53 protein-coding genes and 3 pseudogenes (2 of these 56 running past the window's edge) are annotated in these 57671 nt (G+C 50.3%); 9 read left to right on the forward strand and 47 right to left on the reverse strand.

Annotated features, from left to right (window positions below):
- The 4 genes from CK797_RS05585 to dnaE form a co-directional block, all read right to left on the reverse strand.
- On the reverse strand, window positions 1-578 hold the 5' portion of the coding sequence (locus tag CK797_RS05585; protein ID WP_104688771.1) for a tyrosine-type recombinase/integrase. It extends 313 nt beyond the left edge of the window; the window shows 578 of its 891 coding nt (coding positions 1-578); the start codon lies at window positions 576-578; the stop codon falls past the left edge of the window.
- Window positions 578-1459, reverse strand: a complete 882-nt coding sequence (locus tag CK797_RS05590) for a S1 RNA-binding domain-containing protein (RefSeq protein WP_104688772.1) — start codon at window positions 1457-1459, stop codon at window positions 578-580. The genes CK797_RS05585 and CK797_RS05590 overlap by 1 nt, the downstream gene beginning before the upstream one ends.
- A gap of 136 nt (window positions 1460-1595) precedes the next feature.
- Window positions 1596-3017, reverse strand: a complete 1422-nt coding sequence (gene pyk / locus CK797_RS05595) for a pyruvate kinase (protein WP_104688773.1) — start codon at window positions 3015-3017, stop codon at window positions 1596-1598.
- A gap of 169 nt (window positions 3018-3186) precedes the next feature.
- Entirely contained in the window at window positions 3187-6525 is a 3339-nt protein-coding gene (gene dnaE / locus CK797_RS05600) for a DNA polymerase III subunit alpha (RefSeq protein ID WP_104688774.1), read from the reverse strand.
- A 143-nt stretch (window positions 6526-6668) separates the two neighbouring features.
- Between dnaE and CK797_RS05605 the strand changes: the two genes are divergently transcribed.
- On the forward strand, window positions 6669-6872 hold the full coding sequence (locus CK797_RS05605; RefSeq protein ID WP_104688838.1) for a YjzD family protein: 204 nt from the start codon (window positions 6669-6671) through the stop codon (window positions 6870-6872).
- Window positions 6873-6933: 61 nt separating this feature from the next.
- Here the strand turns inward: CK797_RS05605 and pepT are convergent, their stop codons facing one another.
- The 18 genes from pepT to rpsU form a co-directional block, all read right to left on the reverse strand.
- Window positions 6934-8181, reverse strand: a complete 1248-nt coding sequence (gene pepT, locus CK797_RS05610) for a peptidase T (RefSeq protein ID WP_104688775.1) — start codon at window positions 8179-8181, stop codon at window positions 6934-6936.
- A gap of 27 nt (window positions 8182-8208) precedes the next feature.
- Entirely contained in the window at window positions 8209-9051 is an 843-nt protein-coding gene (locus tag CK797_RS05615) for a Nif3-like dinuclear metal center hexameric protein (protein ID WP_104688776.1), read from the reverse strand.
- Complete coding sequence (locus CK797_RS05620; RefSeq protein WP_104688777.1) at window positions 9038-9745, reverse strand: tRNA (adenine(22)-N(1))-methyltransferase; 708 nt, start codon at window positions 9743-9745, stop codon at window positions 9038-9040. Before CK797_RS05620 ends, CK797_RS05615 begins: the two co-directional genes overlap by 14 nt.
- Before the next feature lie 86 nt (window positions 9746-9831).
- Entirely contained in the window at window positions 9832-11016 is a 1185-nt protein-coding gene (locus tag CK797_RS05625) for an aminotransferase class I/II-fold pyridoxal phosphate-dependent enzyme (protein ID WP_104688778.1), read from the reverse strand.
- A 184-nt stretch (window positions 11017-11200) separates the two neighbouring features.
- Window positions 11201-12343: an RNA polymerase sigma factor RpoD gene (gene rpoD, locus CK797_RS05630; protein ID WP_104688779.1), complete on the reverse strand. Its 1143-nt coding sequence runs from the start codon at window positions 12341-12343 to the stop codon at window positions 11201-11203.
- Window position 12344: 1 nt separating this feature from the next.
- Complete coding sequence (gene dnaG, locus CK797_RS05635) at window positions 12345-14216, reverse strand: DNA primase (protein WP_104688780.1); 1872 nt, start codon at window positions 14214-14216, stop codon at window positions 12345-12347.
- Window positions 14217-14360: 144 nt separating this feature from the next.
- Window positions 14361-16439, reverse strand: coding sequence for a glycine--tRNA ligase subunit beta (glyS, locus tag CK797_RS05640; protein WP_104688781.1), 2079 nt, complete (start codon window positions 16437-16439; stop codon window positions 14361-14363).
- A gap of 2 nt (window positions 16440-16441) precedes the next feature.
- Window positions 16442-17440, reverse strand: coding sequence for a glycine--tRNA ligase subunit alpha (gene glyQ, locus CK797_RS05645; RefSeq protein ID WP_104688839.1), 999 nt, complete (start codon window positions 17438-17440; stop codon window positions 16442-16444).
- 287 nt (window positions 17441-17727) lie between these two features.
- A complete protein-coding gene (recO, locus tag CK797_RS05650) occupies window positions 17728-18513 on the reverse strand; it encodes a DNA repair protein RecO (protein WP_104688782.1) in 786 nt (261 codons plus the stop codon).
- 18 nt (window positions 18514-18531) lie between these two features.
- The gene (gene era / locus CK797_RS05655; protein WP_104688783.1) at window positions 18532-19437 is read right to left on the reverse strand and encodes a GTPase Era; all 906 of its coding nucleotides are present in this window, start codon (window positions 19435-19437) and stop codon (window positions 18532-18534) included.
- Window positions 19438-19451: 14 nt separating this feature from the next.
- Complete coding sequence (locus tag CK797_RS05660; RefSeq protein WP_181049533.1) at window positions 19452-19850, reverse strand: diacylglycerol kinase family protein; 399 nt, start codon at window positions 19848-19850, stop codon at window positions 19452-19454.
- The gene (gene ybeY / locus CK797_RS05665) at window positions 19834-20313 is read right to left on the reverse strand and encodes an rRNA maturation RNase YbeY (RefSeq protein ID WP_104688785.1); all 480 of its coding nucleotides are present in this window, start codon (window positions 20311-20313) and stop codon (window positions 19834-19836) included. Before ybeY ends, CK797_RS05660 begins: the two co-directional genes overlap by 17 nt.
- Window positions 20282-21313, reverse strand: a complete 1032-nt coding sequence (locus tag CK797_RS05670) for a PhoH family protein (RefSeq protein ID WP_104688786.1) — start codon at window positions 21311-21313, stop codon at window positions 20282-20284. The genes ybeY and CK797_RS05670 overlap by 32 nt, the downstream gene beginning before the upstream one ends.
- A 103-nt stretch (window positions 21314-21416) precedes the next feature.
- Window positions 21417-22808 (reverse strand): argininosuccinate lyase, encoded by a 1392-nt coding sequence (gene argH, locus CK797_RS05675; RefSeq protein ID WP_104688787.1) that lies wholly within the window; start codon window positions 22806-22808, stop codon window positions 21417-21419.
- A complete protein-coding gene (locus CK797_RS05680) occupies window positions 22798-24030 on the reverse strand; it encodes an argininosuccinate synthase (RefSeq protein WP_104688788.1) in 1233 nt (410 codons plus the stop codon). The genes argH and CK797_RS05680 overlap by 11 nt, the downstream gene beginning before the upstream one ends.
- A 178-nt stretch (window positions 24031-24208) precedes the next feature.
- Window positions 24209-25186: a choloylglycine hydrolase gene (gene bsh, locus CK797_RS05685; RefSeq protein ID WP_104688789.1), complete on the reverse strand. Its 978-nt coding sequence runs from the start codon at window positions 25184-25186 to the stop codon at window positions 24209-24211.
- Window positions 25187-25354: 168 nt separating this feature from the next.
- Window positions 25355-25801, reverse strand: a complete 447-nt coding sequence (locus tag CK797_RS05690) for a GatB/YqeY domain-containing protein (protein WP_104688790.1) — start codon at window positions 25799-25801, stop codon at window positions 25355-25357.
- A gap of 58 nt (window positions 25802-25859) precedes the next feature.
- Window positions 25860-26051, reverse strand: a complete 192-nt coding sequence (gene rpsU / locus CK797_RS05695) for a 30S ribosomal protein S21 (protein ID WP_047770440.1) — start codon at window positions 26049-26051, stop codon at window positions 25860-25862.
- Window positions 26052-26419: 368 nt separating this feature from the next.
- On the opposite strand from rpsU, the gene CK797_RS05700 reads away from it, so the two are divergent.
- Both CK797_RS05700 and CK797_RS05705 read left to right on the forward strand, forming a co-directional pair.
- Entirely contained in the window at window positions 26420-27940 is a 1521-nt protein-coding gene (locus CK797_RS05700) for an ABC transporter substrate-binding protein/permease (protein ID WP_104688791.1), read from the forward strand.
- Window positions 27930-28670 carry an amino acid ABC transporter ATP-binding protein gene (locus CK797_RS05705; protein ID WP_104688792.1) on the forward strand — a complete coding sequence of 247 codons (741 nt, stop codon included), beginning with the start codon at window positions 27930-27932 and terminating at the stop codon, window positions 28668-28670. Before CK797_RS05700 ends, CK797_RS05705 begins: the two co-directional genes overlap by 11 nt.
- 115 nt (window positions 28671-28785) lie before the next feature.
- On the opposite strand, the pseudogene CK797_RS09245 reads toward CK797_RS05705, so the two are convergent.
- Both CK797_RS09245 and aspS read right to left on the reverse strand, forming a co-directional pair.
- Window positions 28786-28915 (reverse strand): annotated as a pseudogene (locus CK797_RS09245) (glycerate kinase); the annotation flags it as partial.
- A 96-nt stretch (window positions 28916-29011) separates the two neighbouring features.
- Complete coding sequence (gene aspS, locus CK797_RS05710; RefSeq protein WP_104688793.1) at window positions 29012-30799, reverse strand: aspartate--tRNA ligase; 1788 nt, start codon at window positions 30797-30799, stop codon at window positions 29012-29014.
- A 363-nt stretch (window positions 30800-31162) separates the two neighbouring features.
- Between aspS and CK797_RS05715 the strand changes: the two genes are divergently transcribed.
- Window positions 31163-32011, forward strand: a complete 849-nt coding sequence (locus CK797_RS05715) for a fructosamine kinase family protein (protein ID WP_104688794.1) — start codon at window positions 31163-31165, stop codon at window positions 32009-32011.
- A gap of 45 nt (window positions 32012-32056) precedes the next feature.
- Here CK797_RS05715 and dtd read toward each other — a convergent pair whose 3' ends face one another.
- From dtd to CK797_RS05745, 6 genes are all read right to left on the reverse strand, one after another.
- A complete protein-coding gene (dtd, locus tag CK797_RS05720) occupies window positions 32057-32494 on the reverse strand; it encodes a D-aminoacyl-tRNA deacylase (RefSeq protein ID WP_104688795.1) in 438 nt (145 codons plus the stop codon).
- A 10-nt stretch (window positions 32495-32504) separates the two neighbouring features.
- On the reverse strand, window positions 32505-34742 hold the full coding sequence (locus tag CK797_RS05725; RefSeq protein WP_104688796.1) for a RelA/SpoT family protein: 2238 nt from the start codon (window positions 34740-34742) through the stop codon (window positions 32505-32507).
- Between the two features lie 22 nt (window positions 34743-34764).
- Window positions 34765-35097: a hypothetical protein gene (locus CK797_RS05730; RefSeq protein WP_104688797.1), complete on the reverse strand. Its 333-nt coding sequence runs from the start codon at window positions 35095-35097 to the stop codon at window positions 34765-34767.
- 55 nt (window positions 35098-35152) lie between these two features.
- Window positions 35153-35908 carry a 16S rRNA (uracil(1498)-N(3))-methyltransferase gene (locus tag CK797_RS05735; RefSeq protein ID WP_104688798.1) on the reverse strand — a complete coding sequence of 252 codons (756 nt, stop codon included), beginning with the start codon at window positions 35906-35908 and terminating at the stop codon, window positions 35153-35155.
- The gene (gene prmA, locus CK797_RS05740) at window positions 35908-36870 is read right to left on the reverse strand and encodes a 50S ribosomal protein L11 methyltransferase (protein WP_104688799.1); all 963 of its coding nucleotides are present in this window, start codon (window positions 36868-36870) and stop codon (window positions 35908-35910) included. Before prmA ends, CK797_RS05735 begins: the two co-directional genes overlap by 1 nt.
- 67 nt (window positions 36871-36937) lie before the next feature.
- Window positions 36938-37237, reverse strand: a complete 300-nt coding sequence (locus CK797_RS05745; RefSeq protein ID WP_181049535.1) for a hypothetical protein — start codon at window positions 37235-37237, stop codon at window positions 36938-36940.
- A gap of 185 nt (window positions 37238-37422) precedes the next feature.
- Between CK797_RS05745 and CK797_RS09095 the strand changes: the two genes are divergently transcribed.
- The 3 genes from CK797_RS09095 to CK797_RS05760 all read left to right on the forward strand — a co-directional run bounded on the left by CK797_RS09095 (window position 37423) and on the right by CK797_RS05760 (window position 39588).
- Window positions 37423-37599 carry a hypothetical protein gene (locus CK797_RS09095; RefSeq protein WP_181049531.1) on the forward strand — a complete coding sequence of 59 codons (177 nt, stop codon included), beginning with the start codon at window positions 37423-37425 and terminating at the stop codon, window positions 37597-37599.
- A 143-nt stretch (window positions 37600-37742) separates the two neighbouring features.
- Complete coding sequence (locus tag CK797_RS05750) at window positions 37743-38705, forward strand: L-lactate dehydrogenase (RefSeq protein WP_104688801.1); 963 nt, start codon at window positions 37743-37745, stop codon at window positions 38703-38705.
- Window positions 38706-39213: 508 nt separating this feature from the next.
- The gene (locus CK797_RS05760; RefSeq protein WP_104688802.1) at window positions 39214-39588 is read left to right on the forward strand and encodes a lipopolysaccharide assembly protein LapA domain-containing protein; all 375 of its coding nucleotides are present in this window, start codon (window positions 39214-39216) and stop codon (window positions 39586-39588) included.
- 203 nt (window positions 39589-39791) lie between these two features.
- Here the strand turns inward: CK797_RS05760 and CK797_RS09155 are convergent, their stop codons facing one another.
- The 7 genes from CK797_RS09155 to hrcA all read right to left on the reverse strand — a co-directional run bounded on the left by CK797_RS09155 (window position 39792) and on the right by hrcA (window position 47494).
- Entirely contained in the window at window positions 39792-39959 is a 168-nt protein-coding gene (locus CK797_RS09155; RefSeq protein ID WP_225365028.1) for a hypothetical protein, read from the reverse strand.
- Complete coding sequence (locus CK797_RS09100; RefSeq protein WP_181049532.1) at window positions 39952-40125, reverse strand: hypothetical protein; 174 nt, start codon at window positions 40123-40125, stop codon at window positions 39952-39954. Before CK797_RS09100 ends, CK797_RS09155 begins: the two co-directional genes overlap by 8 nt.
- 603 nt (window positions 40126-40728) lie before the next feature.
- Window positions 40729-42564 carry a translation elongation factor 4 gene (gene lepA / locus CK797_RS05770; protein WP_104688840.1) on the reverse strand — a complete coding sequence of 612 codons (1836 nt, stop codon included), beginning with the start codon at window positions 42562-42564 and terminating at the stop codon, window positions 40729-40731.
- Between the two features lie 116 nt (window positions 42565-42680).
- On the reverse strand, window positions 42681-43835 hold the full coding sequence (gene dnaJ / locus CK797_RS05775) for a molecular chaperone DnaJ (RefSeq protein WP_104688803.1): 1155 nt from the start codon (window positions 43833-43835) through the stop codon (window positions 42681-42683).
- Window positions 43836-43953: 118 nt separating this feature from the next.
- Window positions 43954-45831, reverse strand: coding sequence for a molecular chaperone DnaK (gene dnaK / locus CK797_RS05780; protein WP_104688804.1), 1878 nt, complete (start codon window positions 45829-45831; stop codon window positions 43954-43956).
- Window positions 45832-45859: 28 nt separating this feature from the next.
- On the reverse strand, window positions 45860-46432 hold the full coding sequence (grpE, locus tag CK797_RS05785) for a nucleotide exchange factor GrpE (RefSeq protein ID WP_104688805.1): 573 nt from the start codon (window positions 46430-46432) through the stop codon (window positions 45860-45862).
- A 12-nt stretch (window positions 46433-46444) separates the two neighbouring features.
- Window positions 46445-47494, reverse strand: a complete 1050-nt coding sequence (gene hrcA, locus CK797_RS05790; RefSeq protein WP_104688806.1) for a heat-inducible transcriptional repressor HrcA — start codon at window positions 47492-47494, stop codon at window positions 46445-46447.
- A gap of 132 nt (window positions 47495-47626) precedes the next feature.
- Here hrcA and CK797_RS05795 point away from each other — a divergent pair, with 132 nt between their 5' ends.
- Window positions 47627-47998 (forward strand): hypothetical protein, encoded by a 372-nt coding sequence (locus tag CK797_RS05795; RefSeq protein ID WP_104688807.1) that lies wholly within the window; start codon window positions 47627-47629, stop codon window positions 47996-47998.
- Window positions 47999-48111: 113 nt separating this feature from the next.
- Window positions 48112-48789, forward strand: coding sequence for an MgtC/SapB family protein (locus CK797_RS05800; protein ID WP_225365029.1), 678 nt, complete (start codon window positions 48112-48114; stop codon window positions 48787-48789).
- A gap of 93 nt (window positions 48790-48882) precedes the next feature.
- Here the strand turns inward: CK797_RS05800 and ribF are convergent, their stop codons facing one another.
- The 10 genes and pseudogenes from ribF to CK797_RS05845 form a co-directional block, all read right to left on the reverse strand.
- The gene (gene ribF / locus CK797_RS05805; RefSeq protein ID WP_104688808.1) at window positions 48883-49854 is read right to left on the reverse strand and encodes a riboflavin biosynthesis protein RibF; all 972 of its coding nucleotides are present in this window, start codon (window positions 49852-49854) and stop codon (window positions 48883-48885) included.
- A 13-nt stretch (window positions 49855-49867) separates the two neighbouring features.
- On the reverse strand, window positions 49868-50773 hold the full coding sequence (gene truB / locus CK797_RS05810) for a tRNA pseudouridine(55) synthase TruB (RefSeq protein WP_104688809.1): 906 nt from the start codon (window positions 50771-50773) through the stop codon (window positions 49868-49870).
- A gap of 46 nt (window positions 50774-50819) precedes the next feature.
- Complete coding sequence (rbfA, locus tag CK797_RS05815; protein WP_104688810.1) at window positions 50820-51179, reverse strand: 30S ribosome-binding factor RbfA; 360 nt, start codon at window positions 51177-51179, stop codon at window positions 50820-50822.
- A 17-nt stretch (window positions 51180-51196) separates the two neighbouring features.
- Window positions 51197-53131: pseudogene (gene infB, locus CK797_RS05820) on the reverse strand (translation initiation factor IF-2); the annotation flags it as partial.
- A gap of 194 nt (window positions 53132-53325) precedes the next feature.
- A pseudogene (locus CK797_RS09250) lies at window positions 53326-53488 on the reverse strand (translation initiation factor IF-2 N-terminal domain-containing protein); the annotation flags it as partial.
- Between the two features lie 13 nt (window positions 53489-53501).
- Window positions 53502-53816, reverse strand: a complete 315-nt coding sequence (locus CK797_RS05825) for a L7Ae/L30e/S12e/Gadd45 family ribosomal protein (RefSeq protein WP_104688812.1) — start codon at window positions 53814-53816, stop codon at window positions 53502-53504.
- On the reverse strand, window positions 53803-54108 hold the full coding sequence (rnpM, locus tag CK797_RS05830; protein WP_104688813.1) for an RNase P modulator RnpM: 306 nt from the start codon (window positions 54106-54108) through the stop codon (window positions 53803-53805). Before rnpM ends, CK797_RS05825 begins: the two co-directional genes overlap by 14 nt.
- Window positions 54109-54129: 21 nt before the next feature.
- Window positions 54130-55404: a transcription termination factor NusA gene (nusA, locus tag CK797_RS05835; protein ID WP_225365030.1), complete on the reverse strand. Its 1275-nt coding sequence runs from the start codon at window positions 55402-55404 to the stop codon at window positions 54130-54132.
- A gap of 17 nt (window positions 55405-55421) precedes the next feature.
- Window positions 55422-55895 (reverse strand): ribosome maturation factor RimP, encoded by a 474-nt coding sequence (gene rimP / locus CK797_RS05840; protein WP_146085280.1) that lies wholly within the window; start codon window positions 55893-55895, stop codon window positions 55422-55424.
- A gap of 163 nt (window positions 55896-56058) precedes the next feature.
- Window positions 56059-57671, reverse strand: partial view of a PolC-type DNA polymerase III gene (locus CK797_RS05845; protein WP_104688814.1) — the final stretch only. The gene runs 2716 nt beyond the window's last position; 1613 of the gene's 4329 nt are visible here — the last part of the coding sequence; its start codon lies off the right edge, out of view; its stop codon occupies window positions 56059-56061.

Below are 57671 nucleotides of genomic sequence, written 5' to 3' on the forward strand. Positions count from 1 at the left end.
AGGTAGCGCTGAAGCCAGTGCACCGCCGGACGGCTTAAGGGAACCATCCGCTCGTGCTGACCACTACCCTGAAGCTGGACAAATTGAACATCGAGGTGGAGGGCTGTCAGTGGCAGGGTTGCTAGTTCAGTTACCCGCATCCCAGTAGCGTCGAGCATCTCCAAGATGGCTCGGTCACGGATCCCCAGGGGGGTCGTGGTATCAGGAACTGCCAGGAGGCGCTCAACCTCATCCTCATTCAGGATTACCGGGGGTTGGGTCGTCTCCCCTGCCGGTCGGTGATCAATCGTTTCCATCGGATTGACCGCCAGGTGCTGCTGACGAATCAGGTAGCGGAAGAATTGGCGAAGACTCGAGATCAGGCGATTGATGGTCGCCACCGACTTCCCTGCCCGCTGTTGGGCCGACAGGTAACCAATCACAGCATAGCGGTCAACCGACTGCCAATCTGTAATTCCCTGCCGGTTAAAGAAAGCCGCAGCAGCTTTCAGGTCACGCCGGTAGCCAGCTCGGGTATTTTCTGCTAAGCCCCGCTCGTCCTTAAGCATTGCAATGAAATCCGTTATCTCATCCCCCATTAGCGATCATTCCGCTCCAGGAGGACCAGCTGACCATCTTCTTCTTTGACCAAGCCCTGTTTGAGCAGGTGGCCGACTGCCCGTTTGAATTGACCCTTACTAATACCGAAGACGGCTCTGATCAACTGAGGGTCACTCTTGTCGGTGTAGGGCAGCCGATGGTGAAGGTCCTGCCCCAGCATCGCCAACAGCATCTGGGCATCTTCGCCAATTGCCTGGTAGGCCCGCGGCTTGAGCGAAAGGTTGAGGCTGTTGTGCGACGATATCCCGATTACCCGGGCCTTGACCCGCTGGCCCAGCCGCGGTTCCTGGTCACGCTCACTGGGGTGGATAAAGCCAAGGTGGTAGCCATCCGTCAAAACGTGGGTTCCGTTGATCTTCAGCCGATAGACAGTTGCATAGATATCACGATTCTGAAGCCGTGGTGACGGGGCCGTCGAAATGGTGTTAAAAATGGCGTCATCGGCCAGCTTTCCCCAGATCCGATCTTTATCATCGACCGTTAAAGCAATCATCAGCCGATCTCCCGGCTGGGGCCAAAGGTGCTTAGGCTCCGGCAGGTCGTCTAGGGAGACCACGATGTCCTTGTTGGGGAGGCCAATGTCAACGAATACCCCGAGGTCACGACGAACCCCGACTACGGTCCCAAAATCATAATGGTCAACCTGGACCGTCGGGATGTGCTCACATGTCATCTGCAACTGGTGGTCCGCGTTCTCATAAACAAATCCACGAACCTGTCCCCCAATGTGCAGAACCTGAGGACTTTCCTCCTTGGGCAGGCGGTATGTCTGACCATTTCTGGCTGGCTGAACAAAATAATAGTCGTCATTCTCATCGATCATCACTGCCGAGACGACCCTTCCTAATGCCAAGTTCATATTCTTCCCCCACTTATCTCTTCTGATTTGTATACTAAGGCTATTTTACACGGCGAACCGGTCTTTGACCAGCTTCCGAATAAACAAAAAGAGCACGACCAAAATCGTGCTCTTATTTGTTTAACGTTAATAGCGATTAGTCAATCGTCTTAACCCGCATCAGGTTAGTAGCACCTGGGACACCCAAAGGCACACCAGCAACGATGATGATCTTGTCACCCTTCTTAGCAAAGCCGAGTTCAACTGCCTTTTCAGCAGCCAGGTCAAACATCTTGTCAGTATCCTTCATTTCGGAAACAACGTAAGGTTGAACACCCCAGTTGATCATAAGGCCCCGTTCTACCCGCTCGTTAGGAGTCAAGGCAACAATGTCAGCATTTGGACGGTACTTAGAAATCATCTTAGCAGTGTAGCCTGAAGCAGTGTAAGCCACAATGGTGTGGATGCCTAAGTCCTTAGCAGCATTGGCAACGGCAGAACCAATCGTTTCAGTAACATCGGACTTGTCCCAATCGAAGGTTTCAGTACCGAATTCCCAAAGGTGGTTTTCAGCCTTGATGTCGATGGCGTTCATCATGGCAACGGACTTAACTGGGTAGTCACCGTTGGCACTTTCACCAGAAAGCATCGTTGCGTCAGTACCATCAAAGACGGCGTTAGCAACGTCAGATACTTCGGCACGGGTTGGGCGTGGATTTTCTTGCATGGAATCCAGCATTTGAGTAGCAGTGATTACCGGCTTGCCTAATTCGTTGCACCGCTTGATCATGTGCTTTTGAACAATCGGTACATTTTCAGCAGGAATTTCAACACCCATGTCACCACGTGGAACCATCAGGCCATCGGAAACTTCGATAATTTCTTCGAAGTTGTCGATTCCTTCTTGAGATTCGATCTTAGGGAAGATTTGAACGTCTTCCATGTTCTTTTCCTTGAGGAGTTCACGAATGTCAAGAACGTCTTGAGCCTTCCGGACGAATGAAGCAGAGATGTAGTTGATCTTGTTGTCAAGACCGAAACGAATGTCGCTGCTGTCCTTCTTCGTGATTCCTGGCAGGTTGATGGAAACACCTGGGGCGTTAACACCCTTCCGTGAACCAAGAACACCGTGGTTCAGAACGTGGCAAACCAGTTCCTTGTTTGCTTCGTCCTTTTCGTCAATCAACATATCAATCAGACCATCGTCAAAGAGAACGTGGCCACCAACATGCGTGTCGTCGTACAGGCCTGGGTAGGTAACGGCGATCTTGTCGTGGGTACCTTCTAATGAAGCATCCATGGAAATACGAACCTTGTCACCAATGTTGTATTCGATCTTACCGTCCTTTTGAACAGTAGTCCGAATTTCAGCACCCTTAGTATCAAGCATGATACCAACGTGCTTACCAGTAATTTCTTCGGCCTTCTTAACGTTTTGCATCCGGCCCAAGTGTTCTGGGTGGTCACCGTGTGAGAAGTTGAAGCGGAAAATGTTTGCACCCGCTTGGATCAGCTTAACGATCGTATCAACATCAGTACTTGCAGGACCAAGGGTACTTACAATCTTGGTTTTCTTCATAAATGAATCTCTCCTTTTACATTTATGCATCAACTGCGGTCTGCCAATTGCATCCCTCATTTGCACACTTGTATAATAGCACTTTTTAAAATCTGTGTCTTTAATTTTTGTGCAGAAAGTATCAAGAAACCGCTGCCACAGTGAATTTATTCAAAATTCTCATTTAGATTTAATTTTTCAGGCGTTGAAGGACAACGTTATCGGCACCAAACAACTGAACTAATGCCGCTGCGGTCGCCTTGGACTGGTCCAGCCACTTGCTTCGCTCCTGGAGATGCTTGGCATCCGTCTGAGGGTAATAGAGCAGAACCGGAATATTGCCGTGGTGATTATGCATTAACTCATTAAGGGCAGTCATCACCTGCCGGTTGGCCTTATCGGGGAAAACCCGAATCACCCAGCGCTGATTGGGTACTAACTGTCCCTGGAGGGTGCGAGCGGCCTGGATCCGATCGGCCAGCATCTGAATTCCCCGCCCCGGCCGCACTTCAACTTTACCATGAACTACCAAGACCTGATTGACAGATAACAGGTCAGCAAAGCGCTGGTACTGCTTTGGAAAAACGGTCACGTCGATGGCTCCCGTTTGGTCGGATCCAGAGACAAACGCCATCGGTCGGTGATCGCGTTTGGTATGGATCGTCTTGACATGGTTAACAAAGAGAAGAATGGTAGCATTTTTACCCGGCTGCAGGCTATCAACCGTTTGAGCATGAAGAGCCACTTTAAGCCGCCGGTACTGGCTAACCGGGTGTCCAGAGAGGTAAACCCCCAGGTACTCATTTTCCTTCAGCAGGCGGGTGGTTAACGGAAACTCGTTGCGTCGTGTGATCGTCGACTGAAGACTGGGGTCATCTTGGAAACTACTCAAGAGCTGGTCGATCCCCGAAACAAGCTCCGGCAGGGCCGTCACCATTTCCGCCCGATTGTAGCCAAGCTGGTCGAAAGCTCCAGCATAGATCAGTGGTTCGATCAGTTCCGGTTTGCGCCACCGATCATCCAGCCGATTCACAAAATCGCGCAGATCCTTATAGGGACCTCTGGCGCGCTGTTCGATAATTGCGGCAACAAAGTCACGCCGCACTCCCTTAATATCGGCTAGGCCGAAGTAGATTTGGCCGTTGTGGAGGGTGAATGATTCCATACTGATATTGATTCGTGGCCCCTGGACAACCACCCCGAGCTTACGAGCGTTTGCGACGTGCTGGCGAAGCTTAGTCAGGTTGGTTTCCGTCCCCATCAGAGCCGTGTAGAAGGCGTTCGGGTAATGACACTTCAGATAGGCCAACTGGAAAGCCAGCATCGAATAGGCTACCGCGTGCGACCGGTTAAAGCCATAATTAGCAAACTGGTCAATGTAGTCAAAGACCTGCTGGGCCCGTTCCAGAGTAAAACCGTTGGCAACTGCTCCCTTGAGGAACTTGTCCCGCATCCCGGCCATCACCGATGCCTTTTTCTTGCTCATTGCACGCCGAAGCAGGTCGGCTTCCCCGAGGGTAAAGCCAGCCATCGCTGATGCCAGCTGCATGACCTGTTCCTGATAAACCAGGATGCCGTAAGTTGGCGCCAAAATCTCCCGCAGTGCCGGATCCGGGATCTTAAACTTTTCCTGACCGTGCTTACGGGCAATGAAGTGATCAATATTCTCAAGGGGGCCCGGCCGGTAAAGGGCATTGACGGCAATGATATCCTCAAACCGGTCAGGATGAAGACTGACTAAAACATTACGAATCCCGCTTGACTCAAATTGAAACACACCATCGGTCTGGCCTCGCTGGAAGAGCTGAAGGGTCGCTGGGTCGTTATAGGAAACCTGGGCCAGGGTGAATTCCGGATGATCCTGATGAATCAGCTGAATGGTGCGGGCAAGGATCGATAGATTCTTCAATCCCAAAAAGTCCATCTTCAACAGCCCGAGGGCTTCAACCGTCCCCTTGGTAAACTGAGCCATCAGGAGCCCCTCACCACCGTCCTGGAGGGGCACAATCTCATGGAGAGGTTGTTCAGACAGGAGCACCCCGGCCGCGTGGGTTGAATAGTGACGGGGCAGGCCTTCCAACTTCTCCGCCACCGTCATTAGCAGTTGGGCGTCTGAATGGTCATCAATGAAGTTGCGTAGGCGTTGCGAATCACGCAGAGCGCTAGCTAGGGTCAAGTCATGACCGGCTGGCAAAGTGCCCAGCAGCTCATTGACATCGTAACGCGGCCAGTTGAAGACCCGGCTGACATCGCGAAGAACCTGCTTGGCACCCAAGGTTCCAAAGGTAATGATCTGACCGACATGCTGGTGCCCATACCGATCGTGAACATATTTGAGAATCTCCCCCCGACGATTGTCCGGGATGTCTAGGTCAATATCCGGCATCTGAGCCCGCTCCGGATTGAGGAAGCGCTCAAAGAGAAGGTGATATTCCAGCGGGTCAACTTCAGTAATCGCCAGCGCATAGGCAACTAGCGAACCAGCCGCCGACCCTCGTCCTGGGTCGGTCGTGATGTGCTGACGGTGGGCGAAGTTCATGACATCCCAGACGATCAAAAAGTAGTCGTCAAAACCCATCTGGTGGATTACGGATAGTTCGTGGGCGAGCCGATCCCGATAGTCCTGCTTGGAAAATCCTGGGGCTACCGGACGCTTCGCCAGTCCCCGCTCACATAGATCCTGCAGGTAGCTCTGCGAAGACTGCTGGTCTGGGGTGGCAAAATGTGGCAAGACCGGGGCTTTAAACTCCAACTCTACGTTGCACTGGGCGGCCAGCCGCTCCGTCTGAGCAGCGGCTGAAGCCAGTCCGGCAGCCTGGTAAGCCGCCTGCTCCTGAGCAGCAGTCCGTAAGTAATGGCTTCCCCGTTTGCGTGCCTGGTCAGCAACGTTCTCCAGCTGGCCTCCCACCCGGATCGCCTGAAGAACCTTGGCAGCAAACTGGTCAGTCGGGTCCAAGTACTCCACCGATCTGGTACCAACCAGTGATAAGTTATGACTGGCGGCCAAGTCCTGAAGGGTCGCCCGGTGGACCGGGTCCAGATCGGGGTTAATCCCAATCAGCAAGCTGTCTGAATCGGTCAGCTCGCTTAGCCGTTGCAGAAATTCCCCCGGATGAAGTGCTGAACTGAACAGGCCGGTCTGGGGTGGAACAATGACGAAGAGGTCGCCCAATAACTCGTCCACCTGGTCAATAGTCAGTGGGAGTTTCTCGCGGGCCGTCGTCTGGTGGCAAGTGGAGAGATCCATTAGGTGCCGATAGCCTTGACGGTTACGAGCAATGAAGGTCAGCATCAAGCTGTTGCCCGCTCCATCATCTAACGTCAGCCGCATTTTCATCCCCAGCAGCGGTTTGATTCCTGCAGCCCGGGCCGCATTGTAGAAGTCGACTACCCCATAGAGGATGTTCTCATCGGTCAGGGCCAGGGATGTATATCCCCGCTCCCGGGCCACCCGAACCAGCTCGGGAATCCTAATTGGGCTTTGTAGCAGGCTAAATGAGCTTTGCACATCAAGTGGCGTAAAGGCCAAGATGCTCTCCTCCTTTCGTATACAGGTTGATTATACCAAATCTTTTCGCACCAGCCGCCATGAAACACTCAAATTGGTTTGCCTCTTTCCCATCCCCGGCCCTTTGTGCTAAAATTAAGGAGTTAAAAGAGGGGATGACTTACATGAATGCATTATCACGAAACATTATGGCCGGGATCTGGGCACTGATCCTCGGTGAGGTTTTAGCCTACATTACCGGTCAGCTCGAAGGCATGACGCCCGACTACACAATGGTTGGGATCCTGGCCGTGGTCATGGCCCTGATCGCTGTTAACGCAGTGACGGCCATCACCGAAAGTGCCAACCCAGCCAAGAACAACAAGTAAGCTAATAAGCAACAAAAAAGATCAGCGATTGATTTCGCTGATCTTTTTTTGTATCCGTGGATCACTTACCTCGTTCCACATTCAAGCGATTAATTTCCAACAGGGTATCAAGCGCCCGTTCCATAGTCTGCAAGGAAACATATTCAAACCGGCTATGCATGTTCTCTCCTCCAGCAAAGAGGTTAGGGGTCGGCAGACCCATGTAAGAAATTGTCGAGCCATCGGTCCCACCCCGAACCGGGTAGATATCAGGCTTGATATCTAGATTCTCCATCGCTTGTTTGGCAATTTCAACTACGGCCATGTGGTCCTTGAGAGCGTCCTTCAAGTTGTAATACTGGTCATAGAGCTTCATCGTGATCCGTTTAGCCCCCAGTTCATCATTGAGGCCGGCCACAATCCGTTCCAGCAGGTGTTTGCGCTCGATAAAGGTCTGTTTATCGTGATCCCGAATCAAGTAGACCATGGCAGCATGATCTACCGTCCCATCAAACTTGTATAGGTGGAAGAATCCCTGCCGGCCATCAGTCCGTTCCGCCCGCTCATGGGCTGGCAAGCTGTCGTGAAGGTCAATTGCCACCTGAATAGCATTGACCATCGTCCCTTTGGCAACCCCAGTATGGACATCGTTACCCTTAATCTCAATCTCTGCCTGAGCTGCGTTAAAGGTCTCATACTCAAGCTCGCCCAGCGGACCACCATCGACCGTGTAGGCGAAGTCGGCACCAAAGTCCGTCACATCAAAATGATCCGCCCCAGTTCCGATCTCCTCGTCAGGTCCTAGGCCAATCTTAATCTGCCCATGCTTAATCTCTGGATGCTTCATCAGGTAGGCAGCCATCGTCACGATCTCAGCCACCCCAGACTTGTCATCGGCTCCCAGCAGGGTTGTACCATCGGTGGTAATCAAGGTGTTGCCCGCATACTTTTTTAAGGAAGGAAAATCAGCGGGGTCCAGCTGGTATTCTCCATCACCGAGCTTAATAGCTGAGTGCCCGTCGTAATTCTCAATAACCTGCGGACTGACGTTATGGGCGTTGAAGTCCGCTGTATCAACATGGGCGATCAGGCCAATTGTCGGTACTGGGTAATCGATATTGCTTGGAATCGTAGCCATCAGATAGGAACTCTGCTTATTGATATGGACATCATCCAGACCAATCTGCTTGAGTTCCGTCGCCAGTTCATTTAGAAAGGCGGTCTCCTTGGGATCGGACGGAACTGTTGTTGACGCCGGATTTGACCGGGTTTCCGTCTTGACGTACTTCAAAAAACGGGATAATAAACCATCATACTTTTCTACAACCATTATCGAACATCTCCTTTGATTCTCACATCACTGCTTGTCTGAGGCCACCATGAACGTGAAGGGATCCGTGTTGATCCGGTTCTCAATCACCGTGAAGTCCCAGCCGTATTCTTGTTGCCAATTGCGGATCAGAGTCGCCAGTCCTTGTTCGGCTACCGCTTCAATGTGGTGACCCGGGTCAACGACGGTCAAGTGGTTGGCAATCATGTCGTGAGCGAAGTGGTAGCTTACGTCACCGGTAACGTAAGCATCGGCCCCCTGTTTGACCGCCAGCTGATAGAAGTCCTGACCAGCACCGCCCAAGACGGCTACCCGGTGGATTAGCCGGTCCCGATCGGCCGGGTTGGCAACCAGGCGGAGACCGGTAACGTTGAAGGTCCGCATGCAGTAACGCGCAAAGGCATCTGCATTCATCGAACCGGCAAAGTCGCCAATTCGCCCCATTCCGACCGGCTGTCCGGTAACCGGGTCGCTGCCGGCAGGTACCAGGGGCTGGCAGTTACTGAGCCGGAGTTTGGCGGCCAGCCAGTCGTTCATCCCCCCATTGGCCGTATCAAGATTGGTGTGGGCAGCGTAGACTGTAATCTGGTGAGCTAGCAACTGAGCGTACATGGCGTTCTGTGGATCCCGGGTGTCAAGGTTTTTAGCCGGATGAAACATCACCGGATGATGGGCAAAGATGAAGTCAACCCCCGAATCGACGGCCTCCTGAACAATCTCTGGACGAACATCAAGGGTCGTCATTAATTTCCTGATTGGCCGATCAGGATTGCCAACTTGTAGTCCGACGTGGTCCCACTTCTCGGCCAGTTGCGGGCTGGCAAACTGTTCAAACCGTTGAATCAGGGTGCTACCATTAATACTTGTCATCACCTAACGCCTCCGCTACTAATGCTAACCGTTTCTTCATCGCAGTAATCCGTTCGACCGGCACGTTCTGGGCCTGTTCAATCTGATTGATAACCGCTCGCTGCCGCTTAGCATAATCCTGCCATTTGGCAACAAAGACAGGTCCTTTCTCCTCTAACAGGTGGGGACCAAACATCAGCTCATAGTCGCTGTAACAGAACGGGACCACTGACGGCTCGGCTACAATGACTTCATAAATATGATCATCCTCACCAACGATCTGTTCAGCCATAATCTGATAACGGTTGACCATCAGCCACCGCCGCAAACGATCTTCGCCAACGTTTGGCTGTAAAACCAGTCGCTGGACTCCAGCTAGATGCTGCTTGCCACGCTCTAATATTTCGGCAATCAGGGTTCCTCCCATCCCAGCGATTACAACAGTATCAATCCGATCAGCGGGCGTGACCGCGTCCAGGCCATCTGCCAATCGTGGCTTAACCCAATCAGTCAGGCCGTGCCCTTTGATCTCACTGACTGCGTTCTTGTAAGGGCCCGTAACGACCTCTCCAGCCACCGCATAGCTGATCTTCTTCGTTAGGGCTAGGGCTGCTGGCAGGTAGGCATGGTCCGAGCCGATATCGGCCATCCGGGCCCCGGCTGGCACATAACTAGCCACCGTGGTCAGCCGTTTTGATAAGTGTTTCTCATCCACGTTAACATCCCTCTTTATTGTCATTTAATTCCAGTATAGCAAAAAGCGCCCCCGGCCGTGAGACCAGTGAGCACTTTTTCAGTAATTTAGTTCAGTTTCTTAACGAATTCACCGATTCGGTGCAGGCACTCTTTAAGGTCTTCATCAGATGAGGCATATGAGAGACGAACGTAGCCTTCCCCACCTGCTCCAAAGGCACTGCCGGGCGTAACCCCAACCTTGGCCTCCGTAGCTAGACGCTTAGCAAAGGTAACATCATCCTTGCCGAACTGGTCCGGAATCTTGGCGAAGATGTAGAAAGCCCCCTGCGGCGTTGACATTTCAAAACCGAGCTTACGCAGGCCATTAACGACCAGGTCACGACGATGTTCATAAGTCTTGCGGAAACCAACCGGATCCTCTCGACCATTGTTCAAAGCCTCAACAGCAGCAGCCTGAACGTTGTCTGTGACTGTCGTTACCAAGTAGGCATGCATCTTCCTGATGCTAGCCATTATCTGGGCAGGCCCAGTGATGTAACCAAGACGGTAGCCAGTCATGGCATGAGACTTGGATAGCCCAGAGATGAAAAGGGTTCGTTCCGGAATCATGGTAGCAATTGAGTAGTGTTTGACCCCGTAGACCAGGTCGCTATAGATTTCATCAGCAATCGCGTACAGGTGGTGCTTGGCAATAACCTTCGCCAGGCCTTCCAGCACATCCCGTGGATATTCACGACCAGTTGGGTTGGATGGGTAATTAAGGATGACGGCCTTAACGCCCTTACCCTCACGTTCAATGACCGCTTCCAGATGTTCAGGAGTCAGAACAAAGCCATCCGCAGAAGTGTCAACCTGAACAGCGGTGGCCCCGGTCATGGCAACCAGCGGGAAATACAGGGAAAAGACCGGCGTTGGGATAATGACTTTATCCCCAGTATTCAGTAAGGCGAAGAATGCTGCGACAACGGCCTCCGTAGCTCCCACGGTTACAACCACCTCATGGTCGGGATCGTAGTCAACCCCCCGGGTATCCTTAATGTACTTGCTGATAGCCGCCAGTAATTCCGGCTTCCCGGCCTGGGGAGCATAGTGCGAGTCGTTTTCTTGAATGCTCTTGATGGCCGCTTGCTTGACGTGTTCTGGTGTGTTCATGTCCGGTTCACCCAGAGTCAGCTTGATGATCCCTGGTACCTTGGAAACTTCCTGATCAAAAGCCCGGATCCCAGATGGCTTCTGGGCATCAAGCCGGTGATTAATCGTTCCTAACAAATCGTTTGCTAATTCAGGCATAGCTTCATTCCCTCTCTAATCATTAAATTATATTAAGTTTATTATCAAACTACGGCCCGGTCAAGCTAATTTTAATTTAGTTTTAACTTTTATTTAATAAAGATAGCAAAGATTAATAAAACGGATTGCCGCCAAATTGGTCGCAATCCGTCATTTTATCGTATTTAATTAATAAGGAACCTGTTTACTCCAGAAAATCCTTCAACTGCTTAGAACGAGATGGGTGCCGCAGCTTTCGCAGGGCCTTGGCCTCGATCTGCCGAATCCGCTCTCGGGTGACGCCAAAGACTTTGCCAACCTCTTCCAGAGTTCGCGTCCGACCATCGTCCAGACCAAACCGTAGCCGCAAAACATTTTCTTCCCGATCGGTCAGGGTATCCAAGACATTCTCCAACTGCTTCTTCATCATCTCGTAGGCCGCGTGATCGGCTGGACTGGTGGCGTCCTGGTCCTCAATAAAGTCACCCAGGTGGGAATCATCCTCCTCACCAATTGGGGTTTCGAGGGAAACCGGTTCTTGGGCAATCTTCAGGATGTTACGGACCTTCTCCGTTGGCATATCCATCTCAGCCCCAATTTCCTCAGGCAGCGGTTCCCGTCCGAGGTCCTGGAGCAGCTGCCGCTGAATTCGGATCAGCTTATTGATCGTCTCCACCATGTGAACCGGGATCCGAATCGTCCGGGCCTGGTCAGCGATTGCCCGGGTGATGGCCTGGCGAATCCACCACGTAGCATAAGTAGAGAACTTAAAGCCCCGGCGGTAGTCAAACTTCTCAACCGCCTTCATCAGGCCCATATTTCCTTCTTGAATCAGGTCCAGGAACTGCATTCCCCGGCCAACGTAACGCTTGGCAATGGAAACTACCAGCCGCAGGTTCGCCTCGGCCAGTTCCTGCTTGGCCTCCTCATCACCCTGTTCGATCCGTAGGGCCAATTGAACTTCCTCGTCGGCGGTCAACAGGTTAACCCGGCCAATCTCCTTCAGGTACATCCGGACTGGATCGTTGATCTTTACGCCAGTTGGGGCCGAGGTATCCTTCATGGCACTCTGGGACAGCTTCTCAGTTGCCTTCAGTGCCCGGGGGTCAGGATCACCGTTGCTATCAACAACACTAATACCAGCGTCCTCAACGTTTTGCAAAAGGTTATCGATCCCGGCAGCGTTCAATTCAAAGGGCTTAGCAATCTGCTCGGTCAGATCGTCGTATTTGACCTCCTTTTGCTTCTTGTAATGGCGAATCAGTTTACCAACAGCGGTGTCGTATTCATGTTGATTAAAACTACTGCTGTTTGAGATAACAAGGTCTTTCTTCTTACTCTTTGCCATACTATTTAGTCTCCTCCGCTTTATACTGTTGTTGCTTCTTTAATAGTTTTACCAGATCAACCGTCAGTTGGGTAGCCAGTTCAGTATTGTTTAACGTACTTGCCTCCTGAAGCTGGGCTCGGACCTGCTTGATCTGATCCTGCAGGGGCGTCTGCTGGATTAATATGTGCAGGCAGTCATCGATTACCTGCATATCTACGTCCGGGTTTACCGTCAGCTGCTCAACCTGACTGAGCGTCGTCCGCAAGTCTGGATAAGCTGCTAAGTAATCGAGAAAGCGGGCCGTCGTGTAGTCGCCATACTCCGAGAAGTAGCTGCTGGCAACCATATATAAGGACTCGTATTTCTCGTGGACGAAGTGAAAGTGGTCCTGGGCCCGAACATGACTCCAGACGTTAGGGTCATGAAGCATGTACCGAAGCAAGATCTGTTCGGCCAACTCGGTCCGGCCAATTCTAGTCGTGGTCGGCTGGACTGGCGGTGCATAGGCTGCCGCCGCCTGCTCATGATAGACCTGACCCGGTTGAGTCGGCTCCAAGTGCATTGCACCCTGCAACTGGTGGAGTTGCCCCTGCAGGGCGGCTTTGTCCAATTTGAATTCATTAGCCAGTTTCGTTAAGTACATATCCTGAGCCAGTGGTGTATCCAGACGGGCAATTTCTTTGAGAACCGCGTCCAGGTAGGACATCAGCTCCTGCTGGTTATTCAGATTACGGCCGTTACGTAGAAAACGCAGGTAGAAGTCTGTCGGGGTTTCTTCCTGGTTATGAACGTAATTGCGAAACTTGACTGCCCCATTCTGCTGTACGTACTCGTCGGGATCAACCCCCGCCGGCAACTGAACGATCCGCACCGCCAGCTGTCCATTTTGGTGGTCCTTAACCAGATTAATTGCTCGATCAATTGCGTTTTGTCCCGCTGAATCACCGTCATAACATATGTCAAGCTGTTTCGTCGTCCGGTTGATGATATGGACCTGCTCCTCGGTGAAGGAAGTTCCCATCGAGGCAATACCATTTTCTATTCCAGCACCAAAAGCCGAGATTACATCCATGAATCCTTCAAAGAGGTAGAGACGACCATCACTGCGGGCCGCCTTCTTTGCCAGGTCCAGGTTAAAGAGGGTCCGCCGTTTGTTGAAGATCGGTGTTTCCGGACTATTGAGGTACTTGGGCAGGTCGGTCTGAGCGGTACTGAGCAAGCGGCCTGAGAAGGCAATAACCTTTCCTTGGGCGTTCTTGATTGGGAACATCACCCGCTCAACAAATCGGTCCTGAAGCTTGCCCTCCCGATCCTCGGTAAAGAGTCCCGACTTGCGCATCAGCTGGTAGTCAAGTTTCTGTTGGGTACAGTACGGGGCCAAAATTCGCTGAACGGGAGCGAAGCCGATTTGAAACTGCTCAATCAGGTCACGAGACATCCCCCGCTTTTGCAGGTAGCGCCGAGCCGGCTCACCAGCCGGGGTGTTGAGTAGGATATGCTGATAAAGCTGGGCCGCCTTCTCATGCAGATCCAGCAGCTGTCCCTGCTCCCGGTCATGTGGAGAGTCCGCCTGTGTCGTGGTATCGGCCGTATAGGTAGTCGGCAATTTAGTGCCACCTAGCTTGGCAACCTCCTCAACGGCTTCCACAAAACCAATGTGCTTATAATCCATTAAGAACTGGAAAACATTCCCACTCCGCCCACAACCGAAACAGTGGTAGAACTGTTTTTCGGCATTGACGGAAAAGGACGGGGTCTGCTCCTCATGAAAAGGACACAATCCGGTGAAATTCTTCCCGGCCCGTTTGAGCTGGACATATTGCCCGATAACATCACTAATATCAACTGAATTACGAACTTGATCGATTATCTCACGTGGTATTCTGGCCATTGAATCACCCCACTTGATAGGTTCGCGAACAGTAACGAAAGGCCGCAACCCAACGGAATGCGACCCTCCAATCAATCATTTAACCATAATTCACTTAATATATATGGTACCACAAGTTGCGAGAATTTCAAATATCAGGCCTCGTCACTTGACGATTAGGTCGTTAAGGTTTCCCACAACAGCGGTCAGCCGAGCCAGAATTGTCAATTGAGCTAACCGGTTTTGGCGAACGGCTTCATCTTTATCCATGATCATGTTCTCATCGAAGTAGGCACTGATAACGGGAGCAAGATCACGCAGGGCGGTAAAGTTTTCAGCCACAGTCCGATCAGCGAAATGCTGCTCAACCGTGTTAACGGCATCGTGGAGCTGTTGCTCTGACGGATTAACGAACAGGTCAGGGTTAACACTTGGCATTGCGGCACCAAACTTCCCCTTCTTGGCGATCCGAAGAACCCGGGTTAAGGCCTCGACTGCACCTTTAAAGTCAGCATCGTCCTTGTGGCTATCGATGGCCTTGGCTGCTTCGATCACGTTAGCAATGTCAACACCCTGAGTATCGGTGACCGCATCGACAATGTCGTGACGTAGCTTCTCACCGTTGAAGAGCTGTTTAAGCCGGTCAAGGAAGAAGGCCCGAACCTGGTCCTGGTTAGCACTCAAGTCAAAGCTTGGTTGCAAACCAGCCTTGTTGAAGGCGGCGATGACTGCGTCCTGCATCCCCATCAGCGGCAAGTGCCAATTGCGGTCGTTGATGATCCGGACAATTCCAAAGGCTTGACGCCGCAATGCATACGGGTCATTAGAACCAGATGGAATCATCCCAACGGCAAAGAAGCTCATGATGCTATCAAGTTTATCAGCCACAGCCAGGATAGCACCAATCTTAGTCTGTGGAAGATCACCCTCGGCAGAGATTGGCATATAGTGCTCACGGATGGCAACGGCTACATCATCCTTCTCGCCGAAGATCTTGGCATAGATCTCACCCATGATCCCCTGCAATTCAGCAAACTCACCCACCATCTGGGTAGTAAGGTCAAACTTGTAGATGTGGGCGGCCCGATCGAGGTCGGCCAGCTCATCATCACTTAAGCCGAGACGTTCACCGAGTAGCTGAGCAATCACGGCCACTCGCTGCATCTTATCATACATCGAGCTGATCTTATCGTGGAAGCTAACCCGCTTGAGCCGTTCAACATACTGGTCAATGGTAATCTTTTGGTCTTCTTCATAGAAGAATTTAGCATCTTCCAGCCGTGGGACCAGCACCCGTTCGTTCCCCTTGATCACATTGTCCAAATACTCGCTGTTTCCATTACGAACAGCAATGAAGTGCGGCAAGAGATTGCCGTCATGATCACGGAGATAGAAGAAACGCTGGTTATCCTTCATCGAGGTAATCAGAACTTCATCAGGCAGAACCAAGTACTTCGGGTCAAAGGAGCCAGCAAAGGCAGTTGGCCATTCAACTAGGTTATTGACCTCTTCCAGGAGATCGGCATCCTTGTCGATTACCCAGTCGTGTTCTTTGACAATGGCATCTATCTGATCGGTAATTACTTGCTTGCGCTTAGCCTGATCGGCAATCACGAACTGGTCGTGAAGAGCCTCCTCATAATCCGTCGCCTGCTTGAGTTCAATGTCGTGACCCAGGAAGCGGTGGCCCTTGGTTGTCCGGCCAGCTTCAACGTCGAGAATCTTAAATGGTACCACCTGATCGTTAAGCAGAGAGACCAGCCAGCGAATTGGCCGAATAAATTGGAGGTTGTTATAGCCCCACTTCATCAAGGTTGGGAAATTCATCGCCGTGATAACATCCGGCAGGCCTTCGAGGACCTCAGCCACTGGTTTACCGGTAATATGCTTCTCAACAAAGACATATTCGACACCCTTAACGTCCTTGAATTCAATGTCATCAACTGTGGCTCCTTGCCCCCGAGTGAAACCGATGGCAGCCTTGGTCCAGTTACCGTCAGCGTCCTGGGCAATCTTCTTAGCTGGACCCTTAACAGATTCATCAATATCTGGCTGCTTATCAGCCAGGCCCGAGATCAACAGGCCCATCCGCCGTGGGGTTGCGTATTCCTTGATATCATCAAACCCAATCCGTTCTTCCTTCAGGTAGTCAGCCACCCGCTTGTGCAGCTGCTTGATACTTGGCGTGACCACGTGGGCAGGCATCTCTTCGACACCAACCTCTAATAAGTATGTATTAGCCATGTTTACTTATCCCCCTTCTGTGCTTTCTTTGCCTGCTTAGCAGCGCGCTTTGCTGCTCGCTGCTTCTCACGTTCGGCCTTCTTGGTGTATTCGTCAAGGGTCTTCTGACGCAGTTTTTCATCATGGATCAAAGGGAAGCCGCGCTTGCGCCGCTCCTCAACGAAGGCCTTAGCGATCGACTTGGCCATAATCCGGATCCGATGCAGGTAACCGGCCCGCTCGGTCACAGAGACAGCCCCCCGAGCATCAAGCAGGTTGAAGGTGTGGCTGCACTTCAGTACATAATCATAGGCTGGGTGAACCAGGCCGAGCTTGATCAGACGCTTAGCTTCGGTCTCGTAGTCGTTGAACGCCGCCAAGAGCATCTCCTGGTTGCTCTCCTCAAAGGCGTACTTAGAGTGCTCATACTCTGGTTCCTTAAAAATATCACCGTAGAGGACCCCGTCAGCCCATTCAAGATCATAAACAGAATCGACATTCTGGATGTATTCAGCCAACCGTTCCAGGCCATAGGTAACTTCGGCGGCCACTGGATTCATCGGCAGTTCACCAACAACCTGGAAGTAGGTAAACTGGGTAACTTCCATCCCATCAAGCCAGATTTCCCAACCAACACCGGCACAGCCCATTGAAGGGTTCTCCCAGTTATCCTCGACAAAACGAATATCATGCTCCAGGGGTTCAATGCCGAGTTCACGCAGGCTACCCAGGTAAAGGTCCTGGATGTTGTCTGGTGATGGCTTCATGATCACTTGGAACTGGTGGTGCTGGTAGAGCCGGTTGGGGTTCTCCCCGTAACGACCATCTGCCGGCCGCCGAGACGGTTCAACATAGGCAGCGTTCCACGGTTCCGGCCCGATCGCCCGCAAGAAGGTATAGGGGCTCATCGTCCCGGCACCCTTTTCAGTATCGTAGGCCTGCATCAACATACACCCCTGCTTGGCCCAGTACTGTTCAAGCGTAAAGATGATGTCTTGGACACTTAGCTTTTTCGTTGTCATCATTATTCTTCCCTTCTCTAAATAAAAAGTCCCTCCAGCTACTACAAAATAGTAACTGCAGGGACGAGGTTGATTCGCGGTTCCACCCTGCTTTTTTGCATTCCTGCAAAACAGCTTAGTTTATCCAGCTGATAGAGGGCCCGTGATGGCTGACCAGTCTGGGGCTTTCACTCTCCCCCATTCGCTGTCCTGGTACTGGCCATCATTATTCTCCGTCGTGGCTGCATGTATTCAATTGAGGTGTTTCTTAAATACGTACCTAATAATAGATAATGTCCTTTTGAAAGTCAATCTTTTGACGGCAAATTTCCCATCTTTTGTTCCCAGCGGTGCATTTCGTTGATAAAATGCTTGCTCTTGAGCTTCAAGCCCACTTGATCATCGTAGATAGTATCGATGACCGCCTGGATATGGCGCTTGGTCACCGGATTAATGCTGATCCTACGTACCTGTTGGAGGTTAGCATGGGCCAGGCGCTGAAGAAAATAGACAGTCCGCCGGTTGAGATGAAGACGGCGGGGATCAAGGTACCAATGCCGCTTACATAGCATTCCCCCAGACTCCTCCGAAAAATCAAGGGGACCCTGGTCCTGACCGCAAACAACACACTGGTCCCAATTAGGGGCCACCCCAAACATCGTCAGCAGCTGGATCTCAATGATGTTAGCCACGACTTGCTCGTCAACCCCCTGATCAATTCGTTCCAGGGCGGCGGCCACCTGTTTAAACCATGCCCCAATATTACGCCCATCGGGAAAAGCATGGTCCACCAGGGAGAGGATATAAGTGGCATAGGCATTCTTGCTGACATCGCCAATAATGTTGCGGTACTGGTGCGTTTCGCTGGCAACATTAATAAAGCTCAGCCCATCGTCAGCCAGGGAACCGATGTAGCTGCCGTGGGTGAAGGGCAGAATGTCCGCAGCCAATCGGAAGCCACGCTTTTTAGCTCCCTTGACAAAGAACATTGCCGGGCCGATCTTGTCAGTCAGCATCTTCACCAGGAGATCGCGTTCCCGGTAGTCCTGTCGGTAGATAATGATCCCATTAAAATCGGTCACTTCCCGGGCCACGACCAGCACCCCCTCGTCTTAGTAATCTTTATTCCGGTAACCGTAGTCCTTCAGCATGGCCGACTTATCACGCCAGCCGGGAACCACCTTGACCCACAGCTGGAGAAAGACCCGGTCGCCGAGCAGGCGTTCAATATCCTGCCGGGCCATTGTGCCGATTTTTTTAAGCATTTGTCCCTTCTTACCGATGATAATCCCCTTCTGACCGGGGCGTTCCACGATAATGTTAGCCGAAATATGGATGTGCTCCTCATCCTCACGCTTGATCGAGGTAACGTCAACTGCAACCGAATGCGGAACTTCCTCCCGGGTCAGCATGAAAATCTTCTCCCGAATCATCTCGGCCACCACGAACCGCTCAGGATGATCGCTGATCTGATCAGCCGGGTAATACTGTGGACCATGAGGCAGGCCAGCAATGATCTTATTCAAAAGCCCATTAACATTGTTTCCCTGCAAGGCTGAGATCGGCACGACTGCTTTAAATGGCAGGGCATCCTGGTATTGGGCAACGATGTTAGGAAGGTCGTTGGGGCTAACCCGGTCAATCTTGTTAACTACCAGGTAGATTGGCTGTTTAACCTGCTTGAGACGGTTAATGATGAAGTCATCCCCAGCTCCCCGTTTCTCCGTAGCGCTAACCACAAAGAGAACCGCGTCGACCTCATCCAATGCGGACATCGTTGACCGTTCCATGAAATCACCCAGCTTAGTAGCCGGTTTATGAACCCCAGGAGTATCAATGAAGACGATCTGGGCCTCCGGGCTGGTGTAGATCCCTTGAATCTTATTACGAGTAGTCTGAGCAACATTGCTCATAATGGCCACCTTCTGGCCCACGATGTAATTTAACAGCGTCGACTTGCCAACATTGGGCCGGCCAATCAGGGCAACAAAGCCGGACTTGTATTCTGGATTATCCATATATTTCTTACTTCCTATCTAATGATTAATGCGTAGAAACGCGGTACGAAGATGATTGCCCCCACGGCTAGTGCAAAAAGTGCCGCCAGGAGGACACCTCCGGCTGCCACATCCTTGGCTTTTTTTACATTAATATCGTAGTGGTGACTGGACAGGAGGTCGGTGACCGCCTCCGTGACCGTGTTTAAGAATTCAGCAGCAAAGACCAAGAAAACCACTAGCAGGATCCAGAGCCAGTCTGCAGTACTGATCTTTAGGTACCAGCCGATGATTACCGCAAGCATGGCTGCCAGGACGTGGAAGCGCATATTGCGCTCCTCCTTAAGCATTGCCACGATCCCGTCAAAAGCGTGTCCCATCGCCTGAAAGAGGTGGTGGTTCTTGGTCACTTGATGTTTATCGTTTGAGTCCATATTCATCGAGAATCTCCCGCTGTAGTGCAAACATCTTCTTTTCATCCGCAGGCTGCTCATGGTCGTAGCCGTTCAGGTGAAGGAAGCCGTGAACCACTAAAAAGCCCAGTTCCCGTGCAGACGAGTGACCAAGGAACTTGGCCTGTTCAACGACCTTATCCATGGAGATGAAGAGGTCACCGAGATTGGTCGGCAATTCAGCTGCCAGTTCTGGATCCATGATGATCGGTGACTCGTCGCCACTCTCTTCCGCCGCAAAGCTGAGGACGTCAGTAGCCCGGTCAACCCCCCGATACTGAGCATTGATCTTCTTAATTGCCGGATTATTCATTAGCGTCACTGACATTTCGGTATTCTCCGCTAGGTTGAGCTTCTGGGCGGCAAACTGCAGAACCTGCTCGACGAGGTTATGTTGGTCTTGACTGATGCCGTTACTTGTCCGATCGTAAATTGTCAGATCCATCCGTCTGATCCTCCTTTGCTTTTCCTGTCTTCTTGGTTCCTGCCTCCTCGTAAGCGGTAATGATCCGGGCAACAACCGGATGACGGACCACGTCCTCGGCGCTGAAGGTAACAAACTTGATTGACCGAACGTCCTTAAGGATCCGCTGCGCGCTGACCAAACCGCTACGAACACCGTGCTTCAAGTCGATCTGAGAGATATCCCCATTGACCACCATCTTGGAGCCAAAGCCAAACCGGGTCAAAAACATCTTCATCTGAGCATTGGTGGTGTTTTGGGCTTCATCTAAAATGATGAAGGCCCCATCGAGAGTCCGACCCCGCATGTAGGCTAAAGGTGCAATCTCAATAACACCACGTTCCATCAACCGTTGGGTGTGATCAGGGCCGAAGATATCATTTAAAGCGTCGTAGATTGGCCGCAGGTATGGATCAACCTTTTCTTGAAGGTCGCCAGGCAGGAATCCAAGGCTCTCCCCGGCTTCGACGGCGGGGCGGGTAATGATAATCCGTTCGACCTCTCCCCGCTTCAAGGCCGCCACTGCCATTGCCACCGCCAGATAGGTCTTCCCAGTTCCTGCGGGACCAATTCCAAAAGTGATATCGTTATGCTTCATGGCATTGACGTATTGGCGCTGACCAAAGTTCTTTACCCGGATAGCCCGGCCACGACGATCCTTAATGATCGTCTCACTGTAAAGATCTGCAAAATACTCTAACGTCCCCCGGTGGGCCATTTTCATAGCACTGACGATGTCGGTGCTATGAATACGAATTCCCTGGTTCAAAAGGTTGATCAGCGCATGAAAGACATCCACTGTCATCTTGACATCCTCTGTACGCCCCTTCACCTTCAGGTTATCGCCAAATGGATTAATGGTAACGTCCATTCCCTGCTCAATCAAGCTGACAAACTTGTCCTGAGGCCCGAGAATACCAACCTCGATTTCCGGGCTTTCGATCTGAAATGTCTGTTCAATCTCGTCGTTTTTTTCTACCAATTATTTAAGCTCCTTCTAGTGGTTAATCTTCAATTGATTATATCACAGCCCAAGATAATCATATAACCAAAAAAGCCGGATGACCGGCATCCAGCTTCATTAGTTACTGTTGATTCTTTTCGATCAATTCCCTAGCTGCCTTGATCTGCTGCTTCACCTGGTCAAAGCCGGTTCCCCCCAGGGAGTGACGACGAGCCACTGCCGTATGGGAATTGAGAACCGTATAGACGTCGGCAGTAATCTGTGGATTGATCTTCTGGTACTGTTCCAGTGGAATGTCAGCCAGGTTGGTCCCAGTCTTCAATCCCGTAAGGACTAACTCACCGACGATCTCGTGGGCCTGACGGAAGGGAATACCCTTGGTGGCTAGGTAGTCTGCTAACTCAGTGGCGTTGGCAAAGTCGTGGTGGGTGGCGTGTTCCATCTTATCTTTGTTGACATGGAGGGTCTTGATCATCCCTACCATCACCTGCAGGCTGGGAACGATCGTCTTAACCGCATCAAAGACTCCTTCCTTATCCTCCTGCATATCCTTATTGTAGGCCAACGGCAGTCCCTTCATCACCGTCAGCAATCCGGTTAAGTCACCGAAAATCCGTCCCGCTTTTCCCCGGATCAGCTCAGCCATGTCAGGATTCTTCTTCTGGGGCATGATCGAACTCCCCGTCGAATACTGGTCGGCCAGTTCAATGTAGCCGAACTCGTAACTACACCAGTAGATTAACTCCTCACACAGGCGAGAAAGATGAACCATCAGGATGCTGGCGTTACTCAGGAATTCCAGGGCAAAATCCCGGTCCGAAACGGCATCCAGAGAATTAGCATAGGGATGATCGAAGCCCAGCAGGTCGGCAGCCAGTTTGCGGTCAATCGGGAAGGTAGTACCAGCCAGGGCCGCAGCCCCTAGTGGTGAAACATCAGTATGCTTCATATTAAATTGAAACCTTTCGACATCGCGCTGGAACATTTGAAAATAGGCCATTAGGTAGTGCCCATACGAGATCGGCTGGGCGTGCTGCATATGGGTGTAGCCCGGCATCACCGTCGTTACGTTGACACTCGCCTGGTCAACCAGGGCTGTCTGCAGCTTTACCAGCAGGTCAATAATCTTAGGCAGGCGTTCCTTGACGTAGAGGTGGAGGTCGGTAGCCACTTGATCGTTTCGACTCCTGGCGGTGTGAAGTTTACCAGCAACCGGGCCGATCTCCGCAGTCAGCAGAGCCTCAATATTCATGTGAATATCTTCGTTTTCCACCGTGAAGGGTAACCCTTCCTTGGCTAGCCGGTCCGCCAGCTTCTCCAAACCGGCAATGATCTGATCAGCGTCGGCAGCTGAAAGGATCTTGGTGGTCTTCAGCATCTTCACGTGAGCCAGCGAGCCCATGATGTCCTCCTTGGCCATCACCTGATCAAAGTCGATAGAGGCCCCAAAGTTGTCGACGAGTTTATCTCCCGCTGCTTCGAACCGGCCACCCCACATCTTCTTAATCGGCATTATGAACCTCCTCTGATTGATGGTGCTGGCTCTGGTTTTGAACCTGGGCGTAAACCTTATCCGGCAGTTCCCAGAGCTTGATGAAGCCGGTAGCGGCCTCCTGATCGAATTCGTCGGCAGCGGTGTAGGTTGCCAGGTTCTTGTCGTAGAGAGAATTTGGCGACTTCCGCCCCTCGCAGATCACATTACCCTTGAAGAGCTTAACCCGAACAATCCCGTTGACAACTCCCTGGGTGGCATCGATAAAGGCCACCATCGCATTCATCAAAGGTGAGTACCAGAGACCATTGTAAATAATTTCGCTCATCTTCTTTTCAACAAGTGGTTTGAAGTGGGCAACCTCCCGCTCCTGGGTCAGATCTTCAAGATCCTTATGAGCGGCAAGAAGGACGGTTGCGGCTGGACACTCATAAATTTCCCGGGACTTGATCCCGACCAGCCGGTTTTCTACGTGATCAATCCGGCCAACTCCATTCTCGCCAGCAACCTTATCGAGCTTCATAATCAGTTCATCGAGAGGTAGCTCCTCACCGTTAATTGCTGTTGGCACTCCTGCTTTAAAGGAAATTTCAAGGATCGTCGGCTTATCTGGGGTATCTTCAATCGGTGTGGTCCGAGCGTAGGCATCAGCCGGTGCTGCTACCCACGGGTCTTCCAGGATTCCGCACTCATTAGCCCGCCCCCAAAGGTTCTCGTCAATCGAATATGGACTGGCCTTGGTGATTGGTACCGAAATACCGTTATCCTTGGCATACTTAATTTCCTCCTCCCGTGACCAGTGCCAATCCCGGATTGGATCCTCAATCTTCATGTCCGGTGCCAGGGCATGGATCCCGGCTTCAAACCGAACCTGATCGTTTCCCTTGCCAGTACATCCGTGGGCAATTGCCGTTGCTCCATACTCGTTAGCCACCGCCACCAGTTTCTGAACAATCAGCGGACGAGAAAGGGCGGATACCAGCGGGTACTTCTGTTCATACATTGCATGAGCCTGCAGGGCTGGCAGAACAAACTGCTCCGCAAAGTCGCGTTTGGCATCAATCACTACAGACTTCCAGGCACCAATTGCGTCCCCCTTTTGCTTGATGGCCTCCAGGTCGAGACCCTCGCCAACATCAATACAGCAGGCAATCACGTCGTAACCCTTGTTCTTCAGCCAGGGAATTGCCACCGAAGTATCAAGACCACCGGAGTATGCTAAAACAATCTTTTCTTTTGTCATATGTCTCGTCCTCCATTTGTTTGATTTAAGTTTGATAATGAATATACGCTACACATGAATAAAAATCAACAAATATTCGCAATTTTTTATTTATATTGTAAAATATACCGTATTTTTGAATAAAGATTGCAAATAAAAACCCATCACGGTGCACATCGTGATGGGTAGGTAAAGATTCTTAGTTTTGGTAGTTGATAGCTTGCTTGGTAACAAGTGGATAGGCAACCAGGTCGCTGCTATTCAAGTTAGCGTTGCGCATGGCAACCGCGTTGATCTGATTATTCTCGTAGGTCGTGTAATAGAAGGTCCCAGTCGTCAGGTTAACCCCATCAGAGTAAATCGTATACTCAAAAGTATCGGGAGCAACCTCGTCCAGACCCTTCTGCTGTTCAACCGCATGCAGGAGGTGGAAGTAATTCGTAACGTTTTCGGCCTCATCCTTGCCAGCTGGTGCGTGCATCTTGGTGAAAGTTTCCTTGACAAAACGACTCTCGGAATCCATTCCACCTGGCAGGAGGTGAGATCCAATCCCCCGACTATAGCTATTCAACTTAATCCCAGGAGTCAGGGTATTGGTTGGTTCAGCCGGAGAGATACTCTGGTAATTGGCCAGGTTGGTCATTTGCTGTGGAAACTCCGGATTATTGGTCAGAACACCAACCGGGTTATCGTAAACATGCAGACCAGTTACCGTTGATTCAACAACAATTGATTTGCCAGACCGGTCAGCAATCAGCCAGTGCAATGGTGATAACTTAAGCTGATCAGAGAAGTTGATGTTAACCAGGCTCAGGTTAGCCATCAGTTTTTTGGCCTCGGCAACGTTCTTGCATTGACCGAGGACGTAGGGAATGAACTCGAACGGTGAGACATTATCCTTGCTATCAGCCACTGGGAAGAAATGGGCTGGGCCGTCAAAGTTCAGGCCGGCCATTCCCAACCCTTCCTCATTGACACCGTCAAAGTAAAGCGGGTAGTTATCCTTTACCAGGGCCATCCCGATAATGGCATAATGGTGATCCAAGCTGGGCATCTTACGGAAGTTGAAGGTGTAATCCCGCGGGGTGATTACAACCTCTTCACCAAAGGAAACTTCCAGGTCGAGATTCCGACCAAAATAGCCATCGCCGGCGTTATAAATGATTGAAGTACACACACTAATTTACCTCCAAATACTATTTGGCTTATATTCTAGCACAAAAGCTGGTGTTAATAATCACCATACTCGCATTAATATAATATTAATACGTTCATTAATGCAACCCTATAAAATAGCCAACAAAAAAGCCAGCCCCACATTGTAGAACTGACCTATTGGACCTTATCAGTTGCTCAGGACGTCCTTAACAGTCTGATTGACCAGCTTGCCATCAGCTTGACCCTTAACCTTCGGCATTACGGCCCCCATGACCTTGCCAAAGTCCTTCATGCTAGTTGCACCGACCTCTTGAACCGTCTCACTGACGATCTTCTTAACATCGTCAACAGTCAGTTGCTTTGGCATATACTTTTCAACGACCTTCATCTCGTTATTAGTCTTGTCAACCAAGTCCTGACGACCAGCCTTCTTAAATTCTGCCAGTGACTCCTTGCGTTGCTTGTATTCCCGTGACATCACAGCTACTTCCTCATCTGGTGTCAGGTCATGGCCAGCTTCAATCTGGGCGTTTTGGACCGCCGCCTTCAGCATCCGAACAACGGCCAAGGTGTCCTTGTCCTTGTTCTTCATCGCAGTGATCATGTCAGTTTGTAATTGCTTTAATAAACTCATTGTCTTCTCCTCCATTCAAGAAAAAAGCTCCCACCGCAAAAGGTAGGAGCACACAATTTTAGTAACGACGACCACGCTTGTTCTTGCGCTTCCGTGCCGCTTCAGATTTCAACTTCCGTCGTACACTAGGCTTTTCGTAGAATTCACGCTTACGGTATTCTTGCAGAGTTCCGTTACGTGAAACTGAACGTTTAAAGCGTCGAAGAGCGTCGTCTAAAGATTCATTCTTACGAACGACTGTTTTTGACATGTTGATTCCCTCCCTCCGAGCTTAAAGTTACGTAACAAGGCTACGAAAGTTCGCCTTTTCACTACAAAAGGTATTGTACCTAATCAGGGCTTTCATGTCAATAATTCTTTTAACAAATATCAACTTAATTTCGACGATAATTCATATTCTTCCATAATTATCCATTATAAATTGCTTTGATCATGGGCCGATCCGCTTCTTCACAAATATTAGCTACTTTTATCATCCCTTCATCCCCGGCTTTAAGCCAAGGTAATCCCTTTCATCAATATTGTATATTTATACTATTTTCCCGTTTCTTATTGCATAAGTATGTATATTGGTGTATATTGCTAACAATCATAAATTCAGATTAAGGAGCCAACACTATGAAACATCTCAAGCAATTATTTATGTTATTCATCCTGTTATGCTCACTGGTGATGCCAAGCACAGCCCTTGCGGCTACCTCAACAAGCTCATCCAGTGCCAGCAGTGCTGTCAGCTCATCGTCAACTAGTAGTCAGGCGGCCACGGACGATTCACTACAAAAGATTAAGCAGAAAGGCACCCTGGTTGTCGGAATGAGTGCCGATTACCCGCCATATGAGTTTACTACCAAGAAGAATGGCAAAACCGAGTACGTCGGCTTTGAGGTTGACCTGGCCAAACAGTTTGCCAAGGATCTGGGTGTCAAACTGGTGATCAAGAACATGGACTTTGATTCCCTGCTTGTCGCCCTTGAGACCGGTAAGATCGATGTTATTATCTCCGGGATGAACGTTACCAATGAGCGTAAGAAGAGTGTTGACTTTTCTAATACCTACTACTCAGGAAACAGCTACTTCCTGATCAACAAGGCAGACAAGGAACGGTTCAGCACAGCCAAAGACTTCAAGGGCAAGACTGTCGGCGCCCAAAACGGAACTCTCCAGTCAACAATGATCGATAAGAACATGCCCGGTGTTAAAAACAAGGGGCTGGCCAAACTGTCCAACCTGGTCATTGGCCTCCAGTCCCATAAGGTTTCCGCCGTCCTGATGGATGAAGCCACCGCTAAGGCCTATGCCGCTAATAATTCCAACCTCTATGCCTTCAACTCGAAGCTGCCATCAACAGCTGGCGATATCGCCATGGCTTTCCCTAAGGGGGATAAGTCCTTGGAGGCTGCGGCTAACAAAACGATCAAACAGGTTAATGACGAAGACCTGGTCAACAAGCAGTGGATTCCCCAGGCTTCAAAATACATGAAGTCCTATAAGAAGCAGAATACGGTGCTCTCCTACTGGCGTTACTTCGCTAAAGGGATTGAATACACCCTGATCATCACAATCGTCTCTGTCATCTGCGGGTTTATTCTCGGGACCCTCTTCGCCTTGATGCGTCTGTCCAAGAATAAATTGCTCCACTCGATTGCCGTTTGCTACATTGAATTTCTCCGGGGTACTCCAATGATGGTTCAGATCATGTTTGTATACTTTGGAATTGGGGCCATTATTCAGTCGATGCCAGCCCTGGTTGCCGGGATCATCGCTGTTTCACTCAACTCTGGGGCCTACGTTGCCGAAATTATCCGTTCTGGAATTCAATCAATTCCACTTGGCCAGACCGAGGCAGCTCGAAGTCTGGGAATGAGTAAAAAGACAACCTTCCAAGAAGTTATCATGCCCCAAGCACTGAAGAACATCTGGCCAGCCCTGGGCAATGAGTTGATCACCTTGCTGAAGGACAGTTCGCTAGTATCCGTCATCGGGGTCAGTGAGCTGATGTATCAGACTCAGCTGGTCCAATCGGCTACCTACAAAGGTGTCCTGCCGCTTTTTATCACTATGCTGATCTACTTTGTATTGACCTTTACCCTCTCCCGGATTCTGTTGCACTTTGAAAGGAAGATGAAACATGCCCACTAAGATGATTGAAGTTAAGAAACTACAGAAAAAATTCAAAAATAACGTGGTCTTAAAGGATATTACTGAACACGTTGACCAGGGTCAGGTAATCTGTGTCATTGGGCCATCAGGAGCCGGAAAGAGTACTTTTCTCCGTTGCCTCAATGCCCTAGAGCAGCCATCCAGCGGACAGGTACTTTTCGAAGGGCAGAACCTGGTTGGACTCAATGATAAGCAGCTCGACCAGATCCGGCAGAAGATGGGAATGGTCTTTCAAGGTTTCAACCTCTTCCCGAATATGACCGTCCTCAAAAATATCATGATCGCACCAATTAAAGTCAAGGGAACCAGCGAAGATGAAGCTAAGCAGACCGCAATGAAGCTGCTCACTAAGGTTGGCCTGGCCAATAAGGCTGACCAGTATCCCGACCAGCTCTCCGGTGGACAGAAGCAACGGGTCGCCATCGCCCGGGCCCTGGCAATGAATCCAGCGGTGATGCTTTTTGATGAACCAACCTCAGCCCTTGACCCTGAAATGGTTGAAGAGGTATTGAAGGTCATGCGGGACTTGGCAAACTCGGGGATGACAATGGTGGTTGTCACCCACGAGATGGGCTTTGCCAAGGAGGTTGCCGATCAGATCTGGTTCATGGCCGATGGCTATATCCAAGAAACCGGCCACCCAAGTGACTTCTTTGCCCATCCAACCAGTCCCCGGGCTCAGGAGTTCTTAAAAAAGATTTTGAAATAAACAGCATAAGAAAAGGCTCACTTCACGGCGAGCCTTTTCTTATGCACTACTTAAGTTTCTTAATCAATCAGGCACCATTTTCGGCCGTCAGGGCTACACCAGACTGAAGCCCACTACCATCAGCCATCGTGACCGGAGTATATCAGCTAATGGATAAACCCGGTGAATCCCCTTGCAATCGCGTTAGCAGCCTGCCTGGCAGTTAGGCTCCCTTTAAATGAATCCGGCGCAATAACAAACTTCATGTAGTAAGAACGGCAAAAGGCTGGGAGAAAAAACCTGTTTTCTCCCAGCCTCTCTTTTAGTTCTGATTATTATAAAGTAGTTACAGAAAATAAGTTTTACTTATCCAGCTTATAGTCGACGTCTTTGCCAAACTCAATCTTCAAGTCATCAAGCTGTTGCTGGCTGACCTTACCAGGGGCAGCGGTTAACGGTTCCACGGCCTTGGAATTCTTCGGGAAAGCGATTACGTCCCGGATGTTATCGGCCTGTGACAGGAACATTACCCAACGGTCAAGGCCAATAGCCAATCCACCCTCTGGCGGCATTCCCAGGGTAAGGGCCTTGAGCAGGAAGCCGAAACGAGCCTCCGCACGTTCCTTAGTGTAGCCCAGGGCCTTCAAAACCTTTTCCTGGACCTTTGGATCATGAATACGGATGGATCCGCCACCGATCTCCTGACCATTCAGGACAATGTCATAACTCTGAGCGTGGGCCTTGTGTGGATCCTCACCGTCTTCTAAGTAGTGAAGATCTTCCGGATTCAGCATAGTAAATGGGTGGTGGGCCGCGATCCACTTGCCAAAGCCTTCGTCGTATTCAAACATTGGCCAGTTGACCACCCATACGTAATTCCATTGGTTCGGGTTGGTCAGCCCAAGTTCATGACCAAAGTGACGCCGCAAGTAACCCAGTGAGTCGCAAACCACGTGGAAGCTACCGGCAACGAAGAGGATCAGGTCACCGTTCTTAGCGCCGAGTTCCTGGTTGATAGCTTCAGCCTTGTCAGTGAGGAATTTAGCAACCGGACCGCTATAACCATCATCCGTAACCTTAACCCAGGCCAGTCCCTTGGCCCCGTACCGTTTGATGTAGTCCTCCAGCTTGGAAATGTCTTTACGTGAGTACTTGTCGGCCCCACCTGGTACCGCAATAGCACGGACATAGTTGCCGTCTGCCACCGTTCCGGAAAAGACCTTGAAGGAGGAATCCTTAACAATGTCATTTAAGTCGTGAATCAGCATGCCAAATCGGGTATCAGGCTTATCAGTCCCATATTTATCCATGGCATCCTGCCATTCCATCCGTGGGAATGGCAGCTTGACGTCAATCCCCAAGACTTCTTTCATGACGTCCTTGATCAATCCCTCGGTCATGTCCTGAATATCCTGTGGTGTAGCAAAGGACATCTCTGTGTCGACCTGGGTAAATTCGGGTTGACGGTCACCACGCAAGTCTTCGTCCCGGAAGCACTTGGCAATCTGGTAGTACTTGTCGACCCCGGCAGCCATCAGCAACTGCTTGAATAATTGCGGTGACTGCGGCAGGGCGTAGAAATGTCCAGGGTAGACCCGAGAAGGCACGATGTAGTCTCGGGCCCCTTCCGGCGTCGACCGGGTCAGGTCCGGAGTTTCAACGTCCAGGAAGCCGTTCTTCTCAAAGTAGCGGTGAATGACATGGGTCACCTTAGACCGCAGCATCAGTTTCTTCATCATCTCCGGCCGCCGGAGATCCAGATAACGGTACTTCATCCGCAAGTCCTCTGAGGCATCGACCCCGTCGGTGATATCAAACGGTGTCGTCTCAGACCGGGCCAAGACAGTAACCTTCTCAACGGCCACTTCGACCTTCCCTGTCTTCATGTCAGGATTGATTTCCTTTTTAGCCCGGGGCTGGACCTTCCCGGTAACCTCCAAGACGTACTGGTTACGGACAGCATTGGCTACTTTAAAGGCTTCTGGATTTTCCTTTTCGTTAAAGACTAGCTGAACGATCCCTTCTCGGTCCCAAAGGTCAATAAAGATCAGGCCACCGAGGTTACGGCGCTTGGCAACCCACCCCTTTAAAACGACTTCTTGGCCAACCTGCTGTTCGTTTGTGTCCCCACAATAATTGGTTCTCTTCATTCTCGAGTGCTCCTTTTCATCCATAAAATAATAAAAGAGCACCCCTGCGTCTGCAAGGGTGCTCTACTGCACGGTACCACCTTGGTATCAACTCAATGATAACGTCAACAAACTGACGGGACTGCGTCCAACCATAAAAAGGGTCAATCGGTCCCTCGCAATGTGGGCTTCCACCATCCCCACTCGCTGGTTCTTTGGGGGTACCGAGCATTCTTTTATTACTGGTTATGAATATCAAATTTTCATTTTTTACCTTACTCGTCCCGGCCCCAATTGTCAATATCCCATCCCATAATTCCCCTGTTTTGAATCCCTGGCCAACGCTCGTTATAATTAACCTAAACACAAAAAAGGAGTGGTTTTTTGAGTACGTTAAATCATCAGTGGTTTCAACAACTGCCATTCAAGCAGCTAACCAGCTACCAACCCGTCAGTGGTGGTGACATCAACGAGTCTTACCGCATTGAGGCAGACGGCCAGTCCTACTTTATCAAGATCCAGCCCAACCAGCCAGCAAAGTACTTTGCTCACGAGATCAATGGGCTGAAAGCCATTGGCAAAGTCATCAATACCCCGACACCTATCCACAACGGAGAAATTAATGGCAACGCCTACCTGGTCTTAAACTGGCTGAACGAAAGCAACGGCAGCCAGGCCGACCTTGGCCGGGCTGTCGCCGCTATGCACCAGCAATACAGTCCCAATAACAAGTTTGGCTTCGTCGATAACCATCGCACCAAGGCCCTGGTCAAAGATAACTCATGGAACGCCAGCTGGCCTGATTTCTACGTCCACCAACGCCTCTTCCCCGAGGTTCAGGTAGCCAGTGACCGTGGCCGATGGAACCGGTGGCGGCAAGAACACTTCGACCAGATGGTTAAACAGTTCAGTGCTTATTATCGGGAGCACACGGTCCGGCCAAGTTTGCTTCACGGTGACCTATGGGCAGGCAACTTCATGTTCTCAAACGACCAGCCCTACCTGATCGATCCCGATGCCATTTACGGCGACCGGGAATTCGACCTCGCCATGACAACAGTATTCGGCGGATTTGACAACAATTTCTACCGGGCCTACGCTGCCGATTATCCGTTCACCCCGGGAATCAACGACCGGCTGCCGTGGTATCGCTTCTATTACCTCTGCATGCACCTGGTCCTCTTTGGTGAAAGCTATGGTGGTGCTGTCGATCAAATCCTGGCTCAATACTAGACATAACAAAAAGATTCGTAACCTCGCTTGAGATCACGAATCTTTTTACTTTTCATAGATGATAGTGGTTGGTCCGGCGTTCTCAAGATCCACCTTCATCTCGGCCCCAAAGTGTCCGGTTTCGACATGAATCCCGGTCGCGGCAAGCTTCTGGTTGAAGCGCTCGTACAATGGCTCGGCAATGTCAGGCTTGGCTGCCCCGGTGAAGCCCGGTCGGTTGCCATGTCGGGTATCAGCATACAAGGTGAACTGAGAGATCGACAGAATGGATCCACCGACGTCCTTTAACCCCTTATTCATCTTACCATTCTCATCCTCAAAGACCCGCAGGTTAACAATCTTATGAACAAGGTAGTCAAGTTGCTCATCTCCGTCGTCAGGAGCAAAGCCAACCAGGAGCATGTAGCCCTTATCAATCTTTCCTACAGTGGTCCCGGCGATAGATACCTGGGCCCGGTTTACCTTTTGTAATACAACACGCATAATTTCCCTCCTAGCGAATGACCCGCTTAACAACGTAAACGTCTCGAATGTTCTTCAGGGCGTTCATGATCAACTGTAACTGCTGCCGGTTACGAACGCCGATCGTCAGGCTGATCGTCACCATCTTATTGTGATCGACCTTCCCGTTGACCGAGCTCAAGAAGCGGGTACTGTTATTGATGGACCGCAAAACGTCATTCAGCATCCCATTACGATTATATCCCTGAACCTCGATATCGGCATCGTAGTTAGTCTTGTCGCCATTGGGATTAGCCCAGTAGACACTGACAATTCGCTGGCCGCTCTTTTCAGCTGCCTTGATGTTCGGGCAGTCCTTGCGGTGGACTGAGACCCCGCGACCCTTGGTGATGTAGCCGACGATTTCATCCCCGGGGACCGGATCACAACAGTGACTCAACCGGACGAGAAGGTTATCGACTCCTTCGACCACAATCCCCTCGCTAGAAGCCTTGGCCTGCTTCTGCTTAGCCCGTTCGTCAGGCTTCTCTAATGTCTTATGTTCCTCAAGGAGGGCTCGTTGGGCGGCCGCTTGACGGTCACTTTCTTCCTTCTGGCGAATATCTGCCGTAAACCGATTTCGGACGCCCACAGGGGCCAGGTCACCGAAGCCGATCGCTGCATACATGTCATCGGCAGTGCTGTAATGAAGGGCCTGCGCCACATCAGCTGCCTTCTTGTCCGTTAGCAGGCCAAACGGGTTGTAGCCGGCCTCACGCAGCTCACTTTCAATCATCTGCTTCCCCTGCTCAATGTTCTGCTCCCGATCATGAGCACGGAAGAACTGACGAATCTTATTACGGGCCCGCCGTGTTTTGACCATATCCAGCCAGTCACGGCTTGGCCCCGCCGAGGACGGTGAGGTCAAGATATCAACAATTTCACCGTTCTTGATCTCATAGTCCAGGGGAACGATCCGACCATTGACCTTGGCCCCAGTCGTATGGTTTCCAACCTCCGTGTGGATTTGGTAGGCCATGTCCAAGGGACCGGACCCCTTAGGCATCTCAATAACGTCTCCCTTAGGAGTGAACGCATAAACCTTGTCGGTAAAGATGTCGCTTTGAACCCCCTGCATAAACTCATCAGTACCGTTGCTTTCCTGACGCAGCTCAAGAATTTCCTTGACGATGTTCAGTTTCTGACTGTCACGGGTCTGTTGAACCCCATTGGTCTTGCCTTCCTTGTAGGCCCAGTGAGCGGCAACCCCATATTCAGCCACCTCATGCATCTTATGAGTCCGGATTTGGACTTCCAGCGGCCGGCCCTCGGGTCCAATCACTGTAGTATGTAAGGACTGGTAGCCATTAGTCTTAGGCATGGCAATATAGTCCTTGAAACGGCCTGGCATCGGCTTCCAGTTAGTGTGAATAGCCCCCAAGACAGCATAGCAATCCTTGATGGTGTCAACTACCACCCGAATCGCTAATAGGTCATAGATCTGACTGAACTGCTTATGCTGAGTCACCATCTTACGGTAAATCGAGTAGATATGCTTGGGCCGCCCGTAGATCTCAACATTAGGTCCCAGCTTCAGATCACTAACGGCCCCCTTGATCAGACCGATGGCATTGTTAATGTAGTCGACCCGCTGGTCACGCCGCGAGTTCATCAGGTGAACGATCCGATAGTACTGCTGCGGATTGAGGTAACGCAGTGACAAGTCCTCCAGCTCCCACTTGATCGTGCTGATTCCCAGTCGGTCGGCAATTGGGGCATAAATCTCTAATGTTTCGTTGGAGATTCGCCGCTGCTTGTCTGGCCGCAGGTGCTGAAGGGTCCGCATGTTGTGGAGCCGGTCAGCCAGTTTGACAATCATCACCCGGATATCCTTAGACATTGCCAGAAGCAGCTTCCGGTGGGTTGCTGCCATCTGCTCCCGGTTGGACTTGTAGTGGATCTTGCCCAGTTTGGTATCACCATCGACGATCATGGCAATGGTCGGGCCAAACAGCTCCTTGATGTCGTCCAGCGTTGCCCCGGTATCCTCGGCAATGTCGTGCAGGTAGCCCGCACAGACCGTCTCCGGGTCCATCTGGAGATCAGCCAGAATCCCTGCAACCTGGATCGGATGGATAATATAAGGCTCTCCAGACTTACGCCGCTGGTCACGATGGCAGACGGCGGCAAAGTGGTAGGCCTTCTCAACCAAGGCCACATGCTCATCATTCATATAAGAAGCAACCATTCTGCGCACATCATCATGTGTCAGCTCTCTCGTTTGTGACATTCCCATTCCCCCTTCGTCAAATTTATTTCTGCCGGCTGGCCCAGGTCAAGTAGCTGACTGCCCAGTAAGCAGGTGCAAAGTAATAAGTAAAGTGCGGCATGAAAAAATAGGCCGCCAGCAAGAACAGCACGGGGAAAACCAGCAGGTTGAAGACGCTAAGCTGCCGTCGGGCCACCCGGTTTCCAATCCAAATGCTATAGATACCATTGACGATTAGCAGAAACCAAACGATCCAGTGGACCCGGGTTAAGAAGGGTAAACGGTCAGCTAATACGGGAACCAGCATCCCGAAGACGATTCCGAGCCCCCAAAGCGTTTTATCAATCGTTTGCCATTTGCTTTTGAAAATTGCCATTTTACAACACCTTATTATCAAATTTTGCTTTTTTATTGTATCACAATCCGTATCATCATTGATGACGCGTAACTGCCAACTCACTGGCATAGGAAACCGCCGCCAAAAAATAAAGCGGTGCCGTCTCCGTCCTCAGGATCCGGGGACCAAGGCCAATCGGGATTACTCCGGCCTCCTGCATCTGATTGATTTCCTGACTGGTCAAACCACCCTCGGGGCCAAAAATCGCTAACAGGGACTGACCCGGTACCATTCTGGTCAGCAACCGGTGAAAAGCACTTGTTTCTCCTTGCTTAGCCGACTCCTCCCAGGCCACCACCCGCTGGTCTGCCGGGTTCTCAGCTAGGGCCGTCGTCAAGTCTGGACAATAATCTACCCGAGGCTGCCGGTTGCGGTGGGACTGTTCGGCCGCCCCATCAGCAATCTTCTGCAGGCGAGCCAGTTTCTTAGCCTGCTTGTTCTTTGCCCAATGACTGATCGAGCGGGCAGATTCAAAGAAGACAATCCGATCAGCCCCTAGTTCGGTAGCCTTCTGTACAATCAGCTCTGGCTTTTCCTTGGTTTTAGGCAGACCGCAGAGCAGGGTGACCCGTAATGGCAGCTCACTGTCGCGATTGAGATTACAGACAATCTTGACTCGAGCAGGATTCGTGGCCGTCACCGTGGCCAGGTAAACTTGGTGATCGGTTAAAACCAGTTCTACCTGGCTGCCAACCTGAGCCCGCAAAACGGTAACTAAGTGGTGGGCAACATCCTTAGGCAATTCAAACTCTTGCTGACTAGCTGATTGATCGATAAAGTAGCGTTGCATCAGTCCTCATCCTCCGTTGGCTTGTGAGCGGTAATCCCGTGCCAGTCGCCCATTTTGGTCTCACTATCAATAATAAACCCTTGGTCCTGAATCTTCTGTCGAACCAGTGCCGACTTATCGTCAATAATCCCCGAAGTTAGAAAGTAACCACCAGGCTTCAGATTGGCAAAAGCCTGCGGAATCAGCGGTACGATAATTTCCGCGAGAATATTGGCCACTACCACGTCAACCTGGGTATGAATTCCGTCGAGCAAGCTGTTGACACCCACCTTAACATCCTTGGCAACTGGGTTCAGATCCAGATTTTTCTGGGCGGATCGAACCGCAACCTCGTCAATGTCATAAGCCTGGACTGTGCCGGCCCCCAGCTGCTTAGCCGCAATGCTCAAAACCCCAGAACCAGTGCCGACATCGATTAGGGATTCACCACCACGGATGACGTTTTCCAGTGCCTGTAACATCAGCTTAGTTGTTGGATGTGTCCCGGTACCAAAAGCCATCCCTGGGTCGAGGACCAAGAGTTTCTCTTGAGGCTGGTCCGGCTGATATTCTTCCCATTGGGGCACAATCGTCAGTTCATTGGTAACCCGTAGTGGGTGATAGTACTTCTGCCAGACGGTCGCCCACTGTTGGTTATCAACCACGGCAGCCGTAACTGCGTTGTCTCCAGGGTTTAAGCCATAGTCATGAAGTTTGGCAACCCGCTGTCGAATCGTCGGCAGGAGTTCAGGGACAAAGGTGTTAGCTGGAAAGTAGCCCGTCACCGCTGCTCCAGATGTTCGATGCGGGATTGTGTTTGGGTCGACAATCTCACCATGTTTGCCGTACCGTCCAGGTTTAAGGTGGGCAAAGTCGGCGGCATCGTCGATCTGAATTCCCTGAGCACCTTCGTTAGTTAAAATATAGCTGACCGCCTCAACGGCCTCGCTAGAAGTGATTACGGTTACTGCTGTCCAATCCACTTAAAATCCTCCTTAAATAATAAAATCGTGGCCACAATATCATGGTCACGATCAAGTTCTGCGATCACTATTCTCCGTCTCCATCATCGGCACGTGATCGTTCTTTCTCCCGCCGCTTTTCCTTTTCCATGTGGTGCTTCAGATAGTCGATTAGATCGGCCTCCGTCAGGAAGATGCGCGGATGATGTTGATGATGAAGTCGGACGTCAATTTCGTTGATCTTCAAACGGCCAGTCCATGTATGGGAATACCGAATGATTACCCGATTATTTAGCCTGTGTTTACCAAACCGAAAGACATAGACGTGCTGTGGCGTCATCATTGGACGAATATATTCTTTTTTATACATTAAATCATTTTCACGCATAAACTGCTTCGTTCGATTCAGAATGGTAACCACCTCCTCCATCGTATTTTTCGCGGCTAATTAGCCATTTAGATAACTATATTTTATCACAAGGTTAAGAAAGTGCCAAAGTTTAATTCACTTCCTTCCTTGACAGCAAAAGGTGGTGATATACTGCTAGCAATATTAATAATGGAGGAAAGAAAATGAGTATCCTGATACTGCTACTCGCCCTATGGATATTATGGAAGCTGGGCATCTTCACTCTCAAGATTTTAGGGATCTTGTTTATAATCCTGCTAATCGGTGCCCTGGTCCACGTTCTGCTATGGCCGATGGTTGTAATTGCCCTCCTGGTAGCCGGTTACGGAGCCCTCAGCTAAAGGCTTTACTAAACAAAGGCAATTTGTATCAAAAGCGAATCTTACTTCACAAATTGATAGCTTTTTTCACAAGGAATGCTATAATCAAATATGAGAGGAATCTCAAAATAGCACATATAGGATGAAAGGGAGACTGTTAAATTATGTCTAAGAATCATCAAAAAGTTGTTCTCGTCGGTGACGGTGCCGTTGGTTCTAGTTACGCTTACGCAATGGTTCAACAAGGCCTGGCCGAAGAATTCGCCATTGTTGATATCGTTAAGAAGCGGACTGAAGGGGATGCTTTGGACCTCGAAGATGCCACCGTCTTCACTGCCCCAAAGAAGATCTACGCCGCTGACTACGACACTTGCAAGGATGCTGACTTGGTAGTTATCACTGCTGGGGCTCCGCAAAAGCCAGGTGAAACCCGGCTGCAATTGGTTGACAAGAACCTCAAGATCATGAAGTCCATTGTCGAACCAATCGTTAAGTCCGGTTTCAATGGTATCTTCCTGGTTGCTGCCAACCCAGTTGACATTCTGACTTACGCCGTTCAAAAGCTTTCCGGCTTCCCAAAGAACAAGGTTGTTGGTTCCGGTACTTCACTGGACTCATCCCGTCTGCGGATTGCCCTTGCAAAGCTCTTTGATGTTGACCCACGTGACGTTATGGCAAATATCATGGCTGAACACGGTGACTCTGAATTCGCTGCTTACTCCAGTGCCACGATCGGTGGTAAGCCACTTCTTGACATCGCCAAAGAAAACAATGTTTCCATGGACCAACTTCTTAAGATCGAAGATGACGTCCGGAACAAGGCTTACGAAATCATTAACCGTAAGGGTGCTACCTTCTACGGTGTTGCTACCTGCTTGATGCGGATTTCTCGTGCTATTTTGCGTGACGAAAACGCTGTTCTGCCGGTTGGTGCTCCAATGAACGGCCAATACGGTGTCAACGAACCAATTTACCTTGGTACCCCTGCTGTTATCAACGCTAACGGGATCGCCAAGATCATCGAAGTTCCACTTGACGAACGTGAACAAAAGGCTATGGACGCTTCTGCTGCTGCTCTTAGCAAGGTTGCCAAGGATGGCTGGGCAAAGCTTGAAGGCAACAACTAATCTGATTAGTTATGTCCGATCCATTAGAGCGACTGGTCATTTGACCGGTCGCTTTTTCATTAAGGGAGGCCCTCATGAAAGCATTATCGATCCGGTCCGATTACGTGATGGACATCTTTCGGGGCATCAAGACCGTTGAGTAACGCAGTTGGTCAACCAAATACCGGGGTGATCTGCTAATTTGCGGAACTGCTAAGAAGGTCCCCGGCGGTATCCCCGGTTATGCCACCTGTGTTGCCAAGCTTGTTGGGATTGATCAGTATGGGGCCCACGACTATGGTTGGCGATTCGCACCATATGGTCCCAATGGTTCTTATTGGATTAAACCCATTCCGGTCAAGGGGCAGCTAGGTCTCTTCACCGTCGATGACCAGCTGATTGTACCGGCCCCAATCTACGGTCCCAAAGATGCCACGGCCGCACGCTGGTTTACTAAGGTTATTGCACCACTGGTCTACTGAAAAGTTATATTAAACATAAAGCCATTATCAAAGGAAGGCCTAAACACATGAAAAAACAGTCAACGATGGTCATTTCCATCATCCTACTAATTATCTTCGTTATCTTTGCCCTACTCAATACGGCCACGGTTGAAGTCAACCTGCTCTTCAGCCAGGTCAGGATCCCATTGGTTCTCTTGATCTTAGTCTGCCTGTTGATTGGGGCCCTGATTATTTACCTCTTTTCTTTTTCCAACCACCTCAAAGTCAACAAGGAGCTTAAAGAACTCCAAAAGCAACCTGGTAAGCAGGAAATTGAGCAATTGAAAAAGAACGTCAAGCAGCTACAGAACGAGAACCAGCAGCTTAAAAAGGCTTTGACCACTGCACAACAAGCCGCAAACCCGGCAGCACAACCGACACAGTCAACGACAAATAATTAATCTGGTAACTAAACCAATTTCTTTAGTGACTCATTCCTTTTGGTATAAAAGTTCCCCCTAGGGTAATCCCATAGTTACCCTAGGGGGAATGTCTATAATACTCGATTTAAGTAATCTCGTAGTTTTACCGCATCTTCTTTTGATAGTTTAAACACTGCTTGTTGGTCATCTCGTTCTCTTATGCCTTGACGCATATTGGGATATTAAAGATTGGTTAACAAAATATCAATGCTATCAGGCTGCTTTAAGAAGCTAATTTCAGCTTCCATCCCCAATTGATTATCAATCTCATCTTTGCACATTGCATTATACCAATCGTCATCAATATTTAGGTAATGATCTTTAACATTCTTAAATGCTTTTCTATGCATTACTTAACCTCTTATTAATTAGTTCTTGCAGCTCTTTCAAATCATCTTCAGTGGCCAAGTCCCGTACAAACTTACGAGCATAGGAACGGTATCGATATATTCGGTTCTTATCCTTGTTCTTTGCATCCCATTTCTTCTTGGCCCGCTTCTCAGCTTCAGTGACCATAAGCATCGACCTTCTAACGTTAGTATGGTATACTATATATGCAAAAGGACAAGAGGTTGCAGCTCTCGTCCCTTTGCGTTCCGGAAATAAAAGCTAACCAGCTAGTCGCTACTTGCGATTAGCTTTTTTTATTATCGCGTAAGCCTTAGCGAAGTTAATCGCGGCTACTGACAATAACCAAATCGTCAGTGCGATAACAAGGCAGCCTCTCTTTCCGGGTGACTTTTGTTTCCATCAGTATCATCCCCTTTCCGGATTCAGGGAATCACTTCCGAAACACCGTGGCATATTGACAAAATTGCGACTCCTTATCTCATCCACATTTATATTATACCTTACTAACATATGGATAACAATAAAATCTAAATCATCACACTAAAATTGAAACTACACTTAATACTTATATGTCCATTTAACAGACACAAAAGAGTATGACCGCCTCATTATTTGATGAGCTGGCAAAAGTAAATAGTTAAAAGAAAAAGTAGACCAACATCCTGCTTTTCCCTTAAAATCCCGTGTTAGGGAAAACTAAGGGGAAATTGTTAGAATATTGGTCTACTTTATGATTTTTAAGAATTAAAAATGCCGTCACATCAACGATCACTTGTCATCCAATTGCTCATCGGTCTTCAAAACGGCCATAAAGGCTTCCTGAGGGATGTCAACCTTACCAACCGCCTTCATCCGCTTCTTACCACGCTTCTGTTTCTCCAACAACTTAGCACGCCGGTCGGGGTCACCGGTGTGGATCCGAGCAGTAACATCCTTCCGGTAGGCCTTAATGTTGGTCCGAGCGATAATCTTGGAACCGATGGCTGCTTGAATCGGGATCTCAAAGTTCTGCCGTGGAATAATTTTCTTTAACTTTGAGGTGATGTCCCGGCCCCGCTCGGCCGCAAAGTCCTTGTGAGCGATGAAACTCAAGGCATCAACCTTATCCCCATTTAGGAGAATGTCAATCTTGACCAGATTACTTGGCTTATAATCATCGATCTCATAATCCAGAGAAGCATAACCACGGGTGGAGCTCTTTAGTTTATCGAAAAAGTCGAAAATAATTTCCGACAGCGGAATATGGTAAATCACGTTGACTCGGGTATCACTAAGATACTCCATCGTGTCGAAGATCCCCCGCTTCCGCTGACAAAGTTCCATCACGGGGCCAACATAATCATTAGGCACCATAATTGAGGCCCGGACATATGGTTCCTTAATGTCCTTGATAGCGGAGGCATCCGGCATCTCGGCGGGGTTTTCAACCTCCTTCATCGTCCCATCTGCCAGATCAACATGGTAAGTAACTGACGGCGCGGTGGTGATCAAGTCAAGATTGAATTCCCGCTCCAACCGTTCCTGAACCACGTCCATATGCAACAAACCTAGGAAACCACAACGAAAACCAAAACCCAAGGCCTGAGACGATTCTGGCTCAAAGGTCAGGGCAGCATCGTTTAACTGCAGCTTTTCCAGGGCATCCCGAAGGTCATTAAACTTAGCATTATCAGTTGGATACAGCCCGGCATAAACCATTGGGGTCATCTGCCGGTAACCCTCCAGTGGCTTCTCCGTTGGTCGGTCGGCATTGGTTACTGTATCCCCAACCCGGGTATCCTTGATATCCTTGATAGCAGCAGTTATGTAACCTACATCGCCGGCCATCAAGACATCACGAGCTAAGGGCTTCGGTGAGTTGATTCCAACCTCAGCCACCTCATACTCGGTCCCGCTATTCATCAGGCGGATCCTGTCCCCTTTCTTAACGGTTCCTTCAAAGACCCGCACACTGAGGACCACCCCACGGTAGTCGTCGTACTTGGAGTCAAAGATCAAGGCCTTTAGTGGCGCAGTTAGGTCACCAGTTGGTGCTGGAACATCTTTGACGATCTTCTCCAGGACTTTGTCAACACCCAATCCGGTCTTGGCACTAACGTCGACGGCCTCACTGGTATCCAAGCCAATTTCGTCTTCAATCTGTTTCTTGGTGCCCTCTGGATCAGCGGATGGCAGGTCAATCTTATTGATAACCGGCAGGATCTCCAAGTCGTTGTCCAGAGCCAGGTAAACATTGGCTAGCGTTTGGGCCTCAACTCCCTGAGTGGCATCAACGACCAGAATGGCCCCCTCACAAGCCGCTAAGGATCGTGAAACCTCGTAGGAGAAGTCGACGTGCCCTGGGGTATCAATCAGGTGGAAGATGTAGTCCTGTCCATCCTTGGCATGGTAGGTCAAGGCCACGGCGTTTAACTTGATGGTGATCCCCCGCTCCCGTTCGAGGGGCATGTCATCCAAAATCTGATTTTTCATCTCCCGCTTGCTAATCGAGTCGGTCATCTCCAAGATCCGGTCGGCTAAGGTCGACTTTCCATGATCGATGTGGGCCACAATTGAAAAGTTACGAATGCGCTTCTGGCGCGCCTTCATCTCATCTAGACTCATTGTCATCTGCTATGTCACTCTTTCTACGAAAATACTGTTTTTAGTATAACAAAATCTGGGGCGCGATGAAAACACAAAAGGACGGCCACCCTAAGCAGTCGTCCTCATCTTAAATTTTAACGATCCTCAAAGGCGTCCTTGAGCTTGTCTAAGACGGACTTCTTGACTCCCTTGACATCCTCACCGCTGGCAGCAGCAAAAGCCATCATGGCCTCGCGTTGCCGTTTGTTTAGGCTCTTAGGCGTTCGAACGTGGACGGTAACGTGTTCATCACCGTTACCTTTACCATTAAGGTGTGGAACTCCCTTACCACGCAGGCGGAAGTTGGTTTCAGACTGGGTGCCGGCAGGGATCTTCAGGTCAACGTCGCCATGAACTGTCTTGACCTTAACCTCATCGCCCAAAGCTGCTTGGGCAAAGGAAATATCACGATCGACATAGATAGTCGAGCCATCCCGCCGGAAGTCACGACTTGGGGTTACCCGGAAAACAATATAGAGGTCGCCGGCTGGACCACCGTTAGCCCCGGCGTCGCCTTGTCCTTGAAGCCGCATTTGCTGGCCATCATCGACCCCAGCTGGGACCTTGACCTCCAGCTCATGTTTCTCCTGAACGTGACCGCTTCCGTGACAGGTGGTACACCGGTCTTCCGGCTTGATAACCTTTCCCGTCCCGTGACATTCAGGGCAGGTCGTCTGAGATTGCATGTTGCCCAGTGGTGTCCGCTGAACGGAAACGATGAACCCTCGACCACCACAACGCTGACAAGTCGTCGCTGACTTACCAGGCTTGGCACCTGTCCCGTGACAGGTCTTGCACTCCTCATCGCGATCATACTTGATCGTGGTCGTCTTACCGAAAACGGCGTCCATGAATTTCAGCGTCATCGCATACTGAAGGTCCCGACCCGGCCGCGGTGCCGTCGGGTCTTGCCGCCGTTGGCCACCACCGAAGAATTGGCTGAAAATGTCATCAAAGCCGCCACCACCAAAGCCCTGGCTAAAGCCGCCCTGGCCACCGCCAAAGCCACCGAAGCCGCCAGCGCCAGCCTGGGGACCAGCCGACCCATATTGGTCGTACTGGGCCCGCTTCTGCTGGTCACTCAAGACATCGTAAGCCTCGTTGATCTGCTTGAACTTTTCTTCAGCCCCGGGGGCATGATTGACATCGGGGTGATACTTGGCGGCCAAGCGCCGGTAAGCATGCTTGATATCCGCCTCGGACGCGTCCTTGGAGACACCTAAAATGTCATAGTAATCTTTTTCTGCCATATATATCCCTCACAAGTTGATTTGGTTTAGTTATACCACAATTAGCAAACGAAAGTAAAAGCCAAAGTCCGCACGTGATGGCCTTTGGCTTCTACATTACTTTTGTCAACAGTTGAGATTACTTCTTGTCGTCAGGCGTTACGTCCTTGAAGTCACCATCAACGGTGTCACCGCCATTACCATTTTGGTTATTGTTGCCATTGTCGGCACCACCATTGTTCGGGTTAGCACCGCCCTGAGCACCACCTTGGCCACCCTGAGCCTGCTTGTAGAGCTTGACGCTAAGGTCTTGGACAACCTTGTTCAAGGCATCCTTTTTAGCCTTCATGTCATCGAGATTACCGCTTTCCTTGGCCTTCTTCAGGTCGTCGCGGGCACTCTCAGCCTTCTTGATGTCTTCTTCTGGGACCTTGCCCTTGACTTCCTTCAGGGTCTTATCAACTTGGAAGAGTTCCTGGTCAACTTCGTTCTTCAAGTCAACCTCTTCCTTCTTCTTCTTGTCAGCTTCGGCGTGTTCCTCGGCATCCTTCTTCATCCGTTCAATCTCTTCATCAGACAGACCGGAGTTGGACTTGATAACAATCTTTTGTTCCTTGCCAGTTCCCATATCCTTGGCAGAAACGTTAACAATCCCGTTCTTATCGATATCAAAGGTAACCTTGATCTGTGGAACACCACGTGGAGCAGCTGGAATATCCGTCAGCTGGAAGTTCCCTAAGGTCTTGTTATCGGCTGCCATCGGCCGTTCACCCTGAAGAACATGAATGTCAACGGCGGATTGGTTATCGGCAGCAGTTGAGAAGATCTGACTCTTAGAAGTTGGGATGGTCGTGTTCCGATCGATCAGCTTAGTGAAGACACCACCCATGGTTTCGATACCAAGAGACAGTGGCGTAACATCAAGCAGGACAACATCCTTAACATCACCAGTCAGCACCCCACCTTGGATTGCGGCACCAAGAGCAACGGCTTCATCAGGGTTAATGGAGTGGTTAGGTTCCTTGCCGGTCAGCTCCTTAACCATTTCCTGAACAGCCGGAATCCGAGTTGAACCACCGTTTAAGATCACTTCGTCAATATCATCGAATGACAGGTCAGCATCCTTTAAAGCGTTCAAAACAGGTTGCTTCGTCCGTTCAACCAGGTCATTAGTTAGCTGGTTGAATTGTGCCCGGGTTAAGGTCTTCTCCAGGTGCAATGGACCATTTTCACCCGCGGAGATAAATGGCAGACTGATCTGGGCTTCCTGAACACCAGAAAGGTCCTTCTTGGCCTTTTCGGCAGCATCCTTTAACCGTTGCAAAGCCATCTTGTCTTTGGACAGGTCCACGCCGTTTTCTTCTTTGAAGCCATCGATCAACCAGTCCATGATCTTTTGGTCGAAGTCGTCACCACCAAGGTGGGTATCACCATTCGTGGAGAGAACTTGGAAGACCCCGTCACCTAATTCCAGGATGGAAACATCAAAGGTCCCACCACCAAGGTCGTAAACCAGAATCTTTTCATCCTTGTCCTTCTTGTCCAGGCCGTAAGCCAATGAAGAAGCAGTTGGCTCGTTGATGATCCGCTTGACATCCAAACCAGCAATCTTCCCAGCATCCTTGGTAGCCTGACGTTGAGCATCGTTAAAGTAAGCTGGCACCGTGATGACGGCCTTGTCAACCGTGTCACCAATGTAGTCTTCAGCATACTTCTTCAGGTATTGCAGAATCATGGCTGAAATTTCCTGTGGCGTGTACTTCTTGCCATCAACTTCAACCGTGTAGCCAGCTTCACCCATGTGACTCTTGATGGATGAAATCGTGTTCGGATTTGTGATTGCCTGCCGCTTGGCAACTTCACCAACCTGAGTCTCACCATTCTTGAATGAAACGACAGACGGTGTCGTCCGACTACCTTCTGGGTTCGTGATGATCTTTGGTTCGTTACCTTCCATGACGGCAACGGCGGAGTTAGTAGTACCTAAGTCAATACCAATAATCTTGTTACTTGCCATTGTTAAATTCCCTCTTTTTGCTTAATTTTTATTGTGCCACAACAACCATTGCTGGCCGTAAGACGCGGTCCTTAAGCTGGTAGCCAGCCTGAAGAACCTGAACGACGGTATCCGGTTTCTGCCCATCCTTAACCGGTACGGTCTGAACCGCCTGGTGCAGTGTTGGGTCGAACGGCTTCCCATCAGCCTCAATCTCAGTAATCCCATGATCGGTCAAGGCGTTGGTCAAGTGGTCATGAACCATCTGGATACCCTTTTTCAGCTGCTTACCGTTCTCGTCAGACACCTCAATCGTTAATGCCCGCTTGAGATTATCAAGAACCGGTAAGACGGACTGGGCAAGATCTTGCCCATCGTACTTGAGGATCTGGGCCCGTTCCTTCTTAAACCGAGTCGTCATATTCTGGATCTCGGCCTCGGCTCGCAAGTACTTATCATCCTTGTCAGCCAATTGTTGCTTGAGATCCTTGATCTGCGCTTTTAATTCATCAACCTGACTGGTTGCTGATTTTTTCTTATCTTTTGACGCTTGCTTAGCAGCGGCCTGCTTATCTGCGGCTGATTGCTGCTTAGCCGTTTGCTTCTTATCCTTTTCTGCCAATTAACTCGCCTCCTATGAATCATAGTAATGCCGATAAAAGTCCAACAGACGTTTGGCCAGTTCCTGACGAAAGGCATTTACCAGGCCAATCGTCCGGGAATACGGCATTCGGGTCGGCCCTAATACGGCAATGATTCCCTTTCCGTACTGGTCAACATCGTAGGTCGCCGTAATCAGACTATAGTTATCAAGCACCTTGTCCTTGGAGATCTCAGAACCGATGCGGACGTTGACCCCCTCACCGGTCGTTCCGGTATCGAGCAGGTTCGAAAGCTCATCATTGTGGTCCAACAGGCGATACATCGTCTGCAATGCCTGGGGATCACGGGTGTTCGAGAAGTCCAACAGGTTTAATCGGCCGCCGATAAAGAACTGCTCACGTGCAGCCTTTGAAACGACATTATCAAACAGATCCAAAAATCCATCGGCGCTATGCATATAATGCATAACCCGCAACGGAATGTCATCGTTCAACCGCTTCATGACAGTGGTTAACGGAAGACCAACCAGCTGGTCATTAATCATCCGAATGACCGCCTGAAGAGCATCCAAGTCGAGGTTGCGTGGCAAGCTAAATGCCTGACTCTCAACATCTCCACTGTCCGTGACCAGAATAGCAATGACCTTATGGTTGCCCAGCGGTACTAAACGAAAACCGCTCAACCGCACATCTGTCTGTTCTGGTTTAAGGGTGAACGCGGTGTACGAAGTGAGGTTTGACAAAATATCAGCCGAGTGCGAGATGATCTCATCAATCTTCTGAAAACTGGTACCCAGTGAGTTCTGAATAACAACCAGGTCATTATCTGTCACCGCTTGGGGGTCAAGGAGATGGTCAACATAGTAACGATAACCCTCCTTGGACGGCACCCGTCCTGAAGAGGAGTGCTCCTTCGTAATCAAGTGCGCCTTCTCAAGAACGGCCATCTCATTACGAACGGTCGCAGAACTAACCTTGAACGGTAACTCCTCGGCCAGGTGCTTGGACCCCACCGGTTGACCAGTTGACGTGTATTGACGTACAATCGCTTGCAGGATCTTTTTTTGACGTTGTGTTAGCATTGTTATCACTTCCCCCTTTTAGCACTCTTTAGGGTTAAGTGCTAAACACACTGTATAATATACCAACCACTGTCCTAAAAGTCAAGAAATGTCAAACAATTATAAGAATAAATTCTAAGGAGATCTTTTACAATGAATGCAGACGACCATCGTTACGTACAACCACATAACGCCAAGGAGGCTATGACGGTCATCCAGCGCCTATTCAATAAGTACCGCAACGCCCCGTTGACCAACGAACTGCTTTCTTATCATAACAACCTGATCTACCGCCTGCAGTCCGATATCAAGCAGGCTGCCCAGCAGGAGGGCAATCCTGACTTGCTTAAGGAGCTTAACTCAATGACCGATGTCATGCGGTCCTGGACTAACCTTAAGCTGACTGGCCACCCCTTCCATGGTAAGCTTCGCCACTTCAAATTGGTTACCGATGATGGACCGCGGTTTAAGCGGCAGGTCCACAAGATCCACCAGGGCAGCAGCCACCGGGCCAGTCGACACTAAGACAACTGCTAATTGAAATAACACACGATTTTAGCTTTAAATCCCAAAAGGCGCTATAGTTAAGTTATAACAATAATAATATTGCTTTATTTGTCACGTAGGAGGTGACATCTTTGCAAGAACTTGACTGGTGTCTGCGGATGTTATTAGCAGCCTTTTGCGGTGGTATCATTGGTTTTGAACGTAAGAGCAAGGCTAAAACGGCGGGAATCCGCACTCATGCACTCATCGCTCTCGGGGCTGCTCTGGCGATGATCGTTTCAAAATATGGGTTCTTCGACCTGTTGAAGATCACCCATCAGAACTGGTCGGTTGACCCCTCCCGGATTGCCGCACAAGTTGTCAGCGGGATTGGGTTCCTAGGGGCCGGAACCATTCTAAACCGGCATGACCATGTTATTAACGGTCTCACCACTGCCGCCGGAATCTGGGTAACTGGGGCAATCGGCCTGGCTTACGGAAGCGGTCTTTATAGCATTGGAATTACCGGAACCATCTGTGTGCTCATTGCCGAGATGCTAGGCAAATACGGCGACCAGTTTGCCCTGCGACGGGGGCGGGAGTTCTCCTGCTTTATATTACTGGACGGCGGAATCAAGCGGCTGCACGAAATCATTGATCAGCTAAACCGACAGGACTTTCGAACTCCCCTAAAACATAAAGTCTATAGTTACCAAAACGGGACAGTTTCCTGTCACCTGTTTGGAGAACTCAAACCCGGAATTAAAACGGAAGAAATTTTTGCTGAGCTAGCCAATATGACCAGCGTAAAAAAGGTCGAATTAGAATAATAAGGTGAGACTGAAGGAACTTGCTATTTTTCTTCAGCCTCACCTATTTTTGTTTTCTTAGCGAATGTTCGTCTATCATATTGATAAATATCACTAATTGACAAGCTGTTTTCCCAGCGCTGGCGGTTCCTGAACAACTGCTCGCGCTGCCTGTTCATCATGCTTCATCTGAGCTACCAGTTCACCTGCCCCGGCAAATTTTTGCTCACCACGCAGGTACTGGTACCAGCGCACTTTGACTTCCTCGCCATAGACCATTTGATCGAAGTCAAACAGGTAGATCTCGACCGTCAGTTGATTATGGTCGCCAAAGGTAATGTTATGACCAACACTGGCCATACCGCCATACCAGTACCCACCAATCTGCACACTGACAGCATAAACTCCAATCCCCGGCAGACGCTCCGGAGTTGGTGTCTCCACATTGATCGTTGGAAAACCTAGTGTCCGGCCCCGAGCCAAACCGTGAACAATCAAGCCCGTGGTCTGGTAGTAGTAACCCAACTCCTGATTGGCCGCCTGAACGTCACCAGTATCGATCAACTGGCGTATCGTTCGCGAGCCCACCTTGGCTGATGAATCAGCATCCATAAACTTTGGTACCGTCACTACCGCAAAGCGGCCCCGAGCATAACCGGGTAGCCGATCCATCGTTGCCACCGCAGCTGGACCATAAGTATGGTCATACCCAGCTACGACAACCCGACTGTGGAAGGCGACCAGGTACTGGTCAACAAAGTCCTGCGGGGCCAAACTAGCAAAGCTGGAAGTAAAACTGACCAGGTAAACCAGGTCCACTCCTAATTGCTTGAGCAAATCAAGCTTGCGAGTTGTCGTTGACAGGTACTTAAAACCGCCTGGGTACTGGCGATAAGCAATTCCCGGGGCGTGACTGTAGGTCAGCACCGCCAATGGCAGTCCCTGCTGGTCAGCCAGCTGTTTAGCCTGACGGATAACCGCCTGGTGGCCCCGATGAACCCCATCGAAGAATCCCATCGCAAGCACAACCGGACCCGCCGGAATGATCTTATGATCGATCGGGTGATGAACTTTGATAACCTGCAATCTGTTTGCCTCCCTATTTCGTTGAAAACATCTTGGTTGGCTTGTAGGCCCCCTGCTTTTGATCAAGGTGGTACAAAGCCTTTACTTGATTATTATACTTCAGGACCACTTCTGATGCATCAGTAGTTAGTTCAGTTGGCTTTAACCAGCCGCCGTTTTTAACCGCCTGCCACTGCACCTCGGTCAGGTCAACCGCCGGATAGTCATGAAGGGCGTACTCCAGGGAATAGAGGTAGTGACCGATCGTTCCGGCCGTGACCGCATCTTGAACATCGGTCAGACTAAGGGTCTGGTCAAGGGTAAAACCGCCACTAGCCAACCGGGTCAGCCAGCTCATTGTCCCCGGATAACCCAATCGCTTAGCCAATTCGACCACCAGCGTCCGAACGTAAGTCCCCTTGCTGCAGACCACGTTAAAGCGGATCCGCTGCTGCTTAACGGTTGGATCGTACTTACTGCTCAACAGTTCGAACTTATCGACCGTGACGTGCCGTACCGGCCGCTCAACAGACTCGCCGGCCCGGGCATACTCATAGAGGCGCTTTCCTTTGACTTTCACCGCGGAATACATCGGCGGAATCTGGGTAACGTCCCCAGTTAACGTGCCCATCTGCTCGCGGATGTCAGCCGCCGAGATTTCGCTAGTGACCGGCTGGATAGCAATGATCTCACCATCGAGGTCCTCGGTAGTTGTAGCTTCCCCAATTAATAATTCTCCTTGGTAGTTCTTTCCCGACGCCATCAGGTAGGGAACTACCTTGGTTGCACTGCCTACGCAGATCGGTAAAACCCCATCCACAGACGGGTCCAGGGTACCAGAGTGACCAATCTTCCTAGTGTGCAGAATCCGGCGCAAACGGCTAACACAATCGAAGCTGGTCATCCCCCGCTCCTTATACAATGGGATAATTCCATCCATAGCTTGTTCCTCCACAATAAAAGCGGGGAAATTTCCCCGCCATTACTTACTTTTCCTGTTGGTGCAACTTATTAATCAGCTGGTCAATCCGACTCCCATAGGCAATCGACTTGTCCCGTTCGAATTTGATCGCCGGAGTCTTAAAGATATTAAGTCGGCTTCCCAGCTCGCTGCGGATCAGGCCGGTTGCCTTATCCAAGCCGGCCTGGGCCTTCTCACCATCCGATGCCAGGTCTGAAAGCAGGCTGTAGTAAATAGTTGCCTGTTGCAAGTCCCCAGTAACGTCGACACCCGTGATGGTGATGCCCTTGACCCGGGGATCACGCACCCGCTTCAAAAGGATGTCATCAACTTCGCGCTGGATTTCACCGGCAAGCCGATCAACCCGAAATTGTTTATTTGGCATATCTTTCTCCTTCAGTTTTACTTAACTGGAACTTCCTTCATCCGGTAGGCCTCGATGACATCCTTTTCCTTGATGTCATTATAGTTAGCAATCGTCAGCCCACACTCGAAACCAGCTTTAACTTCCTTGACGTCGTCCTTGAACCGCTTCAGGCTACCAAGTTCACCCTCGTAGATAACTACACCATCACGGACCAGGCGAACCTTGGAGTCACGAGTAATCTTACCGGAAGTAACCATTCCACCGGCAATCGTACCAACCTTGGAAGCCTTGTAGATTTGGCGAACTTCAACCTCACCGATCGTCTCTTCTTCATAAACAGGCTCCAGCATACCCTTCATAGCGTCTTCAACCTCTTCGATGGCCTTGTAAATGACCCGGTGGAGACGAATATCGATATTGCTAGAATCAGCTAGGGACTTTGCAACAGGGGTCGGCCGGACATTAAACCCGATGATGACGGCGTTAGAAGCTTCAGCCAGGGTAACATCGCTTTGACTAATGGCACCAACGGCCTGGTGGATAATATCAACCCGGACACCATCGACCTTGATCTTCTGCAGACTCTGGCTCAGTGCTTCGACAGATCCCTGCACATCGGCCTTGATAATAATCGGCAGGGTCTTCATCTTCCCCTTCTTCATCGTGGCAAAGAGATTATCCAGGGTAACGTGAGAGGTCTTCTGCCGTTCCTTATCCTGAGCCCGCTTTGCCCGAGCCTCACCGGCAGCCCGGGCCGTCTTTTCATCATCAAAAACGACGAACCGGTCCCCGGCTTCTGGGACCTCGTTGAGCCCAGTGATCTCAACTGGGGTAGCAGGGGTAGCGGCCTTAATCCGACGACCATTTTCGTTAGTCATCGTCCGTACCCGGCCGTAGGTGTTACCAACCACAATTGGATCGCCGACATGCAGCGTCCCCTGTTGAATAAGAACGGTGGCCACGGAACCCCTTCCTTGATCCAATCGAGCTTCAACAACAGAACCGGCGGCGTTTTGATCTGGGTTAGCCTTCAGTTCCATCATCTCAGCCTGGAGGAGAATCATGTCAAGCAATTCATCCAGGTTCTTACCGAACTTAGCAGAAATCTTAACGAAGATCGTGTCCCCACCCCAGTCTTCTGGGATCAGGTTGTACTTGGCGAGTTCTTCGGTAACCCGATCGGGATTAGCCCCTGGCTTATCGATCTTGTTGACTGCCACAATAATTGGTGTCTTGGCAGCCTGGGCGTGATGAATGGCCTCAACGGTCTGCGGCATTACCCCATCATCGGCAGCAACCACCAGAACGGTGATATCAGTAATGTTGGCACCCCGGGCCCGCATCTCTGTGAAGGCAGCGTGTCCTGGAGTATCCAGGAAGGTAATCAGGTGGTCATTGTAGTGGACCTGATAGGCACCGATCTCCTGAGTGATTCCCCCGGCTTCGTGTGCAGTAACGTGAGAATGCCGCAGCTTATCCAGCAGGGTCGTCTTACCATGGTCAACGTGACCCATGACGGTGACGACTGGTGGCCGAGAAACGAGGTGGTTGGTATTGCTTTGTTCTTCCTCGAAGATCTTGTCGATATCGGAAACATCAACTTCGACCTTCTCCTTGGCCTCGATGCCGTAATCAGCGGCCAGCAGTTCAATTGTGTCCTTATCTAGGGACTGGTTCTGGTTAATCATAACCCCAAGCATAAAGAGCTTCTTGATAATCTCAGCTGGAGATCGGTGAAGGATCTTACCCAGATCTTGAGCGTTCATTCCCTCGCTGTATTCCAGTACATCCGGTAACGGCTTATCCTTCCGCTGAGTCGGCTGCTTATGTTCAACTTCACGCATTCGGCGGTTTTTGTTATGCTTGTTGCGCTTCTTATTCTTCTTATTAAAACGACCACCACGTCGGTTGTCATTGGTATTCAGGCTGCCGCCAAACCGACCGCCGCCGTTGCGATGTTGGTTGTTGTGCTCGTTCTTATGACCTTTGTGTTCCTGCTTACCCTGATGCGGATCAGTGTTGCGGTGGCCCTGATGCGGATGTTTATTATCAGTGTGCTTGTCGCCGCGATTCTTCTTATGCTCCTGATGGTTAGCAGATTTATTTTCGTGCTTATGACTACTATTCGTACTCTTGACACTACTTGCCTGATCCTTCTTGGCCGACTGCTGCCCTTTAACTACTTTTCGCAGTTGGTTGGCCTGGTCAGGGGTTACAGAGGACATGTGACTCTTAATCGCCATCCCCTGTTGCTTAGCCACCGTCACCAAGTTCTTGCTTGGCATCTTAAGCTCTTTTGCTAGTTCGTAAATTCGTTCCTTGGCCATACGCTCACGCTCCTTATTCCATTGTCGTTAAATCCTCAAACTTTCTTGCAAATCCAGATTGCATCACACCAAAAACGGTTCTTGCCTGACCCGTTGCCTGACTGAGCTGCCTTCTAGTAAATTGCTGGCAGAACGGGATGTGGTAGAAGCTGCATTTATCAGTAAACTTCTTCGCACTTGCCGCCCCAGCATCACTTGCTAAAAACACAAACTTTGCCTTGCCAGTTTGAATATTTTTTAAAACGATTCCTTCCCCGCTGGTCAGCTGACCAGCACGCCGGGCTAATCCCAGCAGGCTGAGGACTGCTTGTTGATTATTTTTGAGCATCTCTTCCAAATAATTCCTGTCGTGCCTGCAGGTGATCCGTGTACTGAATCAATTCATCATAAAATGCATCATCCAGTGTAACATGAAAGGCCTTCTCAAAGGTCTTCTCTGTTTTAGCACGTTTGGCAATCTCAACATCGACTGCGATATAGGCACCGCGACCAGCCTTTTTGCCAGTTGGGTCGAGGGATACTTCGCCATCTTTGTTCTTAACCACCCGGATCAGTTGCCGCTTGGGCATCATTTCACCAGTGACAATATCCTTGCGCATCGGTATTTTTCTCTTTTTCATTATTTTCACCCCGCTGCTTAATTATTCTGCGTCAGTTGATGATTGGCTATCAGTCTCGTCAGCAAGCCCCTTGTCAATATCGCCAGTATCTTTTTGGCTTTGGAGTTCCTCCATCTCGGATTCAGACTTGATGTCAATCTTATACTTGGTTAACCGGGCGGCTAGGCGGGCATTTTGCCCCCGCTTCCCGATCGCCAGCGATAATTGATTATCAGGAACAACGACCGTGCAGGAGCGTTCTGCTTCCTTTGGTGCCGGGGTAGTTGCGGTCGGCTCGACACTGTTCTCGTCGTCATCACCTGCCGGAGTCACGTCGTCAGCAGTTGCTTCAGCAGGTTCCTCTACTGCTTCATCCTGTGGTTCTGGCTCATTGAAAATAACATCCAGGACGTCGGCTGGGTTCAAAGCGTTAGCAATGAACTTGGCCGGATCCTTAACATATTCCACGATGTCCATGTTCTCGCCATCCAGCTCATTAACGATGGCCTGAACACGAGAACCGCGCGGCCCAACGCAGGTGCCGACTGGGTCAACGTTTGGATCGTTGGAGTAGACCGCAACCTTGGCGCGGTCACCGGCCTCCCGCGCAATGTTTTCGATCAGCACTGTGCCGTCCTTGATCTCAGGAACTTCTCGTTCAAACAGCCGCTTCAGCAATTCCGGAGCGGTTCGACTAACGTAAATTTGGGGACCACGGCGGTCATCATTGACTTTAGAGACATAGACCTGAATCCGGTCGTGAACATGGTAATGTTCGTTAGGCATCTTATCACGGAAGCCCATTGCCCCCTCAACCCCGTTACCAAGGTCGACGTAGGTGAACCGACGATCTTCACGGGAAACTTCACCAGTAATGATCTCATTTTCATAGGTTTTGTACTTATCGTAGATGATCTTGCGCTCTTCCTCACGCAACCGCTGCATAACAACCTGCTTGGCCGTCTGAGCAGCGATCCGGCCGAAGTTGCGTGGCGTTACCTCTTCACGAATCTCGTCACCAACGTCGTAACCCTGCCCATGGGGAAGTTTACGGGCATCCGCCAGGCTCATGTATTCGTTGCTATCTTCGGCAACCGCATCATCATCGTCGGTGATTGTCTTGACGGCGTAAACTTTGATGTTTCCAGTCAGAGAATTGAATTCAACCTCCACATTTTTCTCACCATAGTTCTGCTTGTAGGCCGTCTCTAAGGCTTGCTCCAAGGCCTCAATCACGACTTCCTTCTTAATTCCCTTTTCCTTTTCCAAGTAATCGAGGGCACCAATCATTTCCTCATTGACTCTTGACTTGCTCACTTGAGACACTCCTTTAATTAAAACTTGATTGCCAACCGGGCCTGGGCAACCTTACTCCGGTCGATTACGATCTGCCGATGCCGGGTCTTATCCAGATAATCGAGGGTTAGTTCCTTATCCGTCAACTTGGTCAGAGTTCCCTCGTAGACCTTTTTGCCACCAACCTGTTGGTACAGGGAAACGTGGATATAGTCGTTGACTGCACGTTGGTAGTCACCCTCGTTGCGCAGCGGCCGCTCAGCACCCGGAGATGAAACCTCCAGGAAGTAGGCCTGGGGAATCGGGTCAGGTTCGGCATTATCCAGAGTCTCGCTCAGCTCATCACTGACCGTGGCACAGTCATTTAGGGTGATCCCACCATCCTTGTCGATGTAAACGCGCAGGTACCAGCTTTTCCCTTCCTTGACGAATTCCATGTCATACAGATAAAAGTCGTGTTCATCCAAAATTGGCTTAACAAGCGTCGTTACCGTTTCAACAACTGTACTCAAATGTGTCACCTCCATCATTTGCAATAAAAAGAGCGAGCATCACTGCTCACTCCCACGAGTTATTTACCATAATTAAGTTTAGCATAAAAGAATGCTGATGACAAACAAAAACGAGCACGTCGACGAAGTATCTTGCGTTCGTTACGTGCTCGTTTCGAACTGCCTAAAAAAGGCTCAGCTGATTCTCGTCTGGCAATCCGTCCAGAACATGATTTTCCGTTAGAAAATCAATCAGCGTCTTAGAGACCTTCCCCCGTTCGGCGAGGTCCTCCTTAGACAGGAACGGCTTCTCCTCGCGAGCGGCCACGATCTGCTTGGCGACGTTCAACCCTAATCCCGGCACAGCCCGGAATGGAGCGATCAGGCTGTCCCCGTCGATCAACCAGTTGGTGGCGTCCGACTTGTTGAGATCAACCATCTTGAACTTGAAACCTCGCTCCAACATCTCATTGGCCAATTCGAGGATTGTCAACAGACTCTTGTCTTTGGCACTGGCGTCGTTTCCTTGCTCATTAATCTCAGCCATCCGATGCTTGACTGCATCCTTGCCGTGGGCCATAGCAACCACGTCAAAGTCATCAGCCCGCACTGAGAAGAATGCGCAGTAGTAAACCAGCGGGAAATAGACCTTGAAATAGGCGATCCGTAAGGCCATCAAAACATAGGCCGCCGCGTGGGCCCGTGGGAACATGTACTTAATCTTCAGGCAGGAGTCCATATACCACTGGGGAACGTTGGCTTTGCGCATCTTGGCCTGCCACTCGTCAGGAATACCACGGCCGTGACGAACGGATTCCATCACCTGGAAAGAGGTTTCAGAATCCAGCCCGTAGTGGATCAAGTCGGTCATGATGTTATCACGACAACCAATCACGTTGGCAATCGTCGCCGTCCCCTCCTTGATCAGTTCTTGGGCGTTATCCAACCACACGCCCGTTCCGTGGGACAGACCAGAAATCTGGAGAAGTTGGGAATAGTTCTTCGGGTGGGTATCATTTAACATTCCCCGCACAAACCGGGTCCCAAACTCGGGCAACCCTAAAGTCCCGGTCTTACTCTGGATCTGTTCCTCCGTAACCCCAAGCTGCTTTGGACTAGAGAATAGCGACATCACACCAGGATCGTTCATCGGAATGGTCCGCGGATTGATGCCGGACAAGTCCTGAAGGGCACGGATCATGGTCGGGTCATCATGACCCAGAATATCCATCTTTAAGATATTATCGTGAATTGAGTGGAAATCAAAGTGGGTCGTTTCCCAAGCCGCGTTCTGGTCATCCGCTGGATATTGAACCGGTGTGAAGTCATAAATATCCATATCGTCAGGCACGATAATAATCCCAGCCGGGTGCTGCCCGGTCGTCCGCTTGACTCCGGTAGCTCCCGTGGCGAGCCGGTCCTCCTCAGCCCCGCGGAACTGGACGTCCTTATCCCGCTCGTAAGCTTTGACATAGCCATAGGCGGTCTTATCAGCCACGGTACCGATCGTTCCAGCCCGGAACACGTTCTTCTCACCGAAGAGGACTTTCATGTAGTTGTGGGCAATCGGCTGGTAGTCTCCGGAGAAGTTTAGATCAATATCCGGGACCTTGTTTCCCTTAAACCCGAGGAAAGTTTGGAAGGGAATATCATGCCCGTCCTTAACCAGGAGGGTGCCACACTTCGGGCAGTGCCGTTCTGGCAGGTCAAAGCCCGAACTATACTCTCCCTTAGTATAAAAGTGAGTGTACTGACACTTTGGACAGCGGTAGTGCGGCGGCAAGGGGTTGACCTCAG

It is taken from the genome of Limosilactobacillus pontis, from assembly GCF_002940945.1.
GTDB classification, from domain to species: Bacteria; Bacillota; Bacilli; order Lactobacillales; family Lactobacillaceae; genus Limosilactobacillus; species Limosilactobacillus pontis_A.

Excerpts from the sequence above, each read along its gene's own strand:
- CK797_RS05590 (WP_104688772.1), bottom strand. The coding sequence starts at position 1,459 with ATGAACTTGGCATTAGGAAGGGTCGTCTCGGCAGTGATGATCGATGAG.
- pyk (WP_104688773.1), bottom strand. The coding sequence starts at position 3,017 with ATGAAGAAAACCAAGATTGTAAGTACCCTTGGTCCTGCAAGTACTGAT.
- CK797_RS05605 (WP_104688838.1), top strand. The coding sequence starts at position 6,669 with ATGAATGCATTATCACGAAACATTATGGCCGGGATCTGGGCACTGATC.
- pepT (WP_104688775.1), bottom strand. The coding sequence starts at position 8,181 with ATGGTTGTAGAAAAGTATGATGGTTTATTATCCCGTTTTTTGAAGTAC.
- CK797_RS05615 (WP_104688776.1), bottom strand. The coding sequence starts at position 9,051 with ATGACAAGTATTAATGGTAGCACCCTGATTCAACGGTTTGAACAGTTT.
- CK797_RS05625 (WP_104688778.1), bottom strand. The coding sequence starts at position 11,016 with ATGCCTGAATTAGCAAACGATTTGTTAGGAACGATTAATCACCGGCTT.
- rpoD (WP_104688779.1), bottom strand. The coding sequence starts at position 12,343 with ATGGCAAAGAGTAAGAAGAAAGACCTTGTTATCTCAAACAGCAGTAGT.
- dnaG (WP_104688780.1), bottom strand. The coding sequence starts at position 14,216 with ATGGCCAGAATACCACGTGAGATAATCGATCAAGTTCGTAATTCAGTT.
- glyS (WP_104688781.1), bottom strand. The coding sequence starts at position 16,439 with ATGGCTAATACATACTTATTAGAGGTTGGTGTCGAAGAGATGCCTGCC.
- glyQ (WP_104688839.1), bottom strand. The coding sequence starts at position 17,440 with ATGACAACGAAAAAGCTAAGTGTCCAAGACATCATCTTTACGCTTGAA.
- era (WP_104688783.1), bottom strand. The coding sequence starts at position 19,437 with ATGGATAATCCAGAATACAAGTCCGGCTTTGTTGCCCTGATTGGCCGG.
- CK797_RS05660 (WP_181049533.1), bottom strand. The coding sequence starts at position 19,850 with ATGGACTCAAACGATAAACATCAAGTGACCAAGAACCACCACCTCTTT.
- ybeY (WP_104688785.1), bottom strand. The coding sequence starts at position 20,313 with ATGGATCTGACAATTTACGATCGGACAAGTAACGGCATCAGTCAAGAC.
- argH (WP_104688787.1), bottom strand. The coding sequence starts at position 22,808 with ATGCCGATTAAGAAGATGTGGGGTGGCCGGTTCGAAGCAGCGGGAGAT.
- CK797_RS05680 (WP_104688788.1), bottom strand. The coding sequence starts at position 24,030 with ATGACAAAAGAAAAGATTGTTTTAGCATACTCCGGTGGTCTTGATACT.
- CK797_RS05690 (WP_104688790.1), bottom strand. The coding sequence starts at position 25,801 with ATGAGTTTATTAAAGCAATTACAAACTGACATGATCACTGCGATGAAG.
- rpsU (WP_047770440.1), bottom strand. The coding sequence starts at position 26,051 with ATGTCAAAAACAGTCGTTCGTAAGAATGAATCTTTAGACGACGCTCTT.
- CK797_RS05700 (WP_104688791.1), top strand. The coding sequence starts at position 26,420 with ATGAAACATCTCAAGCAATTATTTATGTTATTCATCCTGTTATGCTCA.
- CK797_RS05705 (WP_104688792.1), top strand. The coding sequence starts at position 27,930 with ATGCCCACTAAGATGATTGAAGTTAAGAAACTACAGAAAAAATTCAAA.
- aspS (WP_104688793.1), bottom strand. The coding sequence starts at position 30,799 with ATGAAGAGAACCAATTATTGTGGGGACACAAACGAACAGCAGGTTGGC.
- dtd (WP_104688795.1), bottom strand. The coding sequence starts at position 32,494 with ATGCGTGTTGTATTACAAAAGGTAAACCGGGCCCAGGTATCTATCGCC.
- CK797_RS05725 (WP_104688796.1), bottom strand. The coding sequence starts at position 34,742 with ATGTCACAAACGAGAGAGCTGACACATGATGATGTGCGCAGAATGGTT.
- CK797_RS05730 (WP_104688797.1), bottom strand. The coding sequence starts at position 35,097 with ATGGCAATTTTCAAAAGCAAATGGCAAACGATTGATAAAACGCTTTGG.
- CK797_RS05735 (WP_104688798.1), bottom strand. The coding sequence starts at position 35,908 with ATGCAACGCTACTTTATCGATCAATCAGCTAGTCAGCAAGAGTTTGAA.
- CK797_RS05745 (WP_181049535.1), bottom strand. The coding sequence starts at position 37,237 with ATGCGTGAAAATGATTTAATGTATAAAAAAGAATATATTCGTCCAATG.
- CK797_RS09095 (WP_181049531.1), top strand. The coding sequence starts at position 37,423 with ATGAGTATCCTGATACTGCTACTCGCCCTATGGATATTATGGAAGCTG.
- CK797_RS05750 (WP_104688801.1), top strand. The coding sequence starts at position 37,743 with ATGTCTAAGAATCATCAAAAAGTTGTTCTCGTCGGTGACGGTGCCGTT.
- CK797_RS05760 (WP_104688802.1), top strand. The coding sequence starts at position 39,214 with ATGAAAAAACAGTCAACGATGGTCATTTCCATCATCCTACTAATTATC.
- CK797_RS09155 (WP_225365028.1), bottom strand. The coding sequence starts at position 39,959 with ATGCATAGAAAAGCATTTAAGAATGTTAAAGATCATTACCTAAATATT.
- CK797_RS09100 (WP_181049532.1), bottom strand. The coding sequence starts at position 40,125 with ATGGTCACTGAAGCTGAGAAGCGGGCCAAGAAGAAATGGGATGCAAAG.
- lepA (WP_104688840.1), bottom strand. The coding sequence starts at position 42,564 with ATGAGTCTAGATGAGATGAAGGCGCGCCAGAAGCGCATTCGTAACTTT.
- dnaJ (WP_104688803.1), bottom strand. The coding sequence starts at position 43,835 with ATGGCAGAAAAAGATTACTATGACATTTTAGGTGTCTCCAAGGACGCG.
- dnaK (WP_104688804.1), bottom strand. The coding sequence starts at position 45,831 with ATGGCAAGTAACAAGATTATTGGTATTGACTTAGGTACTACTAACTCC.
- hrcA (WP_104688806.1), bottom strand. The coding sequence starts at position 47,494 with ATGCTAACACAACGTCAAAAAAAGATCCTGCAAGCGATTGTACGTCAA.
- CK797_RS05795 (WP_104688807.1), top strand. The coding sequence starts at position 47,627 with ATGAATGCAGACGACCATCGTTACGTACAACCACATAACGCCAAGGAG.
- truB (WP_104688809.1), bottom strand. The coding sequence starts at position 50,773 with ATGGATGGAATTATCCCATTGTATAAGGAGCGGGGGATGACCAGCTTC.
- rbfA (WP_104688810.1), bottom strand. The coding sequence starts at position 51,179 with ATGCCAAATAAACAATTTCGGGTTGATCGGCTTGCCGGTGAAATCCAG.
- CK797_RS05825 (WP_104688812.1), bottom strand. The coding sequence starts at position 53,816 with ATGCTCAAAAATAATCAACAAGCAGTCCTCAGCCTGCTGGGATTAGCC.
- rnpM (WP_104688813.1), bottom strand. The coding sequence starts at position 54,108 with ATGAAAAAGAGAAAAATACCGATGCGCAAGGATATTGTCACTGGTGAA.